Source organism: Saonia sp., assembly GCF_056326165.1.
On sequence record NZ_JBWFBN010000001.1, the window covers coordinates 519,043 to 576,713 of the forward strand.

Annotated in this window: 41 protein-coding genes and 1 tRNA gene (2 of these 42 only partly in view); 17 read left to right on the forward strand and 25 right to left on the reverse strand. The window is 35.8% G+C overall.

Annotated features, from left to right (window positions below; translation table 11 throughout):
* The 3 genes in view from AC000W_RS02335 to AC000W_RS02345 are tightly spaced (at most 7 nt apart) and all read right to left on the reverse strand, a layout consistent with a single transcriptional unit that may run on beyond the window.
* Positions 1–105 carry the 5' portion of a D-TA family PLP-dependent enzyme gene (locus AC000W_RS02335; protein ID WP_474745685.1) on the reverse strand. The gene continues 1,008 nt to the left of window position 1, outside the view, so the window shows 105 of its 1,113 coding nt (coding positions 1–105); its start codon is at positions 103–105; its stop codon lies beyond the left edge, outside the window.
* A gap of 7 nt (positions 106–112) precedes the next feature.
* Positions 113–577, reverse strand: coding sequence for a RidA family protein (locus tag AC000W_RS02340; RefSeq protein WP_474745687.1), 465 nt, complete (start codon positions 575–577; stop codon positions 113–115).
* A gap of 3 nt (positions 578–580) precedes the next feature.
* On the reverse strand, positions 581–1,897 hold the full coding sequence (locus tag AC000W_RS02345) for a gluconate:H+ symporter (protein WP_474745689.1): 1,317 nt from the start codon (positions 1,895–1,897) through the stop codon (positions 581–583).
* A 173-nt stretch (positions 1,898–2,070) separates the two neighbouring features.
* On the opposite strand from AC000W_RS02345, the gene AC000W_RS02350 reads away from it, so the two are divergent.
* A complete protein-coding gene (locus AC000W_RS02350; protein ID WP_474745691.1) occupies positions 2,071–2,793 on the forward strand; it encodes an energy transducer TonB in 723 nt (240 codons plus the stop codon).
* A gap of 99 nt (positions 2,794–2,892) precedes the next feature.
* Here AC000W_RS02350 and AC000W_RS02355 read toward each other — a convergent pair whose 3' ends face one another.
* Complete coding sequence (locus tag AC000W_RS02355; protein WP_474745693.1) at positions 2,893–3,792, reverse strand: metallophosphoesterase family protein; 900 nt, start codon at positions 3,790–3,792, stop codon at positions 2,893–2,895.
* A gap of 113 nt (positions 3,793–3,905) precedes the next feature.
* Between AC000W_RS02355 and AC000W_RS02360 the strand changes: the two genes are divergently transcribed.
* The gene (locus AC000W_RS02360) at positions 3,906–6,281 is read left to right on the forward strand and encodes a GAF domain-containing protein (RefSeq protein ID WP_474745695.1); all 2,376 of its coding nucleotides are present in this window, start codon (positions 3,906–3,908) and stop codon (positions 6,279–6,281) included.
* A gap of 9 nt (positions 6,282–6,290) precedes the next feature.
* Here AC000W_RS02360 and AC000W_RS02365 read toward each other — a convergent pair whose 3' ends face one another.
* Positions 6,291–7,487: a Pycsar system effector family protein gene (locus tag AC000W_RS02365; RefSeq protein ID WP_474745697.1), complete on the reverse strand. Its 1,197-nt coding sequence runs from the start codon at positions 7,485–7,487 to the stop codon at positions 6,291–6,293.
* Positions 7,488–7,526: 39 nt separating this feature from the next.
* Here AC000W_RS02365 and AC000W_RS02370 point away from each other — a divergent pair, with 39 nt between their 5' ends.
* Positions 7,527–11,249, forward strand: a complete 3,723-nt coding sequence (locus AC000W_RS02370; protein WP_474745699.1) for a metallophosphoesterase — start codon at positions 7,527–7,529, stop codon at positions 11,247–11,249.
* A 35-nt stretch (positions 11,250–11,284) separates the two neighbouring features.
* Here AC000W_RS02370 and AC000W_RS02375 read toward each other — a convergent pair whose 3' ends face one another.
* From AC000W_RS02375 to AC000W_RS02400, 6 genes are read right to left on the reverse strand one after another with little or no spacing between them, the layout of a single operon-like run.
* The gene (locus tag AC000W_RS02375; RefSeq protein WP_474745701.1) at positions 11,285–12,136 is read right to left on the reverse strand and encodes a hypothetical protein; all 852 of its coding nucleotides are present in this window, start codon (positions 12,134–12,136) and stop codon (positions 11,285–11,287) included.
* A gap of 1 nt (position 12,137) precedes the next feature.
* Positions 12,138–13,031, reverse strand: a complete 894-nt coding sequence (locus AC000W_RS02380; protein WP_474745703.1) for a GyrI-like domain-containing protein — start codon at positions 13,029–13,031, stop codon at positions 12,138–12,140.
* Positions 13,032–13,043: 12 nt separating this feature from the next.
* Positions 13,044–14,378, reverse strand: coding sequence for a vanadium-dependent haloperoxidase (locus AC000W_RS02385; protein ID WP_474745705.1), 1,335 nt, complete (start codon positions 14,376–14,378; stop codon positions 13,044–13,046).
* A 15-nt stretch (positions 14,379–14,393) separates the two neighbouring features.
* A complete protein-coding gene (locus AC000W_RS02390; RefSeq protein ID WP_474745707.1) occupies positions 14,394–17,639 on the reverse strand; it encodes a VCBS repeat-containing protein in 3,246 nt (1,081 codons plus the stop codon).
* Positions 17,632–20,991, reverse strand: a complete 3,360-nt coding sequence (locus AC000W_RS02395; protein ID WP_474745709.1) for a VCBS repeat-containing protein — start codon at positions 20,989–20,991, stop codon at positions 17,632–17,634. The genes AC000W_RS02390 and AC000W_RS02395 overlap by 8 nt, the downstream gene beginning before the upstream one ends.
* A 4-nt stretch (positions 20,992–20,995) precedes the next feature.
* Positions 20,996–24,328: a VCBS repeat-containing protein gene (locus AC000W_RS02400; protein WP_474745711.1), complete on the reverse strand. Its 3,333-nt coding sequence runs from the start codon at positions 24,326–24,328 to the stop codon at positions 20,996–20,998.
* Positions 24,329–24,517: 189 nt separating this feature from the next.
* On the opposite strand from AC000W_RS02400, the gene AC000W_RS02405 reads away from it, so the two are divergent.
* Entirely contained in the window at positions 24,518–26,170 is a 1,653-nt protein-coding gene (locus tag AC000W_RS02405) for a solute:sodium symporter family transporter (RefSeq protein WP_474745713.1), read from the forward strand.
* Between the two features lie 37 nt (positions 26,171–26,207).
* Here AC000W_RS02405 and AC000W_RS02410 read toward each other — a convergent pair whose 3' ends face one another.
* From AC000W_RS02410 to AC000W_RS02430, 5 genes are all read right to left on the reverse strand, one after another.
* Positions 26,208–27,563, reverse strand: a complete 1,356-nt coding sequence (locus AC000W_RS02410) for a Gfo/Idh/MocA family protein (protein WP_474745715.1) — start codon at positions 27,561–27,563, stop codon at positions 26,208–26,210.
* Between the two features lie 104 nt (positions 27,564–27,667).
* Complete coding sequence (locus tag AC000W_RS02415) at positions 27,668–28,537, reverse strand: sugar phosphate nucleotidyltransferase (RefSeq protein WP_474745717.1); 870 nt, start codon at positions 28,535–28,537, stop codon at positions 27,668–27,670.
* Between the two features lie 3 nt (positions 28,538–28,540).
* A complete protein-coding gene (locus AC000W_RS02420) occupies positions 28,541–29,635 on the reverse strand; it encodes a GHMP family kinase ATP-binding protein (protein ID WP_474745719.1) in 1,095 nt (364 codons plus the stop codon).
* Positions 29,636–29,695: 60 nt separating this feature from the next.
* On the reverse strand, positions 29,696–30,145 hold the full coding sequence (locus AC000W_RS02425) for a LexA family protein (protein ID WP_474745720.1): 450 nt from the start codon (positions 30,143–30,145) through the stop codon (positions 29,696–29,698).
* A complete protein-coding gene (locus tag AC000W_RS02430) occupies positions 30,142–31,398 on the reverse strand; it encodes a Y-family DNA polymerase (protein ID WP_474745722.1) in 1,257 nt (418 codons plus the stop codon). Before AC000W_RS02430 ends, AC000W_RS02425 begins: the two co-directional genes overlap by 4 nt.
* A gap of 87 nt (positions 31,399–31,485) precedes the next feature.
* On the opposite strand from AC000W_RS02430, the gene AC000W_RS02435 reads away from it, so the two are divergent.
* Positions 31,486–32,937, forward strand: a complete 1,452-nt coding sequence (locus tag AC000W_RS02435; protein ID WP_474745723.1) for an exonuclease domain-containing protein — start codon at positions 31,486–31,488, stop codon at positions 32,935–32,937.
* A 24-nt stretch (positions 32,938–32,961) separates the two neighbouring features.
* The gene (locus tag AC000W_RS02440) at positions 32,962–33,699 is read left to right on the forward strand and encodes a sulfite exporter TauE/SafE family protein (RefSeq protein WP_474745725.1); all 738 of its coding nucleotides are present in this window, start codon (positions 32,962–32,964) and stop codon (positions 33,697–33,699) included.
* An 85-nt stretch (positions 33,700–33,784) separates the two neighbouring features.
* Here AC000W_RS02440 and AC000W_RS02445 read toward each other — a convergent pair whose 3' ends face one another.
* The 4 genes from AC000W_RS02445 to AC000W_RS02460 form a co-directional block, all read right to left on the reverse strand.
* A complete protein-coding gene (locus AC000W_RS02445) occupies positions 33,785–34,186 on the reverse strand; it encodes an RDD family protein (RefSeq protein ID WP_474745726.1) in 402 nt (133 codons plus the stop codon).
* Between the two features lie 74 nt (positions 34,187–34,260).
* Positions 34,261–35,439 (reverse strand): acyl-CoA dehydrogenase family protein, encoded by a 1,179-nt coding sequence (locus AC000W_RS02450; protein ID WP_474745727.1) that lies wholly within the window; start codon positions 35,437–35,439, stop codon positions 34,261–34,263.
* A 69-nt stretch (positions 35,440–35,508) separates the two neighbouring features.
* Complete coding sequence (locus AC000W_RS02455) at positions 35,509–36,222, reverse strand: tRNA1(Val) (adenine(37)-N6)-methyltransferase (RefSeq protein WP_474745728.1); 714 nt, start codon at positions 36,220–36,222, stop codon at positions 35,509–35,511.
* A complete protein-coding gene (locus AC000W_RS02460; RefSeq protein WP_474745729.1) occupies positions 36,219–37,643 on the reverse strand; it encodes a sulfatase family protein in 1,425 nt (474 codons plus the stop codon). The genes AC000W_RS02455 and AC000W_RS02460 overlap by 4 nt, the downstream gene beginning before the upstream one ends.
* A gap of 176 nt (positions 37,644–37,819) precedes the next feature.
* Between AC000W_RS02460 and AC000W_RS02465 the strand changes: the two genes are divergently transcribed.
* Positions 37,820–40,588 (forward strand): DUF7133 domain-containing protein, encoded by a 2,769-nt coding sequence (locus AC000W_RS02465; RefSeq protein WP_474745731.1) that lies wholly within the window; start codon positions 37,820–37,822, stop codon positions 40,586–40,588.
* A gap of 63 nt (positions 40,589–40,651) precedes the next feature.
* Here the strand turns inward: AC000W_RS02465 and rimM are convergent, their stop codons facing one another.
* A complete protein-coding gene (gene rimM, locus AC000W_RS02470) occupies positions 40,652–41,179 on the reverse strand; it encodes a ribosome maturation factor RimM (RefSeq protein WP_474745733.1) in 528 nt (175 codons plus the stop codon).
* A gap of 11 nt (positions 41,180–41,190) precedes the next feature.
* Positions 41,191–41,844 (reverse strand): 30S ribosomal protein S16, encoded by a 654-nt coding sequence (locus AC000W_RS02475; RefSeq protein WP_474745734.1) that lies wholly within the window; start codon positions 41,842–41,844, stop codon positions 41,191–41,193.
* Between the two features lie 220 nt (positions 41,845–42,064).
* On the opposite strand from AC000W_RS02475, the gene dnaE reads away from it, so the two are divergent.
* The 8 genes from dnaE to madM all read left to right on the forward strand — a co-directional run bounded on the left by dnaE (position 42,065) and on the right by madM (position 51,907).
* A complete protein-coding gene (gene dnaE, locus AC000W_RS02480) occupies positions 42,065–46,450 on the forward strand; it encodes a DNA polymerase III subunit alpha (RefSeq protein ID WP_474745736.1) in 4,386 nt (1,461 codons plus the stop codon).
* 90 nt (positions 46,451–46,540) lie between these two features.
* Complete coding sequence (locus AC000W_RS02485; RefSeq protein ID WP_474745737.1) at positions 46,541–47,398, forward strand: hypothetical protein; 858 nt, start codon at positions 46,541–46,543, stop codon at positions 47,396–47,398.
* Between the two features lie 157 nt (positions 47,399–47,555).
* Complete coding sequence (trxA, locus tag AC000W_RS02490) at positions 47,556–47,873, forward strand: thioredoxin (RefSeq protein WP_474745738.1); 318 nt, start codon at positions 47,556–47,558, stop codon at positions 47,871–47,873.
* A 79-nt stretch (positions 47,874–47,952) separates the two neighbouring features.
* Positions 47,953–48,882, forward strand: a complete 930-nt coding sequence (locus AC000W_RS02495) for a DUF58 domain-containing protein (protein ID WP_474745740.1) — start codon at positions 47,953–47,955, stop codon at positions 48,880–48,882.
* A gap of 69 nt (positions 48,883–48,951) precedes the next feature.
* A tRNA-Asp gene (locus AC000W_RS02500) sits at positions 48,952–49,025 on the forward strand.
* Positions 49,026–49,295: 270 nt separating this feature from the next.
* Positions 49,296–50,774, forward strand: a complete 1,479-nt coding sequence (locus AC000W_RS02505; protein WP_474745741.1) for an acyl-CoA synthetase — start codon at positions 49,296–49,298, stop codon at positions 50,772–50,774.
* 7 nt (positions 50,775–50,781) lie between these two features.
* Positions 50,782–51,165 (forward strand): malonate transporter subunit MadL, encoded by a 384-nt coding sequence (gene madL / locus AC000W_RS02510; RefSeq protein WP_474745742.1) that lies wholly within the window; start codon positions 50,782–50,784, stop codon positions 51,163–51,165.
* Entirely contained in the window at positions 51,158–51,907 is a 750-nt protein-coding gene (madM, locus tag AC000W_RS02515) for a malonate transporter subunit MadM (RefSeq protein WP_474745744.1), read from the forward strand. Before madL ends, madM begins: the two co-directional genes overlap by 8 nt.
* A 10-nt stretch (positions 51,908–51,917) precedes the next feature.
* Here madM and AC000W_RS02520 read toward each other — a convergent pair whose 3' ends face one another.
* Positions 51,918–52,424: a hypothetical protein gene (locus AC000W_RS02520; protein ID WP_474745745.1), complete on the reverse strand. Its 507-nt coding sequence runs from the start codon at positions 52,422–52,424 to the stop codon at positions 51,918–51,920.
* 212 nt (positions 52,425–52,636) lie between these two features.
* On the opposite strand from AC000W_RS02520, the gene AC000W_RS02525 reads away from it, so the two are divergent.
* Together AC000W_RS02525 and AC000W_RS02530 are read left to right on the forward strand one after the other, a co-directional pair.
* Positions 52,637–54,289: a UxaA family hydrolase gene (locus tag AC000W_RS02525; protein ID WP_474745747.1), complete on the forward strand. Its 1,653-nt coding sequence runs from the start codon at positions 52,637–52,639 to the stop codon at positions 54,287–54,289.
* Positions 54,290–54,296: 7 nt separating this feature from the next.
* Complete coding sequence (locus tag AC000W_RS02530) at positions 54,297–55,748, forward strand: tagaturonate reductase (RefSeq protein WP_474745749.1); 1,452 nt, start codon at positions 54,297–54,299, stop codon at positions 55,746–55,748.
* 2 nt (positions 55,749–55,750) lie between these two features.
* Here the strand turns inward: AC000W_RS02530 and AC000W_RS02535 are convergent, their stop codons facing one another.
* Both AC000W_RS02535 and AC000W_RS02540 read right to left on the reverse strand, forming a co-directional pair.
* Complete coding sequence (locus AC000W_RS02535) at positions 55,751–57,148, reverse strand: Gfo/Idh/MocA family oxidoreductase (protein ID WP_474745750.1); 1,398 nt, start codon at positions 57,146–57,148, stop codon at positions 55,751–55,753.
* 68 nt (positions 57,149–57,216) lie between these two features.
* Positions 57,217–57,671 carry the end of a hypothetical protein gene (locus AC000W_RS02540; protein WP_474745751.1) on the reverse strand. It continues 1,666 nt past the right edge of the window, so the window shows 455 of its 2,121 coding nt (coding positions 1,667–2,121); the start codon falls outside the window, past its right edge; the stop codon is at positions 57,217–57,219.

Genomic DNA, 57,671 nt, shown 5'->3' on the forward strand with positions numbered 1-57,671 from the left:
AATCATTAATTGAATATTATGCTCAATCCTATCTGGATACACCATTAGTGAGGGGGAAATTACGTTTTCCGTATTGTTTAACTTATACCATTCTTTGTTTCCCATAATAATGCTAATGAAGCTGAAACTGAGCTTCTATTTCTACAGGGATACCGTCAGGAAGCATCATACCAACGGCACTTCTTACACCAACACCTAAGTCAGCCCCAAAAACATCGGCCATAAGCTCACTAAAACCATTTATGACCAAAGGATGCTTAATAAAATCTGGAGTACAATTGACCATTCCCAAAACTTTTACGACCCTTTTTATTTTATCTAAATCCCCAAAATGAGTTTGTATGGTAGATAACATGGTAAGTCCAACTTGTCTGGCAGCTAATTTTGCCTCCTCCATGGTTAGATTATCACCTGCTCTGCCCATCATTAAGGTGCCATCAGGCTTTATGGGACCTTGACCAGAGACATATAAGAAATTATCTACTACCAATATGGGTCTGTATAACCCAGCTGGCTTAGGTGCAGGAGGTAAAATTAATCCTAACTCTTTAACTCTTTCCGAAGGTAAACTGCTCATAAATTAAACAAATAAACTTAAAATTAATGTTCCTATTAACCCCACAACACCAACAGTTGTTTCCATGACTGTCCAAGTGGATAATGTTTCTTTTACTGATAGGTTAAAATATTCTTTAAATAGCCAAAAACCACTGTCGTTTACATGAGAAAGCATAAGACTACCGGACCCAATGGCCAAAACCATAAGTTCTGGACTAACTCCTGTTCCCGAGACCAATGGAAAAACAATCCCGGCAGCGGTAAGTCCAGCAACAGTGGCAGAACCTACGCACACTCTAATTACTGTGGCTATTAACCAAGCCAAAATTAAAGGAGAAATACTGGTGTCTTTTAGGGATTCAGCAATATAAGTACTTACGCCACTATCAATTAAAATTTGCTTTAATGCCCCAGAACCGGCAATAATTAAAAGAACCATTGTAATACCAGAAATAGAACTTGAAACTGAGCTCATGACTTCATCCATCTTTTTACCACGAGCGAGCCCTAATGTATAGATGGCTACCAAAACGGCAATCAACATGGCAATTACAGGATTCCCTATGAAAAGAATTATGTCTCTTCCGGGAAAATCTACAGGGAGAACAGCATCAAGAATGGTTGAGAGCCCAATTAGAATGATGGGCAATAATGCCGTAAATACGCTAACTCCCATACTGGGCATTTCTTCGTCTTTTAAAACAACAGGGTTGTAAAACTCTTTTAGTGGAGTAGCTTTTATTTTTTTGATTGTTCTAGCAAATAAGGGGCCTCCAAAAATAATGGCGGGTATGGCGACAATCATTCCATATAGCATTGTTTTACCAATATTGGCATCAAAAATTGTAGCGATTCCTGTAGGGGCAGGATGAGGTGGAAGAAATCCATGGGTTACAGATAAAGAAGCCAACATAGGTAACCCAACATATAACAACGGTAGTCCTGTTGCGGCGGCAACTGTGAAAATTAATGGGACCAAGATTACAAAGCCAACAGAATAAAACATGGGAATACCTACAATAAAACCTGCAATTACAACAGCCCATTGAATGTTCTTTTTCCCAAAGGATGAAACTAGTTTAGAGGTAATCCGTTGTGCTGCGCCGCTATCTGCAACCAGCTTGCCTAGCATGGCTCCAAATCCTAAAATAAGAACGAGCATTCCAAGAATATTTCCGATACCAACTTGAATGGACTGTACAACTTTGTCCAATCCTAGGCCTCCAGCAAGACCTACAAAAAGAGAAACAATGATAAAAGAAATGAATGCGTTCAGTTTGAATTTAGCAACTAGAAGGAATAAAATTAGAATTCCTACAACAACAATAAGTAATGGCATTGGATTGGTTTTAGTTAAAATTGATTAAAATCAACAATGTAAGAAAACCAACCAATGTGTGCAATAAAAATGCAATTCGAATAATCATAAAAACCTGACCAATATCATAAAATTCTTAACTAACAGAATGTAATTTTAAGGATATGAAAATTTAATTCCAAAATTATAAGATTATGGAAATCAAGAAAAATCCAAAAGCAGATTTAAATAATGATAGTGGCCTTTTTTTTGTAATTGGTCTAACAATTGTACTGTTTCTTGTATGGAGAGCATTGGAGATGAAAACATATGATAAGGAAGAAATATCTTTGGATGTTGTAGAAATGCTTGATGACATAAAAGAAGATGTGCCTATAACAGAAGCGATTAAAACACCCCCTCCACCACCCCCTCCATCTGCACCAGAAGTTATTGAAGTAGTGGAAAATGCCGCAGAGATTGAGGAAACTATAATATCTAGTACAGAGACCAGTCAAGATGCTATCATAGAGGAAGTGGTAGAAGTTGATGCTATTGAAGTGGAAGAGGAGGATGAGGAAATATCTGTTCCATTTGCGATTATTGAGGAGGCACCCATTTTCCCTGGATGTGAGGGATTAAATACCAATGCAGAAAAAAAAGCATGTTTTCAACAAAAAATACAAGAGCACATAAAAAAGAATTTCAAATATCCAGAAATTGCCATTGAAATGGGCACTCAGGGAAGGGTTTATGTGCAATTTACTATAAATAATAAAGGAAACATTACCAGAATTGTTCCAAGGGGTCCAGATAAACTTCTGGAGCAAGAAGCTGTGAGAATTGTGAGTGTTTTGCCAAAAATGATACCAGGTAGACAAAGGGGACAAGCAGTAAGCGTTCCTTACAGTATTCCAATAACGTTTAAAATGATGTAGTTAAATGTAGCTTTATATAGACAGACCTATATTAACATTTCTTAAAAACTGGTTGCCACGAAATAGAAAGACAAGCTGTTTTTAAGATGTAGATAATTGCTAAGATTTAAGCCTATAATCAATAAGCTTTTGCGGTCCTTCTAATAGAATTCGTACAATTTGTAAGGTGCCATCATCTTTGGTGGCAATTTGCCATTTTATAAGAGAAATTTGCCCATTTTCAATTTCAATACCGGTAATGCTTCTTGGGTGTACACAACTTCCATCATTAAAAAAAGGAATATCTCCTGGCTCCGGAAAACGTGGCCGATGGGTATGCCCAACTATGGTAATGAGCATTTTATTTCCTAGAATCCATTTTTTAATTCTTTTTTCAATTTTTATTAATTCTTTATAATTTTTGGCAGGACTTGTTGGGTCCGCTATGCCCCATACTTGGAGGGGTTTCCATAATACTCGAACCAAAAAACGCCCCCACCTCCAAAATTTATAATTCCACCAATCTGCTTGATGACCATGAGTTAAAAATACTTCTTGCCCACTATCTTTATGTTTTAGGACAAGGGCTTCATGATAAGTTATGCCCTCAAAAAGCTCTTCATCCCGTTCTTCTATCGGTTCAAAATAGCTGGAAAGATTTTTCTTTACATATTCTGGGTCTTTGTAGACCATATCATGATTTCCCCAAAGCATATGTAACCTATTGGACAAATGAAACTGTCGGAGTAATTTAAAAACATGTTTATGAGCCTCAAAAATGGATTCAAAATGAATATTTTCCCATAACTCGTCCCCGTCTCCTAATTCACAATATTGAAAACCTTGTTTATAATATTGATTTATGGCATGGAAATATATGTTTCTATTGTTGGCAAAATCATCGGCAAAACTATTGTCACCCCTATGACAATCGCTAAAAAGTATAAATTTAGAATCATTGTCAAAAGGGATAACCTTGGCATTTTTATAAGCTCTGGTTAATCTGGAATTGGATGACATGGTTTAATTTTCTATAAATATCATAAAAAGAGTGCAATACCCTAAAGTTTTCTTTAACAAAATTCTATACTTTCTTTTGTAATTTTATACCCACTTTGTGGACAAACTAAGACATGGTAAAACAAAAGCATAAAGATTTTCCATTAATACAATTGATAAGTTTCAACAAACTGTTGGAACAATATGATGCTATGGCCGCCGGTGAAGATAAATTGAAGGCCGAAAAAGCGCAGCGTATTATAGATGCACAAGCTCCTTATCCAGAATTAAGAGAAGGCTTTTCAGACTTATCTCTTCTTAAAAAATATAACGATGTTATTAACATTATCCTTCAGGATACATTTTCTGAAGTTTTGACTAATAACGAAATAAAAACAGCGTCATTACCTTTTGATGATGTTGTGTTTAATTCATCAAGGAGATTTCAGAAGATATTAGAGGATGCTGGTGGAGAAGGTTTTATATCTAAAATTAGAAATTATCCAGAGCACGATTTATATATAGCGGCATGTTCAATTATATTAAATATGTACTATGGATATCGTTTAGATTTTAGACGGCCTTTCTTTTACGATATACCAGACACACAAGGTGTAATGAGGCATTATCGTATTTTGTACAATGCGGATTTTGTTGAAATTTCCCCGACAGAGAATGCAAAGAAATTGACACAAGAAGACGTAGACGAATTACTGGATAATTTTGATAATCTAGAATTATGGAAAGAGAAAATACCACCAAACAGCTTTGTTTTTAAGGGATTTGTAATATCTAATATGTTTGATGTTACTGTAGAACACTCCATTTCAGAAATTAAATCGAGCTTAATTTCTTCTAATAAAAGAGGAAGCGATAATTTTATGGATAATCTGCAAGAAACCTTCCGGTCGTTTTTTAACCTCTCAGATTTACGTGCTGGTTTTGTTACTTATAACCCAAAGGAGAATCAATTTGAGCGTGTTTTAGGCAAAAAAATGGAGAGTTTTATTTTAAGGGACAAAGATATAGAGGTTTGTAATGAAGCATTGTGCCAAGGTTCTTATGAAAAGCTTTTAAAGCAGAATGAATATTTTTCCATATCTAACGTAGATAAGTACTATGACTTTTCTGGTGGGTGTGCACCCTATAAAGGGCTAAAAGAGCAAGGCATTAAAAGTGCAGTTTTTGCACCCATTGCACAGGATGGAAAATTATTGGGGGTATTGGAGTTGGTATCTACAACAGTCAATTCATTGAACAGTATCAATGCCAATAAATTGGTAGATATAATGCCCTATATTGTTTCTGCGGTATTACGTTCCAAAATAGAAGAAGAAAACTTAATTGATGCCATTATACAACATGAGTGCACATCTGTTCATTCATCGGTATATTGGAGGTTTGAAGAAGAGGCGAAAAGATTTATAAAGGAAGAAATAGAAGGGAATCAACCTTCTTTTAAAGAAATTGTTTTTAATGACGTACATCCGCTCTATGGCCAAATTGATATAAAGAATTCATCCAAAGCAAGGAATGAAGCAATTAAAACCGATTTGCTAATTCAGCTATCTGAAATAAACAATGTTCTGACAAAAGCATGGGAATTGGAAAAATTACCCATTTATGAAGAATTGATTTTTAGGGTGAACAATCATATTGATGATATTAAGGAAGTACTCTATACAAATAGTGAGCAAGCCATTTTTAATTTTGTAAAAGAGGAAGTAATACCTGTTTTTAAACATATTAAGAAAACCAATAATAAATTGGCTGAACAAATTGCCGTCTATGAAAGTGGAATAAATGAGAGTACAGGTTCTTATTACGACCATAGAAAGAATTATGATGAAAGCGTAATGATTATCAATAAGAAATTGGCTGCTTTAATTGATGCAAAACAAGAAGAATCACAGTTGATGTTTCCACATTATTTTGAGCGTTATAAAACAGATGGTGTAGAGCACAATATGTATATAGGTGATTCTATAGTAGATGGGAAACAGTTTGATTCTTTGTATTTAAATAATCTTAGGCTTTGGCAATTGCAGGTGATGTGCGAAATGGAGAACGCTCATTATAATTTAAAGCCAGAACTTTCAGTTCCTTTAGATGTAACATCATTGATTTTAGTTTATAATACCTCTTTGTCAATACGTTTTAGAATGGATGAAAAACGATTTGATGTGGACGGCACTTATAATGCTAGATATGAAATCATCAAAAAAAGAATAGACAAATCACTTATAAAAGGAACAAGGGAAAGACTTACCAAAACGGGTAAAATGGTTGTTGTGTATTCTCAAAAGAAAGATGAATTGGAGTATTTAAGATATATTAAGTTCCTTAGGTCTAAAGGTTATTTTGGAAAAAAAATAGAAATTGTAGAGCTAGAAGGCTTACAAGGAGTTTCTGGTTTAAAAGCAATTAGGGCAGAAATATTATACAAAAAAGGCAAAGAACAAGAAAAGACCTATACCTATGAAGACCTTATGGAAGAATTAAAGGCATAGATTCATCCTTTACAGTCCCATTCCTATTCTTTCTGGTCCAAAAAACTTAAATGCAATTCCAAAAGCTAGTACGGAAATCACCATTCCTATCATAAAAATAGTATAAGTCCATCGTAATATTTTATATTTTCTATTAAGGACCAATCCTAAAAAATACAAATCCTTGGTTAAGGAACTGTACATATACTCTTTGTCTTTGATTAATTCTTGTATGGCCCATTCATAATCTTTTAGCCCCATTTTATAGAAATTACCAAAAAAGAGAAGGTTCACTTTTTTATTTTTTACGTCCTCTTTTGTGAACTCACCACTAGTTACATTAGGCCTAGTTGCCAATACTGCCAATATCATGGAAACAACACTAAAAATGATAAAAATTACTGTTGGGTAAACAAGGTATTTGTTAGATGGATTATCCAATTTTGGAATAAGATTGGACAAAGCCAGTGAGATAATAATTGCATTTACCGATAGCAAAATATTAGCTTTGGTATCTGCTATATTACTTAAAGTTATATGGTTTTTTAGGGTAACCCTAAACAATGTCTGTATACCACGGTCGGGACTTTCATTCTTAAATTTTGCTTTTAAGGCTTCCTTCTTGGCAATTTTTCCTTCTTTTTTATCTTGTATCAATTTCTTTAGGTTTTTTTCTTTATAGAGCTGCCAGCTTTCTTTAGCATATGCTGTGTAATATTGGTGTTCTGTTTGGAACATTTTAATGTTCTCTTTAATCCAATCTGATTTGGAGTAATTTGCAATTTCTAAAAGGGACAGCTCTTCTCTTAACATTTCGGACGTTTCCAAATAACTTTTTTGCCCAAAATGGGAACAATCGGCATCTCTTATTATTTCCTCTTCAAGATTGACAGGAGTATGGCCTCTTTTTGTTGCCTTAATAAGAGCACATACTTTATCTGTACTTTTTTTATCATAACCGTTCTTCTCCAAGAACGCCCTAGTAATTATTGCACTACTATTTTCATGTTCATTGGAGCCTTTGGTATAACCAGTATCATGAAACCAAGCTGCTAATAAAAGGGCCTCACTATCTTGTGGAGTTAGATTATAAAAGTCTATTAATTCTTTAGTACTTTTAACCACCCGTTCCGTATGTCTTAAATTATGATAGAGGTATTTGGAATCTAAATGTTTGTCCAACAAATTGATCACATAATTTTTAGCTTTCTCTATTATTTCCGACATTAAACGTAGATTATGGTTCCCAAATTACAAAATTTTGGAATGAAGAACATTAATATGAAGAAGTATTACCTAGTCGTTGTAATAGCCTTGTTCCTTACATCTTGCGCTACATATAAATCCAAGTATAAGGATTTTGCAAAGAAGCAAGAGGCAGTAGTGAATAAGGAAGTTTCTCATACTTTTTATTTAATTGGTGATGCAGGAAAATCTCCAATGGGAGAAATGAATCCTGTTTTGAAATCTTTTCAGAAACAGCTTTTAAAAGCAAATAAGAATAGTACTGCTATTTTTCTTGGAGACAATATTTATCCAGCAGGGTTTCCTAGTGAAAAGAAATTTCCAGAAGAAAGTATAGCCGCTAAAAATAGTTTGGACGCACAATTAGAAGCTTTGAAAGGTTTTAAAGGAGCGCCACTTTTTGTTCCTGGCAATCATGATTGGTACAGTGAGGGCCTAAAAGGCTTAGAGCGCGAGCAAAAGTATATCCAGAAAAAGCTGAACAGCAAAAAAGTATTCTCACCTAGAGATGGATGCCCTATTGAGAAGATAGACATTAATGATGAGGTTGTTGTTCTCGCTATTGATACAGAATGGTATCTTACCAATTGGGACAAACACCCTACTATAAATGATGGTTGTGAAATAAAAGACCGTGAAAAGTTTTTTGAAGAATTAGAAGGTCTTATTAAGAAAAATGCAGATAAGACTACCATTATGGCCCTACATCACCCAATGTTTAGTTATGGTGAGCATGGAGGTCAATTTTCCATGAGGCAACAATTTTATCTCGGTAGCAGCAAGATACCCTTGCCTGTGCTAGGAACTTTGGGTAATTTTTTACGTAAAACGTCTGGTGCATCTATTGAAGACCTTACCAATAAAAAGTATAGAGAACTTAGAAAACGTTTGGTCACTTTGGCTCAATATTCGGAAAAAGTGATTTTTGTTTCAGGTCATGAGCATACATTGCAATATATAGTTGAAGATAATACACCACAGATTATTAGTGGTGCCGGTTCTAAAAATGGAGCAACAAGACTTCTAAATGGAAGTCAATTTTCAACAGGAAGTATGGGTTATGCTATTTTAGAAGTGTATACAGATGGTTCTTCCCAAGTTAAATTCTATGGAATAAAAGAGAAAGAAAATCAAGAACATTTGTTTTCCACAGAAGTATTACCGCCAAACAAATCAAAAGAATACGGTACCTATAAAACCGATTTTCCCAAAAGTGTTTCTTCATCAATTTATTCAGAGGACGAGGTAGATAAAAGTAAGTTTTTTAAATCGGTGTGGGGAGAGCGTTATCGTAAATATTATGCTACTAAAGTTAATGCTCCGACTGTTTCACTAGATACTTTGTATGGAGGTTTGGTTCCTGTTCGTAAGGGCGGAGGACATCAATCAAAATCTTTAAGGTTACAGGATAAGAATGGAAAACAATATGTAATGCGAGCATTGCGTAAAAGTGCGGAATTGTATTTGCAGGCCATGGCTTTTAAAGAAGAATATATTGTGGGAGATTTTGATGATACCAAGACTGAAAGCTTGTTGTTGGATTTCTATACAGGATCCCATCCTTATGCTCCATTTACTATTGGTCCTTTGTCTGATGCGGTTAATTTATACCACACCAATCCAGTTTTATATTATGTCCCCAAACAAAATGCTTTAGAAAATTTCAATAAGAATTTTGGAGATGAACTATACATGATAGAGGAACATGTCTCTGACGGACATAATGATTTGGAAAGTTTTGGCTTTCCCAAAGAAATTGAAAGCACGGACGATTTAATTAAAAAACTTAGAAAAGACGAAAAGTTTAAAGTTGATAAAAAAACCTATTTAAGAGCTCGTTTGTTTGATATGATGATTGGTGATTGGGATAGGCATACAGATCAATGGCGTTGGGCAAGATTTAAGAGCGATTCTGGAGATTTGGTTTATAAACCAATACCAAGGGATAGAGACCAGGCTTTTTCCATTATGGGTGATGGTTCTTTTATGGGTTTTGCAACAAGAGCAATTCCAGGACTACGATTAATGGAAGGTTTTACAGAAGAGATACGTAGTGTAAAAGGGTTTAATTCTTCTCCAAAAACCTTTGCTTTGGATTTGGCTTTGCTTCCAGAAACCGACATAAGTCAGTGGGAAGAACAAGTCACACATATTCAAAAGAATATTACACCAGAAGTAATTGATGCTGCTTTTGAAAAATTTCCAGAAGAAGTTAGGGATGAAACGGTTGCAAACATTAAAAAAGTTTTACTGGCAAGAAAGAATAATCTTTTGCATACAGCAAGAGAGTATTATAAGATTGTAAATAAGTACAGCATTGTTACAGGCACGGACAAGGATGATTATTTTGAAATTTCTTCCATGAAAAACGGGAAAAAGAAAGTCACCGTTTCTAGAATAAAAAATGGAAAGCAAGGGGATGTTATTTTTAGTAAAATATATGATGCCGAACACACAAAAGAAATTTGGGTGTATGGTTTGGATGATGATGATGTTTTTGATGTGACAAGTACCGACAACTCAATTAAATTGAGACTTGTTGGAGGTCAGAACAATGATGTATATAAAGTGATGGATGCCAAAGGGGTTCATATTTATGACTATAAATCCAAGAAGAACACTTTTGAAGAAGCCATAATGGCAAAAATTCATAAAACAGATGATTATGAGACCAATACGTATCAATTTGATAAAATAAAGAACAGTGCAAATCAATTTATACCAACAATTGGGGCCAATCCAGATGATGGGTTTAAAATTGGTCTTATAGACATTTACACACATAATGCCTTTAGGCAAAATCCTTTTACACAACAACATACCTTTAATGCATCTTATTATTTTGCTACTAATGGTTTTGATTTTGGATACAGAGGAGAATTTGCAAATATTTTGGAAAATTGGAACCTAGAAATGGCAGCTAAATTAACTAGCTCCAATTTTAGTGTAAACTTTTTTGGACTTGGGAATGAGACCGTAAATCTGGATGATGATTTGGGGATGGATTATAACAGGGTTAAAACGGAAATAAAGAAAATTGCACCTTCATTGGTTTGGAGAGGGGATTTAGGAACTAAATTTAGAATGGGAGTTTCTTTTGAAGATATAGAAGTTGAAGAAACCCAAGACAGATTTGTAAATACTTTTTATGTGGCCAATGGAGAAGAAAACAGAAAGCAGTTTTGGGGAGTACATGCGGAATACAATTATACAAACAAAGATAATGAAGCATTCCCGACACTTGGTATGGAAACCTCTTTGCATATAGGTTATAAATACAGTGCCAGTGGTACAGAACGTGGTTTTGGATATATAATTCCTAGCCTAGTTTTTGATTATAAATTAATTCCTAGCGGTAGATTGGTTTTGGCAACCAAGTTAAAGGGACATTTTAATATTGATAACGGGTTCGAGTTTTACCAAGGCGCAAGTATTGGGGGAGACAATGGATTAAGAGGGTTCAGGTTTCAACGGTATACAGGAAAAAAAGCCTATTATCAAAATACAGATATTAGATATAGTTTTAGTAAAAGAAGAACAGGGGTATTGCCAGTTTCCTTTGGGATGTATGGAGGTTATGATTATGGTAGAGTTTGGTTGTCATCAGAAGATTCGGATAAATGGCACACTTCTTATGGAGGAGGATTATTTTTAAACGCTTCAGGGTTATTAACAGCTAGAGTATCTTACTTTGATAGTTCAGATGGGCCTCGATTTTCTTTTGGGGTCGGTTTTGGGTTTTAAAAATTCCTTTTTGTTATTCCTGTGAAGACAGGAATTTATTTTAGGATATATGAATATAGATTTCTTCCTGTCGGGCCTTTTTTTTCATCAGAAAGCAGCAGCGTATTGTTGTCCTTAAAACAAACAGATTCTAATTGATTTGAGGTTTCTAAATCTATATGTTCAATTTTTCCTTTGGTAAAATCTGGAAACATGAAATTGGTAAAAAGCCATAGTTTTCCATAACTCAAAACAGCAATTTTTTCGCCGTTAGGAGAAATATCCGCTGAGGTAATTTGGCAACTTTTCCAGTCCAAGCATGGATTAAAGAAACTTATAAGCTCTGCTTTATAATCCCCAACAGAAGCTGGAATTTTGTATATCATTGCTTTTCCATCAAATGGCTTTGTTCTGTTTTTGGTAATAATAAAAAGAGAATCATTGTGATGAAAAAAAGCCTCTGTGTCATAATAGAGATTAGAATCTTTTGGAGGAAACTTCTTTTGTTCAGGATAGTAGAACGTAATTTTTTCTGCCTTTATTTTTTTACCCTTTTCGGTTTTTGGATTGGGTATTTTGTAGATGACTAAATCTTTTCTATCATTGTTATTGTTCCCAAAATCACCAATATAAATGTTTCCTTCTTTGTCTTTAGCTAAGTCTTCCCAATCATGGTTTTTGGCATTAGAGACTTTGAATTTTTTTTTGATTTTTCCTTTAAAATCAACTTCATATATTTCATCCAGATTTCCATTGTCCTCTATCAGCCATATATTTTCATTGCCATAGGAAACAATACCAGAATTCTCTTCTAATTTTTTTGGAAGATCTGTTATAAAAGTAAGCTGTCCGTAGTTTGCACAACTTACAAATAAAAGTAATAAGACGATTCCAAAATATTTTGCCATATCAATCCTTTAAGGGCATATAAATTTCTGCTTTCCAATTTAGTTCATTGCCACCAAAGTTAGGATTGTTGTAATAAATTTCAATAGGAAGAGCATCAATTTCTACATTATTTTTTTTAGCATAATCCAATAGAGCATACCAAGCTCTGTCAGAAGTAATATAGTTGCCATTATAAATAGCTTTCAACGCTTTTTTAGCATTCAATTGCTTGTATTTAATCTCTTCGTGAATAGGTAAACTATCTGGTTTTATAATGGGGAAACAAAAGTTGTATGATATACTATCAGTTTGCATGTTCCAGTCGGTTACTTCTAAAAAAGGCGTTCCATTGAGCTCTATATGATTTTCTGCCAAAACAGTGCTCAAAAATGGGTAGTTATGCATCATTCCACCTGCTTTTTCATATTGCGTTCCCTTTACTGAAATAAATGCACAATAGGTAGATTTAAATTCATCTTGCCCTACAATTGTCACTTTTATTTTGCTAAGATGCTCTTTTAACTTTTCATTAAAATCAACCACCGTTTTTTTGGTTCTCTTTTCAAAATCTGTATTTAAAAAAGGAATGGTAATTTTATTTTTAAAACTATGTTCAACATCGGTTATATATACTTTTACTTTAGAAAGAGAATCATTGATAGGTTCAATTTTCCAATCATAAATATTGGTAGAATCTCCAAATTTTAATTGTTGTTGTAATTGAGTTAAATTTTGTTGTTTAACAGGAGTAAGGGTGGTTAAAGTTCTATCCCATGTTTTTATAGATTGATTTATAGTTCCAGGAAAGGTTTTCGCTTTAAAAGTCACTAAATAGTCATAGGGTTTTACAAACAGATACCACACCAAGCCTATTAGGAGGCATGTTCCTATAATTAATGTAATTTTTTTTTTCATTTGATACTAATCCTATTTCTTTGTCATTTTAAGGTTATCCACTACAAATTTGCCCAAGTCCCTGCCTTGTTGCACACCTACTTCTACAGCTGCTCTATAATGAATGCCACCATACATTCTACTTATTGCCGCTTCATCTGCAGCCGTATTAAAGGATGTAAAATTTCTAATGGGCAATCCATAAGGGGTTTCGGTATCATCTTCAAATGCAAAATTATCTCCAAAAATGGATGTCAATGCCGTAGATGCTGCACCAGATACTACACTATGCCCACTAGTATATTCTGGGAAAGGAGGGGTTTGGAGTACGGGCTCCCAATTTTCGTCAATATATTGATTAATAAGTGTTTCTGGCCTAATGAGATTACTTCTATATTTTTCATCCCAACAGCTTATAAATGCGTCAGCAATGGCCATGGATGTTTTGGTATAGGCAAATACGGTTTTATCAAAATCTGAATTGGTTTTTCTAGAGGCAATTTTTGTAATACCAATCCAGTGTGCACCAGGAGTAATTTTTTTTGTGGCAAACATAAGATGCCCTCTGGTTACTGAAACATATGGATTACAATCCCAAAATTGAGCAATTGCAACTTCTTCAGACTCATCACCTTTTGCAGTAATCTCATTGCTAATATCATATACTTCTTTTAACTCCTTATAAAAAGTAGAATTTTCTTCCATAGAAAATGGAGGCGGTGGGGCAGGAATAAATTGGTTGGCTGAATCTATTACAAAAGGGCGGATTTTGTTCCAATGAGGTTCAATACCATCCATATATGCAGGGGGGGTTGGCTGCCATCTAGTGGGGTCATCTGTATCTACTGTAAATTTTGGCATGGTCCGGGTTTGCTTGTAATTATCCTTGTCCATCCATAAAGCAACATGCTCCGCCACTCTTAAACCATATTCTTTAGAGACACTAAACTCAGTTTCGTTTTTAGTTTGCCATACCTTATAGAGACTATCACGATGTACTTCAAACATTTCTTCAGAAAAGATGAGCCTTTGACTTAGATTCATGTGCGCAACTAGGGCTGCCAATCTATAATTAATTGGTTGTGATACATCAGGTTTTGGGATTGATGTTAAGTCTGTCACCTGTCCTTCCAGTGATGTGTATTCATCATTTTGTAATGCAATGATTTCATAGGCTGCAATATTGGGATATGCAAAAATTCTACTAGCTACAGGGGGAGAAAATATATCATGAATCATGATTTCAGTAACTTTGTCCACAGATGAATGATACTCATCAGGAGAAATAATTATGGGCTCTTCTTTTTTGGTATTACATGAAAACATGAATACTCCTATTAGTATTAGCAATTCAAATTTTAGCTTCATTTCCTTCAGTTTATTTTATTTCAATAATTTATATACTTGTGCCTTATCATTGTTGATGGTCACAAGGAGATAGTTAATATCATTAAGTGTTATAATATTTAAATGCCGTATAGATTTTTGGATTAAATCCAAACCAATTTGATTCCCCAAAACTATATTGTTTTCATCATAAATTAAAGCACCTGGGAAGGAATCAAATCTTCCATGAAATGGTTTTACTCCAAAATAATTTCCTGCGGCTAGAGCTTCTTTTTGCCCATCACCATTAAAATCATGAGTTACAAAAGACATAATGGGAGCAACCTGCATTTCCTCCTTAAAGGGAATAAATGTAAACTTGCCCTGTTCATTTTTTAAATACCCAGACTTTAATGTGAGCACTTTTCTTGTTCTTGAATCCCCTAAAGTTTTTTTATCTAAAATTTCATTAATGTCCCTGCCTGCAAAATCATTGTAGCTTGTGAATTTTTTGCGAAGGCTTACCATTTGCCCTCCCAGCCCTTCAAGACCCTCCAATGGATAATAATTTCCATTTTTTTCGATAATAGTAATGGTTTCTGTTTGTCCATTTTTATCAAAGTCACCAAAAAGTAATTTCATTGGTGATTTTTCTGAAGCTTTAAACTTGGAGTTGGTTCCCCAGTTTCCAAGTAGGTAGTCCGTATCGCCATCAGCATCAATATCAAACGGACAAATGCTTTGCCAAAGACCATTCAAATTTTCATCTGTTGGGTGCACTTCATTGAGCTCTCCATTGTTATTTTGATAGAATATGGGTGCCATCCATTCTCCAACAACAATTAAATCATTGGTGCCATCATTATTAAAATCATCCCAAATGGCATCTGTAACCATTCCAGAATTTTCTACAGAAGAATTTTCTACTACTGAAAAAGCTCCATTTTCGTTTTTAAGTAAGTAGGAAGTAGGGTTGGCGCCAAATTTTGTAGTTATTGCTTGGTTTCCAACAAATAAGTCTATATCTCCATCCTTATCAAAATCATTAGCTTTTACCACTGAGGCATTTTCAAAATAATCTGGCAAAGAATTCTGTTTAAAAACAGAATCATTTTGAACATAATAACTATCTAATAAAGGTTTCATTTTATTATAAAAATCAGCTCCTCCAGAACCAAGGAACACATCATTTTTACTATCCCCGTTAAAATCTGCAATGACCGCAGAAACATCCTCTTTAATGGAATCAATTCTTATTTCTGGAAAATCTTTTTCTACAAATGAAGAATCGGTTTGGATATATATTTTTGATGCAATGCGTTTAGAACCACCAAAGAAAATATCTTCTCTTCCATCACTATTTAAATCTCCGATAGCCAATGCTGGCCCCCTATCAGAAATTTGATAAGGAATTAATTTTTCTCTATTAAAATCAACATACTTATCTTCTACATGGGTAAAATCCAATCCTAGATTTCCATCCACTTTTTGAAACAAAGGCTTGGTCTTTTGTTTTAATGAATTGTAATCAAAAGGCTTTACGTTTTTTGGGGTAATGGTCAAAACCTGGTTAACAGCAACATCTTTTATTGTTTGATATGTTTTATTGGGCCATACAATTCTAAGGGAATCTACTTTCCCTATTTTTTCATATCCAAAATGGACAATAGGTTCTGACGAAGATTGAAATCCCCGTACAGTATACAGCTCTTTAAACTGTAATTTTCCTTGATGATAAGAATAGATTTTTGTGCCAATACCAAAATGATTTTTATCAGAATAATTGAATTTCAGCTTTAAATAGTTGGCATTATTATTTGTTTTGTTGATGTAAACTGTTGCAGGGCTATTAATGTTATTTGTTACTAAATCTAAATCCCCATCATTGTCCAAATCTGCCATGGCCGTAGCACCAGAAATTAATGTGTCATTTAAAATCCATTTGCTAGACACGTCTTCAAAGGATAGACTTTCATTTCCTTTAAAAACATAATTGCCCGTTGCTCCAGACGGCATCATCTCTAAAGCCTTTTGATCCACCAATTTAGTGTTGTTTATCTTATTTTTAATTTGGTCACTGGAAGTAAAGTTGATAAAATCCAAATTATTAGGTCGTTTTGGAATTCCATTGGAAACAAATATATCTTGCTCTCCATCTTGATTATAATCGGCAAAAAGTGCACTCCAACTCCAATCCGTTGCGGCGACACCACTCATTAAAGCGGTTTCCATATAGCCTCCGTTAGGCTGATTTACATAAAGCATATTCCTTGTAAATTGATAATGGTATCCGTAACGTTCTGTACGTAGTTTTTGCGTCTGAATATTATCATCTCCCTCAGAGGACTTTAACACTTTTTCATCTTCTGGAAGCATATCCAAAGAAATAATATCGGGTAAGCCATCGTGGTTGATATCTGCCACGTCATTACCCATTGAAAACCTAGAAGTGTGACCAAAATATTGTTTTAAACTTTCAGAAAAAGTTCCATTTCCATTGTTTAAATAATAATAATCGTCCTCATGAAAATCATTTCCCACATAAATATCTGGATACCCGTCTTGGTTAAAGTCTGAAATTGCTATACCTAGTCCATAGCCATTTATACCGCCATAAATACCAGCTTCTTCACTAACTTCTACAAATTTGTCACCATCATTTCTAAGAAGTTTATCACCTGTCTGAAAATTTCTTTTTAAACGTAAATCGGCACGTCCAAAAGATTCTTGAGTATGTACCGCATGGTTAAGAAGATAGATATCCATGTCGCCATCCAAATCATAATCTAAAAAGGCTGCATTGGAACTATAAGAATCAAAATCCAATCCATATTTGGCGGCACTTTCTGTAAATGTGGCATCGCCATTGTTTATATATAATTCATTGTAACCGTTAAACCCATTTATACCCACAACGGCACATACATAAATATCCAATAGCCCATCCCCATTTACATCTCCCATGACAGCACCGGTATTCCAAGTGCTATTTCCAGCAACACCAGCCTTTTCTGATATATCTTCAAATTGAAGATTTCCTTTGTTAATGTATAGCTTGTTCTTTACTTGATTTCCTGAAAAGAAAATATCTGGAAGTTGATCGTTATTAATATCACCAATGGCAACACCCCCACCGTTATAGAAATAGAGATAATCCAAAATGTTTAAATCATTTGTTTCTGTTAAAGTGTTTGTAAAAGAAATCCCTGTTTCTTCTGGAGTGGGGTTTTTGAACAAACCACCTTCTTTTTTACACCCAATAAGTAGCGTAAAAATTGATATATAAATAACAAGCTTATTCATTAAGTGCAAAAATCTTTGGTTCGTTATCATTGATGGCTGCTATTAAATATGCATTTCCATTTTTATCCTTAAATTGTTTTAGGTGCTTAATTTCCTCTCTTACAAAAAACCCACTGGTATTATAATCTTGCCACTCAAAACCCATTTTACCATCTCCTAACAATACACTTCCATAGTTGGCATCTAGTCTAGAATATTGTGGTTTAAATTCAAAATTATTTCCTGCCATTATGATGTCCAAATTTCCGTCATTATTAACATCTGTACAATTAATGCCACACACACAGGATAATTGGACTCTACTTGGAAGTTTTTTAATGGCGAATTTTCCACCCCCTTCATTTATGGCAATAACAGATTCTGATGTTCCTGCTTCTTTCATAATGGAATTATCAAAAATCTCTTTTGAAAAAAGTTCATCCACAGTTTTCTTTGCGTATTCTGAAGCTTTTAGGTTTTGTTTTTTAAGAGCTACCATTTGAGAGGTCAACTCTTTTTTCTGATGTATTGGGTAATCTTTTCCATCAAAATTTTGGGTCATAATCTGTTCTATGGTTCCATTATTGTCAAAATCGTTCACCCACATTTTCATGGGGTTTTCTGGAGTGGGTTTGTAATGAAGGTTGTTCCCCTGGTTGCCCAAAACGAGGTCATTATCCCCATCACCATCTAAATCGGCCGCCTCAACAACATTCCACCAGCCAGAAAGGCTGTCCAATGTTGATGATAGTTTGGCTAACCTTCTTCCTGAATTTCTATAAATGTTCGGCGTTCCCCATTCGGATACCGTAACCAAGTCCTTTTTGTTGTCGCCATCCATATCCTGCCATATGGCATTGGTGACCATGCCTGCATTTTTAAGGTCATAGGCCAAGCGTTCCGTGGCATCTATAAAAGTACCATCACCGTTATTTTCTAAAAATAAATGGTCAGGATTAACACCGTAAGTACCTACAACACTTCGTGAACCTATGAAAACATCTATATCACCATCATCGTCAAAGTCGTTTGGAGCAATTGTAGATATATTCTTAAAGGTGGATGGAAGACTTTCCTCTGATTTAGTAAATTTTCCATTTCCATTATTTAAATATAAGCGAGCTCTATATGTTGATTCATCCCCAACTTGGTTTCCCCCAGAACCTACCATTAAATCTTGGTCACCATCACCATCTACATCAAAAAATGCTGCGGCTGTGTCTTCATATGCTGCATCGGTTACAATAGCGCTATTTTTTATTATGGACAGTTTACCACCCCCAATATGAGAATAAACAATACCAGATTGGTTTTTTGCGCCACCAACAAAAACATCTTCATTACCATCGCCATTAACGTCGGCAATAGCAAGGGCAGGCCCTTCTTGTGATAGTTGTTTGTGAATAAGCCCCTCATAATCAAAATCATTGTAGTTATTTTCCTTATGGGCTATTAAACTTTTTAGCGGAAGCTCATTGAGCAAAGTTTTAATGGTTTCCTTTTTGGGGATATGATACTTTTCTATAGCCTCAGAATGTTGTAAAGTTAAAAACTGATTGGCATCCACATTTGTCAATTTTTGAGTTTGGTCATCTGGCCAAATGATTCTAATGGAATCAATCTTTTTTGTTTTTCCCAAACCGATGGTCATAACATAATCCATTGAAGATTGAAATCCTCGAGAAGGCATTAATTCCTGAAGAACTATGTTGTCCTCATAATACATTTTAATTGAGGCCCCAATAGCAAATTTGTTCTTTTGTGTACCTTCAAATTTTAATTTTATGTAATTGTTGTCAGTAAGTTTATCAGTGTTGTTTTGGTATATAAAGGATTCCATATTTACATTATTTACTACCAAATCCAAATCACCATCATTATCCAAATCCCCATAAGCGGCTCCGTTGGACAGACTTGGGATTCCCAACCCCCAATTATCACCTTCATTACTAAATGTTATATCTCCTTTGTTACGGTATGCATAGTTAGGTTGTGGTGCTACGGGCATTTTATTAATGATGGAATCTATGGATTCTTTCTTACCAGTTAATGCCATTTTTTGAATGATTTCATTGGCAAAGAAATCCACAAAATCTAAATCTGTTAAATCATGGTTTACACCGTTGGTTATGTAAATATCTCTAAGCCCATCATTGTCCATATCAAAAAGAAGACCTGCCCAACTCCAATCTGTTGCAGCAACACCGCTGTAATAGCCAATTTCTGAAAAGCTCCCGTTGCCATTGTTTAGTTGTAATGTATTCTGAATATACTGCTGAGAGAAATCCTTGCTCTGCTTTAATTTAAACACATTATACCCCTCAAATTCCATAACAGATTTTACACGCTGGTCTGGTTCGGGAAGCATATCTGTAATAAAAATATCTGCATTTCCATCGTTGTTAATATCAGAAATATCAACCCCCATTGCGGAAAGGCATAAATGGGAAGTCCAGTTTTTAATATCTTCCTTAAATGTCCCATCTTGGTTATTTATGTACAGGTAATCCCTTTCATAAAAATCATTGGACACATAAATGTCTGGGTAAAGATCCCCATTGATATCCGTTACCATAACACCAAGCCCAAAACCAATGAGACTTCCATAAATACCGGCATCTTCACTAACATCTACAAATTTACCATTGTCATTTCTCAAAAGCATATCACCTACGCCTTTAAAAATATCTGGCACACCTTCCCAATCTTGAGCTCGGACCTCTCTTTGCTCCGCATATCCCAAACTACTTACAGGAATGTTACTGTTGTTAAGTATATAGGCATCTAAATCCCCGTCTTTATCATAATCAAAGAAGGAGGCATGTGTAGAAAAACCAGTTTTTGCCAAATTAAATTCTTCGGCTTTTTCTGTAAAAGTTAAGTCTCCGTTATTAATGTATAGGTCATTGTCATGGTTGTTACCCTTCATGTTTCCTGCATTACTCACATAAATGTCTAGTAGACCATCTTGATTAATGTCCACCATCATTACACCTGTTGACCATGGTTTGTTCCCCTCAATACCTGCTGATTCAGAAATATCATCAAACTTAAAATCACCTTTATTTAGATATAGCTTATTGGGTTCCATATTACCAGTGAGGTAAATATCTGCCAACCCATCATTATTTATATCACCAATGGCAACACCGCCACCGTTGTAGAAATTACGGTATTTAAATATGTTGAAATTCTTTTGGTTCTCTACCTTATTCACAAAATCTATTCCTGTTTCTTCTGATGAAAGCAAGGAAAAAAGTGTTAGCGATTCAGTATGAGAAAGCTCTTTTTCCTTCTTCTCTGAATTACATGAAGTGAATAGAATACTTCCTGAAAGTAGGGCAAATAATATGTTGTTTAGTTTTAATTTCATAGTGTTATTCTTTGTTTTTAGCTAAAAAAACAGGGGTTCCATTGTTTATGGAAACTATATAATAGTCTTTGTCTTTTATTTTAATTTCCTTGATGTTTCTTGCTGGACCAGGAATGTCAAACGCTTGATTTTTTGCCCAATAAAACCCTTTTTTACTATCATTGAGCAAAATTAATCCATGAGATGCATCCATTCTTCCGAGTTGAGTATTTACTTCATAATTATTGCCCACAATCAAAACATCTAAATATCCATCAGTATTAAAATCGGATGTAATAATGTCTTGAATTGGGAATGACTGGGCGATAATTGATAGCTCTTTCTTTGTAAAATTACCTTCGCCATCATTTTCGAAGTAGCAACTTTTTAGCTCGTAGACATATTTTTTACGTGCAGAATTTAATTTCTCTTTTGTAAATAAATCCTCAATATCTGCCTTTGCGAAATCTGCATAGGAAAGAAATTCTTTATTCAAAAATGGCATTTGTTTTACCAATTCGTCTTTTGAAGCAAAAGATGTTTCCTTGTTTTTATAATAATAAGTTACCAAGGGATCTACAGTTCCATTATCATCAAAATCTTGATTATATAGAGTTATGGGTTGTTCCAATGATGCCGTTAGTTTGCTATTTGTCCCCCAATTCCCAACTAAAAGATCTTTGTCTCCATCACCATCAAAATCTTCACAAACTACTTTGTTCCACCAACCATGAGATTTTTCTAAGCCATTTTCTTTTTCTAATAAAAACTTGTTGTCGTTGTTGTGAAATATTGAAATGGGCATCCAATGACCAACGGCAACAATATCAGCTTTTCCATTCCCGTTGATGTCTGCAAAAATAAAGTCTTTAATATTTCCAATATTTTGAAAGACTGATGAAAGATGTTCCGTTACTTCTGTAAATACTCCATGACCATTATTTACAAATAAATATTGTGAGGGTGTTTTTCCAAATTGCTGCGGCACTTGGTCTGAAGAAATGGCCAAATCTATGTCTCCATCATTATCAAAATCTATGGCGTTTACTTTGGAAGCATTTATTTCCAAACCTTTGAATTGGGTTGAATCTTTTTCAAAGCTCCCATTGGTGTTTATGTACAATCTGGGTTGCAATTTTGGGGATGATTTAAATTCATTTCCACCACTTACAACAATAAGGTCCATATCATTATCACCATCAGCGTCAAAAAAAGTATGGGAAACATCCTCACTCATGGCATCAATTTCAAATAAATCTTGTTGTTGTTTTGTAAATGTTCCCAATGTATTTTGAACAAAAAGAGTAGAAGAATATTTTTTTGAACCACTAACTAGCAAATCGTCCAAACCATCATTATTAATATCCGCTATCGAAATATCTGGCCCTTCATTAGTGTTGGTGTAAGGAACTAAGGGGTCTCTGCTAAACTCAACGGACCTATATTCTTGATGCTTAATAGCTATTAAACTGTCTACGTTTGTTAGATAGGATATATTTAAAGAAGATTTCTTAGAATAGAAATTCCCAGAAGCATTTCTGGATTTTATCACCAATTTTTGATTGGGTTTTACATTGGTTAAGGTTTCATAGGTCCCACTAGGCCATACAATTTTTAAAGAGTCTATGATGGAATCTTTACCAACACCCAAATGCATTGTATTAGAAACTGATGATAAATACCCACGGGATACATAATTCTCTTGTACGATGGATTTTTTGCCAATATGAGCTATTACTTTGGCGCCAATACCAAAAGTATTTTTTTCACTTTCTTTAAATTCTAATTGTAAATAATGGTTGGTGTTATTTCTTTTAATTGTATTCTCCAGAATATAGGCTTCCTCATTTACATTGTTGACTACCAAATCTAAATCTCCGTCATTGTCTAAATCTGCATAGGCACTACCATTACTAAAAGAATTTTCTGTGGGAGACCAATCTTTGGTAGCATTTTTAAAAGTTAGGTCTCCATTGTTCTTAAAAAAATAATTAGGAATTTTCTTTTCCGGCATTTCAGAAATAAATTCCATTTCTTCATCTGTCATGCCCAAATCAATTCTTTTTTGGATATTATCATTGGCAATAAAATTGATGAAATCCATATCATTAGTTGCCCCTTTTATTCCATTAGATATAAAAACATCCTTGTTTCCATCATTGTCAAAATCGGCCAACAAAGCACTCCAAGACCATTCTGTCGCTGCAATACCGCTCAGATTTCCAATTTCACTAAAATTTGTATTTCCTAAATTAAGGTGCAATGTATTTTGCATATACTGAGGGGCATACCCATTCTTTAAATAGTTTTGATAAATTGGAAAAGCATACTCCAAACCAGAGGTTTTATAGGTTTCCAAATCTTCTGGAAGCATGTCCATGGAAACTATATCAGTTAGCCCATCATTGTTGATGTCAGCAATGTCATTGCCCATAGAATAATGAGAAGTGTGCCCTAGTTTTTTTTCATCAATAGATATAATTTCTTTAAACGTTCCATTTTGTTGATTGATGTAGAGGTAGTCATTTTCAAAGAAATCATTGCCTATATAAATATCTGGATAACCATCATTATTTACATCACTTATACCCAGTCCTAGCCCATATCCTATTTTTCCTTGAAATATTCCTGCTTGGGAGCTTATATCTACATATTTACCATCCACATTTTTGTACAACCTATCTCCAGATAGTGCATCTATTTCATTTCTTTGAGATCCTTTTCCATATGTTCTGTTAGGATGTATGGAGTGGTTCATAAGGTACATATCCAAATCTCCATCCAAATCATAATCAAAAAAGGAAGCCTGTGTTGAAAACCCAGAAAAGTCTAAACCATAATATTCTGCATGCTCTTTAAATACGGGAATACCATCTTTATTAATGCCTCTGTTTACATACAAAAGATTTCGCCCTTTGATATTTTTGTGGCTTCCAATCTTGCAGATATAAATATCCAATAGCCCATCATTGTTGATATCTGTATATGTTACTCCAGTAGTCCAATTATTGGAATTGTCAATATTTGCTATAGTGGTTACATCCTCAAATTTCAAATTCCCTTTATTTAAATACAGTTTATCTGCTCCTTGGTTAGATGTAAAATAAATGTCCACCAATCCATCATTGTTAAAATCGGCCGTGGCCACACCTGCGCCATTATAATAATATAAATAGGTAAGAATATTCAATTCAGGAGTATCCTTAAGCGTGTTTTTAAATGTGATTTTTGAGAAAGAAGAGGGTATTTTTTTGAAAAGCGTATTTCCCTTCTTTTCAGAGCAAGCATACAGAACAAAACACAGTACCAAAAACCCTAAAAACCTGTTCATAAACTTCTTAAAAATAGCGTGGGGCAAGATAAGTAAACTTTGATGAAGAGAATATTAATGAAAGATTAATAAGGATAATGAAGAATTAATAGAAGTCTACGAAAACGTTATTTGTTAACTATTAAAAGATTTTTTGTGGATTTATTAGTTTAACACCCCTATTATAAACAATAATCCAATATATTTAGAGACTTAAAATTAACCAAATAAACTAACATGTTAGGAATAGTATCTTTTTTAGGCTTCACCATATTGGTGGCGGTCATTGCCTATTTGGCAACAAGAAAAACTAATGAAAAAACATCTGACGGCTATTTTTTAGGAGGCAGAAGCCTTACTGCAGGAGTTATTGCAGGATCATTATTGTTGACCAACCTTTCTACGGAGCAAATAGTTGGGCTTAATGGTAGTGCTTATACAGATGGATTATCGGTAATGGCATGGGAAACCTTGGCAGCAATAACCATGGTAGTAACTGCCATCTTTTTATTGCCAAGATACCTTAAAGGCGGATTGACAACAGTGCCACAGTTTTTGGCAAAACGATTTGATGTTACTACAAAAACCATTACTTCAATATTATTTTTAACAGGATATGTGGTGGTGTTGCTTCCAGTCATCTTGTATTCTGGTTCTGTGGCAATTAGTGGGATGTTTAATGTACCAGAACTTTTAGGAGTTTCTGATAAAACAGCACTAATCGTATGTATATGGGGAATAGGAATTATTGGTTCTATTTATGCTGTTTTTGGAGGCCTAAAAGCCGTTGCGGTTTCAGATTCTATTAATGCCATAGGTTTACTAATTGGAGGAATATTAATTCCTATTTTTGGTTTAATGGCCATTGGGGACGGAAATATATTTACTGGTTTAGATACATTGATGACTACCCATCCAGAAAGATTTGACTCTACAGGGAATCATGGTCAAGAGGTGCCATTTTCCACCATTTTTACAGGAATGATGTTGGTACAGTTATTTTATTGGGGTACCAACCAACAAATTATACAAAGAGCTTTGGGTGCCAAGAACTTGGCAGAAGGGCAAAAAGGATTGCTATTGGCATCTTTTATAAAGATTTTAGGGCCGCTAATCTTAGTGTTGCCAGGAATGATTGCCTATCACTATTTTGATGGAGGTTTAGCCTCAAGTGATTTGGCCTATCCTGAACTGGTAAGGGAGGTATTGCCAAAACCGATGATTGGGTTTTTTGCTGCTGTACTTTTCGGGGCAATTCTTAGTTCATTTAATAGTGTATTGAATAGCTCTGTCACCTTGTTTGGTATTGATGTCTATAAGCAGCACATTAATAAAGACGCACCAGAGGTAACTGTAGTTAAATATGGAAAAATATTTGGAATTTGTTTGGCTTTGGCTGCTATGTTCATTGCACCTTTGATTGCCAACGCAGGTAGTTTATTTGATTACTTACAAGAAATTAATGGGATATACAGTATTCCAATCTTAACAATTATTGTAGTTGGGTATTTAACCAAAAGAGTACCCGCAATTGCAGCAAAAATTGGTATCATCTCTGGTTCCGTGCTATATATTATTAGCCAGTTTGGTTTGCAAAAACATTATGTGAACAAAGCTTTGGAAGCTGCAAAAGCTTCAGGGGTTACTGATTCAGCTGCGCTTAAATTAGTAGAAGCAGATGCATACCCACATTATTTGCACGTAATGGCTATTTTGTTTGCATTGAATATTGTTATTATGCTGATAATTGGAAAAATATGGCCAAGAAAAGAAGCCTTTGAGTTGGAGTACACTAAACAAGTTTCTATAGAACCTTATAAGTATGTTAAGCAGGTAGGAATAGCTGTTTGCGTTATAGTGATAGGAATTTATATCTACTTCGCTAAGTAAAAATTAAAAAGGGCTTTTTTCAAGAGCCCTTTTTAATTTAATAAGTATCTTTTATCCAATCATAAGGTTTTCTATTAATCCACATTCCTCTAGTAAAATCAGGGAAATCTTGTGGTTCTCCGTTATTTTCTATAGATACTTCTGATAAAGGCGTTATAGCACTCCATGCTGCGGCATCATAAGCATCCAGGGGTGGTGCAATATTTTGTTTCGCAGATTCTACAAAGGAATTAATTACAAAGAAGTCCATTCCACCATGCCCTGCGCCAGTAGCATATTCTCCATATTTTTGCCATAATGGATGGTCATATTTCTTTAGCCATTCATCTGCATTGTCCCAACGGTGGGGTTCTGATTCTCCTTCAACATAAATTCTGTTGCCATCCACTTCCCAAAGTCCGTTAGCACCTTGTACCCTAAAACCTAAAGAATACGGTCTTGGTAGATTTACATCGTGGGTAATAATAATAGTTTCTCCGTTAGTGGTTTCAACGGTGGTGGTGATAACATCCCCTTGTTTAAATTTTACTTTTGCGTTTGGGTGATTTACACCACCATTTTTAACAATATAATTATGCAAGCCAATACTTTTTGATGCTGTTGATGTTAGCGATGAAAACCTATTTCCCCTATTAATATCGCACATGGCGGCAATAGGCCCTACTCCGTGGGTGGGATATACATCGGCATTTCTTAGGACTGAATGTTGCGTACGCCATTTGGATTCTGATATTCCTTTTTCCCCAAACTCAACCCCTTTTCCATAAGGTGTTACCCCATCGTTTAATTTAACGCCTCTTAGATCATGCTGATATCCACATCTAAAATGTACCATTTCCCCAAATACATTTTGACGGACCATATTGAGAACCGCCATAACATCCCGCCTATAATTTACATTTTCCAAAATCATAAGATGAGAACCTGTGGCTTCATGAGTATTTACCAAATCCCAGCATTCTTCCATGGTGTTGGAGGCAGAAACTTCCACACCTGTGTATTTGCCAGCCTTCATGCTATCAACAGACATTCTTGTGTGCCACAACCAAGGGGTAGAAATTATAACGGCATCAACCTCTTTTAATTCCAACAAATCCAAATAGTGCATACTATGGTCACCAAAAATTGCTGGCTTAGGGTTTTTAGCTTCAGCACAATGCTTTAGAGCAATCTCAATTCTTCTTGGGTCAATATCGCAAATGGCAGTGATAAGCACATCATCTCTTTTTAAAAGATTGTTTAAGTGATTGGTGCCACGCAGACCCACTCCAATAAGCCCGATTTTTAATTTATCATCCAAATTTTGCCCATTGGATAGAATTAGATTGGGCATTATGGTCACTGCACTGGCAGCTACCGTTGTTTTTTTAATGAAGGTTCTACGAGATTCCATAAACAAAGGGTTTGGTTATAAATTTACTCGATAATCTAGATTTAACTTAGTTAGAAGCTAAAAAAATTTCTTATACATATCCCGTGGACTTATGCCAAGGTAGTTTACCAAACTAGTTTGGGATAGTTTTCCTTTAAATATTCCCGTACGTTTCCAATATCCTGTTTTGAGGTTAGGTCAATAACATGCTCCGCAATAGGTATCATTTTGGTAGATTGGGGATTATCACGAATCATATTTAACAGTGCTGTTGGCAATTCCTTTTCATTTCTTTCTGGATGCACAGGGCAATTTTTTAGGTATGGATAGAATAAGGGACCATCAAACTTAAAAATGTTCATACTTACACGTAGCTTCCCATGTTTATCTTGGTATTTGGGAACATCTTCTACAAGTGGTTTTTCAATAATATCCACCATATAATTGGTGTCATCAACCTTCATTAGGGCAAAACGGGCTATACGTTCCTCTGGATATTCTAATGTATCTCTATCATAACCTAAAAGAGCATTTAAACTTGAGGTATTTGCAAGCAAACTAAGAGCCTCTATAGAGTATAAATTGTCACTATTACAGACGGTAAAAGCTTCGGATTGTAATTCTGGAAATTGCTCCAATGTTTGAAAAACAGCATCAGCAGTACCAAATGGTTTTATCCGATTCTTTGGGATGTATTGTCTGGCAAAGGAAACGGATAGGCCATGAAACTCATTATTTTTGATTGCAGTACCATATACTTCTTGAAAATGTATGTCGGTCTCACCTATAATGATATAGATATTTCTGTAACCCGCTTTTTTGGCATTGTTTAATAAATAATGTAAAAAAGGTAAGCCTTCTTCTCCTACACCAATAAGGCCTTTACTTTTATTGTTAGCCTGTTCTATATCTTTTTGACTCAAATTAGAAGTATTTACTTCCTTTTTCATTCTAGAAGAAGCACCACCAGCCAATATTATTAAGTTGTTATGCATTCTTTATTTTTTAATCTGGACACCTTTTGACACTACAGTAGTATATGCGTTTACTGCCCCCGCATTTTTTAAGGCATTAATAATCTTTTCTTGATTTTTTAGCGCAAGTACCACTATGGAGCCACCACCACCAGAACCTACTATTTTTGCTCCCAATGCCCCTGCATTTAGTGCGGCATCAATCATATTATCAATTCTTGGGACTGTAATTTTTAATATGTCTTTTAATATGGTATGATGAGCATTCATAAGCTCACCAATGGCAGAATAATCCAATACATCTTTTTTGAGTTCCAATAATGCTTTTTGTGTAATCACATGATTGTGGACAGCTGCATAAAAATAAGGTAGTAATTCTTCTGAAAGATGTGGGGCATATTGGTCGTATTCATTTTCAGTGAGGGTTTCAATCTTAAAATCCGGGAACTTGCCTTTTAAAATGTCCAAAGCTTTTAGGGCAAGTTCTTTTTTGCTTCCTAAAAGCCCCAATGTGTCTTTTGGGATGCCCGATTCCCCAACAATAAGACCATCCAAAGTTTCCCCAATAGTCTCATAAGCAGATTTTTCACCTGTTTCCAAGAAGATGATATTTCCCAAGCCAATACTGTACTGATCCATTTTTCCACCTGGATTGCCACGTTCCTCTACTTCTGCCTCATAGGCTATTTTGGCTATCAATTCTTGGATAATGGGTTGGTTGAGCCCAAAAGTATGTGCCAAAAAATTCACCCATGCCACCATAAGGGCAGAGGAGCTGGAAAGTCCTGCGTTCATGGGTACGCTCCCTTTTACCTCTATATCATATCCAATAGTGGGATGACAATCATATTTTTTTAACCTTTTGATTGCAAGTGCTATAAAATCATTGTTGTTGGCATTGGAAAGCGTATCGTGGATATTGATTTCCCTTGTTTCGTTCAAATCCAAAAAATTGAACCGAAAGAAATCAGAATTGTTTTTAGTGGCAGAGATTGTAAGGTATTTGTCAATGGCACAGGCAATGACAGGGAGTCCCAAATAATCCTGATGGTCACCAAACAAGCAAACCCTGCCAGGCGCCTCCGAGATAATGTTATTTTTTACGGTAGTTTTTTCCAAGTGAAATTTTTAAAGCGAAAATATTACTTATTACTGGCTTATGAAATAGGAAAAACCTTATTATACGGCTTTAATCACGTAGGTGACAATGCCCCATATCATTAAGTTGTTTTCGGGGGTGACCTTTATGGATTGGTATTGTTTGTTTTCTGGCATAAGGTAAAGAGCATCTTTATCAATTTTTAGGCGTTTTACGGTAAATTCCCCATCAATAAAACAAACGGCTATCTTTCCTTGTTGGGGCTCCAAACTACGGTCTATGACTAATAAATCACCATCATCCAGGCCAGCATCTATCATGGATTTTCCACTAACGCGTGCATAGAAAGTGGCGTCTTTGTTTTTTACCAAAGTTTTATCCAAACTAATACGGGTTTCTTTAAAGTCATCGGCAGGAGAAGGAAATCCAGCAGAAATACCGCCTTGTATAAGTGGAATGTCCATTTCTTCATTCTTTTTTGAAGTAAAGAATTGTAACGAACCCGCACTCATGTTTTTTCTTGATATCATTTTACGGTAATAATTTCATTGATGTTGGTGGTGTATTTTGGGGAAAGATGTTCTTGACGCATTTTCCATGTACGTTTCAAATCTTGATTGGCAATTTTTAATTTAAAGGCATATTTAGTGTTCATTTTGTCCATTGCTTTCATCAAATTTTTGTGCTTTGGGTCTTCGCTCAAAAACAAATCCAACTGCCTGGCATCTGTTGGCACCAACCCACAGACCACAACGCCTGCCCTTTTATATTTTATTCCAGGTTTATATATGGATGCTACCGCATTTACCGCATGGTTGCTTATGGTTAGACTGGAATCCGTGGCATAGGGCAATGTAACACAAATACTGCCCTTATCCTGTGGTTCGTTCTTTTTGTGTCTATCGCTTTGCAAAAAAACATAGACCATATGGCAACTACTTTTTTGTGCCCGTAGTTTTTCGGCACAACTTGTGGCAAAGGTGGAAATGCGTTCTTTTATATTATCAATATCAGAAAAGGTATACTCAAAACTTCGGGTAGTGGCAATGGCTTTCTTGTCTTGGGAATCATCATCCAAATCCAAGGTAGGTTTGCCTTCCAAGTCCCTTTTTAAACGGAGCCCTGTAATGGCCATTTGTTTTTTTACCCAGTCATCGGGCAGTTGTGTAAAATCGTAAGCGGTTTTTACATTTTTGGATTGCAATCGGGCCAAATTTCCTCGTCCCACGCCCCATACGCTTTCAATTTTTGTCCATTTTAAGGCTTTAATGCGTTTTTCATCAGAATCTATCACATAAACGCCGCCGGTTCTATCCTTTAATTTCTTGGCAATCTTGTTGGCCACTTTGGACAATCCCTTTGTGGGCGCAATGCCAATGCTGATGGGGATTCCCGTACATTTTTCAACTTTATACTGTATTTTTTGCCCATAGGAATTAAAGTCGTAGTGGTCAAAGCCTTCAAGCTTTAAAAAGGCCTCATCAATACTATAAATTTCCATGCCTGGCGTAAAAGTGCCCAAAATATTCATGACCCGTGTACTCATATCCCCATACAAAGGGTAATTAGATGAAAATACATGGATGTTGTTCTTTTTGCAGAAGTCCTTGTACTTAAAAGCGGCAGATGCCATAGGTAGACCCAATGCTTTTGCTTCATTACTTCTAGAAATAAAACAGCCATCATTATTGGACAATATGGCAATAGGTTGATTGTTGAGCTGGGGCTGAAAAACCCGCTCACAGGAAGCATAAAAATTATTACAATCTACCAGTGCAAACATAGGATTAAAAGTAGTTAAAAAAGAAGGATAAGAAGAGAGTCATTTTATTAATTCTTATCTTCAAATTTCAAGAGAAGAAATAGAGCTTTGTACACCATTGTCGACATAGAAACCACTGGGAACGGATATACGGGAATGAAGATTACCGAAATCTCCATTTTTAAGCACGATGGTGAAAAGGTAGTTGATGAATTTACAAGCTTGGTAAACCCAGAATGCAATATTCCACCTTTTATCACAAATCTTACGGGAATTACCAATGCCATGGTAAGCCACGCACCTAAGTTTTATGAGATAGCCAAAAAAGTAGAAGAAATGACCCATGACACGATTTTTGTGGCACATTCTGTGAACTTTGATTACAATATTATTCAAAATGAGTTTAAGGAGCTGGGATTTGATTTTAAACGAAAAAAATTGTGTACGGTGCGTTTATCTCGGAAACTAGTTCCAGGATTAAAATCCTACAGTCTTGGGGTATTGTGCAAGTCCAGAGGCATAGAAATAGTGGGCAGGCACCGCGCCAGGGGAGATGCGGAAGCAACCGTTACCCTTTTTGAACAGTTACTGGGACTTGATGTTGACAACAAGGTGTTCCATGCTTTTTTAAATGGGCGTTCCAGACAGGCTACATTACCACCCATGTTGTCTTTGAAAGTGTTTGATGCTTTACCGGAGACCGAAGGGGTCTATTATTTTAAAAATCTAGAGAAAGACATAATTTATGTAGGCAAGGCCATTAATATAAAAAAGCGGGTATTGAGTCATTTTTATGATAAGGCTAAAAAGGAGGTGACCATGTGCATGGAAACAGCTGATGTTACCTATACCGAAACAGGGAATGAGCTTTTGGCGTTGCTCTTAGAATCTACCGAAATAAAAACCCTGTACCCCAAGTACAATAGAGCACAGCGTAGGTCTAGAGAAAGCTTGGCAATTTTTAGTTATATGGATGCATCTGGAATTCTGCATTTGGCTTATAATAAGATAAAAGCGGTGGCCAATCCAATTATGAAATTCTACAACGTAACGGAATGCCGTGTTTTTTTGGAAAAACTTTGCAAGGAGTTTGAACTCTGCCCAAAATATTGTCATTTACAGACCAATGTGAGCAGTTGTTTTCATTACCAAATAAAAGAATGCAAGGGCATTTGTAGGGGAGCGGAAGAAGTGGAACGGTACAATAAAAGGGTACAAAAAGCCATAAAATCTTTAAAGTTTAAGAAAGAAAGTTTTCTTATAAAGGAAAAAGGGCGCACAAAAAAAGAGATTGCCTTTGTATTGGTAGAAAATGGAATCTATAAAGGGTTTGGGTACTCTAAAAAACTAGCTATTGAAAAACACCCCAATCATTATATAACTGCCCTCCAAACACAAAAGGACAATAGAGATATACGTAGAATATTAAATTGGTATTTAAAGAATAATGAAGAGAATGTGGTTGCGATTACTAATGAAGCAACTGAAAGGACATTCAGCAATACTGAAATAGAAATAGGAAATAATAATTCTTTACAACTTGTAATGAAGCTAGAATAAAACCAGTATATAATATGATTTTCTATGGGAATAGACATTAAATATTTTTTTTTACTACTAGCATTATTGGCTGAGATTATAGGAACAATAGGAGGATTTGGATCTTCTGTTTTTTTTGTTCCTTTAGGAAATTTTTATTTTGATTTTCATACTGTACTGGGATTAACGGCAGTTTTTCATGTTTTTAGCAACATAAGTAAAATAGCTCTTTTTAAAAAAGGATTAAATAAAAAACTTCTTATAAACATAGGGGTTCCCTCTGTGTTATTTGTGATTATTGGAGGGTATTTATCTAAGATAATTGAGACTACATTATTGGAAATGATATTGGGTTTTTTTCTAATAACTTTAAGCCTTCTTTTTTTGATAAAAAAGGATTTGGTGATTAAAGCAAAAAGGAATGAGTCTATAGTTGGTGGAACCTTGTCTGGTTTTGTAGCAGGTTTATTGGGAACAGGAGGGGCTATTAGGGGCCTTACAATGTCGGCATTTAATCTTAATAAAAGTGTATTTATAGCCACCTCAGCAGCAATAGATTTTGCAGTTGATTTGTCAAGAACAGTAGTGTACTATCAAAATGGGTATATTCAAAAATCCATTCTATTATATATTCCATTTTTATTAATAATAGGTTTTTTGGGAACATACATTGGCAAGAGAATTCTAAATTATATTCCTCAAGAGAAGTTCAAAAAAATATCCCTAATTCTAATTTTAATCATAGGAATTATTACACTAGGAAATTATTTTTTTGGTATCTAATAAGTATTACTTAAAAGCTCCAAAGCCTGTAATATTAGCCCCCGTAATCAATAAATAAGCATCTATGGTTAAGGTATAAATTTAGCTATGATTTTTTATCTTCTATAACTATAGAACCTGCGGCAAAATCATGAATGGCTTTTCTTTGATCGTTCATGGTTACTGTTAGAAGTGATATCCACCCCAATAAGGCTTTTAATATAAAACGAACAATAGCAACCGGGAAAGAGATATTTTTTGTTGAATCGTTTTCTTTTTTTACTGAAATACCACTAAATGTATGCCCAATTGTCCCACCATATTTACTGGTAAATATTGGGTCGTACAAAATGGCAATTAGAATGAAAGCCAAAATCCGAATATATTGTGGAACTTCATTAAAGAAAGCGAATATTTCAGAAGTGGCGTACATAAAGGCAACTAGTATTATACTATCGATAACGGCTGCTTTGACTCTATCAGGAAGAATTGCATAATTTTTTTCCATAAATATGTTATTGTCAACAAAGTTTGTTGGATAAATTTAATGAATACAATTGATTATTATAATAAATACAAGTGCTACTTAAAAGCCGCAAACCCTGTAATATCAGCTCCAGTAATCAATAAATGAATGTCGTGGGTGCCTTCATAGGTGATAACGCTTTCCAAGTTCATCATATGACGCATAATGCTGTATTCCCCGGTAATGCCCATAGCGCCCAACACCTGTCTGGCCTCACGGGCAATTTTTAAGGCCATATCCACATTGTTGCGTTTTGCCATAGAGATATGGGCCGTAGTGGCCTTGCCTTCATTCTTTAACTGCCCCAGTCTATAAGTGAGCAACTGTGCTTTGGTGATTTCGGTGATCATTTCTGCCAGTTTCTTTTGCTGTAATTGGGTGGCGGCAATGGGCTTGCCAAACTGTATGCGTTCCTTGGCATAGCGCAAAGCGGTATCGTAACAATCCATGGCGGCACCAATAGCGCCCCATGCAATCCCAAAACGGGCGGAGTCCAAACAGCCCAAGGGTGCCCCCAGACCATCTTTGTTGGGCAAAAGGTTTTCTTTAGGCACTTTTACATTGTCAAAAATAAGCTCTCCTGTGGCAGATGCTCGTAAGGACCATTTGTTATGGGTCTCGGGCGTGGAAAAACCTTCCATGCCACGTTCTACAATTAGACCGTGGATTCTACCTGCTTCATTCTTTGCCCAAACAACTGCAATATCTGCAAAAGGAGAATTGGAAATCCAAAGCTTGGCACCATTTAAAAGATAGTGATCGCCCATATCCTTAAACTTGGTTTCCATGCCACTTGGGTTGGAGCCATGGTTGGGTTCCGTTAACCCAAAACAACCCATAAATTCACCCGAGGCCAATTTGGGCAGGTATTTTTTTCTTTGTTCCTCAGACCCGTATGCAAAAATAGGGTACATTACTAACGAAGATTGCACAGATGCCGTGGAGCGCACCCCGCTGTCACCACGTTCAATCTCTTGCATAATAAGCCCGTAACTTATATAGTCCAAACCGGCACCACCATATTCTTCTGGAATATAAGGGCCAAAAGCCCCAATTTCTGCCAGCCCTTTAATAATCTGCTTGGGAAATTCTGCCTTTTGAGCATACTCTTCAATAATTGGGGAGACGTCCCTTTTTACCCATTGGCGAGCGGCATCGCGCACCAATTTATGTTCATCAGAAAGTAAATCGTCTAAATGGTAGTAGTCGGGAGCTTCAAAAAGGTCTGGCTTCATATGTATTTTGAAATAGTTCTATTTTACCAAAGATAAATAAACAAAATATAACAATGCGCTCACTTAAAGTTACATTTTTAAATAAAAATCTTGAGTAAGAGTAATGTATTCAGGGGTGTAGTTATGGCGTTCTATCTCAATAATAAGTTCATTTATAAAAGGTTGTATAAGTTTAAAACTAAACTCTAGTAGGCTTCTCTTTGTTTCTGTTGCTGGAGAGCCTTTTACGCGGCATATTCGTTTTGGAAAAAGCCCAAATGTTGCTGCTAACTTAATAAAAGATTCTTCTTCTTTGTAAGGAATAATAGCTGCAAAAATGCCTTCTTTAGCGAGTAATTTGGAAACACTTTCCAATAATTCATCAAAGGGCAAAGATGAGGTTTGCCTTGCCATATCCCTTGAGTTGTTTCCACTGGACATTTCTTCTTTATAGAAGGGAGGATTGGAAACAATAAGATTGTATTTCTCTTCAATTTCATCCACAAACTCGTCTAGATCCGCATGGTAGCAAAAGAGCCTATCTGCCCAGGCGGATTCCTCAAAATTTTCCACACAATGTTCGTAAGCATCTGCATCAATTTCTATGGCCTCTATATTTTCTGCATGGCTCCTTTGGGCCAACATCAATGCAATGATTCCTGTCCCCGCACCAATATCCAAGATAGAATAGGGGTTGTGTTCCAAAGAAGCCCAAGCTCCCAGCAATACACCATCTGTACCTATTTTCATGGCACATTTATCTTGCTCAATAGTAAATTGTTTGAATTTGAAGGGTTTGCTCATTCTACTGTTCCTGCGGGCCTAGATTCGGAACCTTCTATATCCATTAATGAATCCCCTAGTCTGGCTCTCATTTCGTTTGCAAGTTCCTTGATTTTTTCCACGATTTCACGATTTTCACTGGCAATATTTTTGGTCTCACTTTCATCATTTTGCAAATCATACAGCTCTATTTCTTCTAAATTCACCATTTTGTAATTTCCCGGCAGTCCATCTTTTCCTGGTTCTTGACCTTCCATAGTTCTATACCTATGTGGAAAATACAACTTCCATTTCCCATAACGAACCCCAAAGAGTTCATTTACTCTGTAATAGAAAAAGTAAGCTTCCTGCGGGCCATTTTCTTCCTCTCCTGTTAGTACCTTCCATACGCTCTTTCCATCAATAGTTTTTGTAGGTAAGTCAGCATTAGTTATTTCAGCCAAGGTTGGCAAAATGTCAATTGCCATGATGGGTGTATCCAATGTTCTTCCTGCTTTTAGTTTTGTAGGATATTTTATAATAAAAGGCTCTCGTTGTCCACCTTCCCAGCCAGTTCCTTTTCCTTCCCTAAAAGGGAGTGCACTACCAGCGTGGTTACCATAGGATAACCATGGACCATTGTCCGATGTAAAAATAACGAGTGTGTTTTCTTCCAGTCCGTTCTTTTTTAGGGCATCTATAATTTGACCCACGGACCAATCGATTTCCATAATTACATCACCATACAATCCTCGTTCCGATTTTCCTTTGAATTTATCCGATACAAAAAGGGGAACATGCGGTTGCGGATGGGGCACGTACAAAAAGAATGGATTTTCCTTATTTCTATTGATAAAATCTACACTGCGCTCTGTAATTTGAGTAGTCAAATTGGACTGATCCGTAAGGGTGTCCAATACAGTTTCATTTTCATATAAAAGTAATGCCCCAAAATTGAAAATAGGACCCTGTTGTGGATGCAAGGGCCACATATCGTTGGAATAGGGAATGCCAAAATACTCATCGAACCCTTGATTATTGGGCATAAATTTTGGATGATCCCCAAGATGCCATTTTCCATGAATTGCTGTTTTATACCCTTTTGTTTTTAGCATCTCGGCTATGGTGGTTTCCGATAAATTGAGACCAACTTTAGCATTGGGCATAAGGGCATTATGGATTCCAATCCTATTGGGGTAGCAGCCCGTTAGGATACCTGCTCTGGACGCAGAACATACAGCTTGGGCAGAATAAAAACTTGTTAGTGTTACACCGTCCTTTGCCATTTGGTCCAAATGAGGTGTTTTAATGTTTGGGGAACCAAATACGCCTAAATCTTGATATCCTTGGTCATCCGTGAATATTAGTACAATATTGGGAGGTGTTATAGGTGTTTCTTTTTTTACTTCTTTACATGAAAAAAGGGCGACTGTAAAGCATAGAATTATGAAATGTTTATACATGGCTTTCTAATATGTAACCAGCTAATTAAAGCTGACAAAAGATACAGAAAAGAATTGATTGAACTCTCATGGCCATGATCAATTAGTTTAAGGTTCTGTTAAAAATTTGCTAATAGATATCAATAAATGTAATTTACTATGGTCTAAAATCTAGACATATTAAATATACCCACCAAATGACTAATAAAATTTCATTGACCAGTTTTTTTATAAAAAAACTTCGCCCTTTAATTTTCTTATTATTAATCACTTTAATTTCGAATTGTGCCCCAAAAGAAAAGGCGCCGCATCCTATAGAAAATGTAATTGCTTCTATGGATACAGTTAATCCGGTAATAGAATTGCCAGAAAATGCGGACCCGGAAAATAGGTATTGGAAAGGGATTGATTTAGAACCTAAAGACCCGGTACTTCCTTTATTTCCTGAAGAAGAACAAAAGCTTTTTATTTTGCCAGAAGGTTACGGAATTGAGCCTGTTATTTCTGAACCACAAATTGAGCAACCTGGAGCTATTTCTTTTGATGGAAACGGTAGAATGTATGTGTTAGAATTAAGAAGTTATATGCTTACTGCAGATTCTGATGATACGTTGGAGCCTATAAGTAGAATATCTCGTTGGGAAGACAAAGACAATGATGGGGTGTATGAAACAGGAACCACTTTTGTAGATAATTTAATCTTCCCTCGTTTTGTGCTGCCTTACGGAAAAGACTGTGTGTTAGCAATGGAATCCGATGCAGACGATGTATACAAATACACTGATACCGATGGAGATGGCAAAGCCGATAAAAAAGAGTTTTTCACCAATAAATATGGCCGTTCTGGGAATGTAGAACACCAACAATCTTTTATGTACTGGGGTATGGATAATTGGTTGTATAGTACCATGAATGCCTTTAGGGTAAAAGAAACACCAGACGGGGTAATACGAGAAAAAACTGGATTTAATAGAGCACAATGGGGTGTTACTCATGATGATGATGGAAAATTATGGTTCCAAGGAGGCTCTAGTGGCTTACCTTCCTATTTTCAGTTTCCAATAGTATATGGAACTTTTGATTATGAAGAGCAATTTGCCGAAGGTTTTGAAGTGCCTTGGGGAGCTCCTGTTAAGATTGAAGACATGCAAGGCGGTATGGCAGCAATTAGACGCCCAGACGGGAGTCTAAATAGAGTTACTGGTTCATCTGGTAATGATGTTTATAGAGGTGATAGATTACCAAAAGATATATATGGTCAATATTTTTATGGAGAACCTGTAGCACGGATAGTTAGGCAGATAAACCCTGTGGTTACAGAAGGTTTAACAACACTTCATAACGTGTACCAAGACCAAAAATCAGAATTTTTAAAATCAACCGATCCTTTGTTTAGACCAGTAGATATGGCAACTGCGCCAGACGGAAGCATGTATATTGTAGACATGTACCACGGTATTATACAAGAAGGGCAATGGGCACAAAAAGGGTCTTATTTAAGAGCTAAAATAGAGCAGTATCAATTAGATAAAGTGGTAGGATTAGGTCGTGTTTGGCGTATTACACATCAAGATAAAGGGCGTGATAAAACACAGCCTAGAATGTTTGAGGAAACTCCTGCAGAACTAGTAGAGCATTTAAATCATCCTAATGGCTGGTGGCGAGATAAGGCGCAGCAATTAATTGTAATGTCTAAAGATTTATCTGTAGTACCAAAGTTAGAAGCTTTAGTTAAAAACAGTAAAAACCCCTTAGAAAGAACACATGCGCTTTGGTCTTTGGAAGGATTGGGTGCTGTTAAGGCCGACTTAATAAAAAGCTTGTATACGGATGCCAATCCAAAAATTAGAATTCAAGCTTTAAGAGTAGGTGAATCTGTATACAAAAAAGGCAATAAAAGCTTAACGGATGATTATTACAAATTGTTTAATGATGAAAATATAGATGTAGTTATCCAGGCCATGATGTCTGCCAATTTGCTAAAAATGCCAGCGGTAGAAGAAAATATTAAAAGTACAATGGAAGCCAATAAGGCTGCAGGAGTACAGCTTGTGGGTGAAAAACTTATTGAGCCACCGGTAATTAATAACTTTTTTATAAATGCTGGGCCAGAAATTACGGATGCCGATAAGGAAGTGCTCGAAGAAGGCTCGGTTATATTTAATGAACTTTGTGTTACCTGTCATGGTAATAATGGTACAGGAATAACAGTTGGTGATGGACTTATGGCTCCACCATTGGCAGGTTCCTTACGTGTGCAATCGCACCCTGACTATACCATTAAAACAATATTGCGAGGTATGACAGGGCCTATGGATGGGAAAACCTATGCCGGTGGTATTATGGTTGGTAATCCCGAACAATCTGATGATTGGATAGCAGCTATTGCATCTTATATTAGAATAAATCTGACCAATGAAGCGCCAATGGTTACCGCTGGGGACGTGGCAAGAGTACGTGCAGCCACGGCTGAACAAACAACCCCTTATACCTATGATGCTTTAATGGCATCTGTACCTCAATTGTTAGAACCAACAAGCAATTGGAAAGTAACAGCGAGTCATAAAGCTCCAAACCGTATTGGCGGAAAAGCATCTGAGCGTAGCGCTTTTAACTTGGAGGGATGGACAACTGGGGAAAAGCAGAAAAGCGGTATGTATTTTCAAATTGAATTTCCAGAAGAGACTAAAGTAACAGAGTTGCATTTTATTTGCCCTAATGTATGGAGAGGAAGAAGATTACCACCATTGGATACCTTCCCCAGAAATTTTGAAGTTCAAGTGTCTCAAGATGGAACTTCTTGGAATACGGTATATGAAGGTCTTGGTGAAGAAATAGACATGAAACTTTCTTTTGAGCCTACATCGGGTAAATTTTTAAGAATAGTATTATCTAAAGACATAGAAAGTGAAGATGATATTCCATGGACTATGAGAGAAATGGAAATTTTTGGATTGGTAAAATAAGTTTTGTCTCCTCGAGCGGAGTCGAGAGGTTTTTGTTATCCCGGCAAAGGCTGGAATGACAATCTAATTTAAATACAAATCCACCAACCCTTCAGGGGTGGTCACAAAAACAGTTTTGTTTTTTCTGTCCACCTTGGTAATGATTTCATCATTGATAGGAATCAATAATTGTTTGTCATCTTTTTCAACTTCAAATAATGCTTGGGATGTGGTATCGTTTACACTTACAATACTGCCAATATTACCATGCGTACTATCTTCAAGTGCAAAACCAATGACCTCATGATAGTAAAATTTATTGCCTGTAAGTTTGGGAAGGAATTGCAAAGGTAAGTAAAGCTCAGCTTTTAAAATTCTGTCTGCATCCTCTTCCGTTTTTACTTCATCAAAGCGAATACGCAACAAACTGGACTTGTGAAGCACGCATTTTTCAATAAAAAATGGAACCAGATTGTTTCCTACTGAAACAAATACTGATTCCATATTTTCATATATCTCGGGCTCATCGGCATCTAATTTTACTAGTACCTCACCCTTAAAACTATATTTTGAAACGACTTTGCCTAGGTAGAAACAATCTTCCTTTTGCATCGTCTATAAAATTATTCTTCTTCTTTAGAAGGAGCGGCTTCTTCAGAAGCTGGTGCAGCTTCTTCAACTGCAGTTTCAACAGCTTCAGTAGCTTCTTCCACAACTGGGGCAACCTCTTCAACAGCAGCTTCAGCAGTTTCTACTACCTCCTCAGTAGCTGTCTCAACAGCTTCGGCAACTTCTTCAACTACTGCCTCGGCTTCTTCAGTTACTTCTTCTTCAGCAGTAACAGCCAAACGTTTTTCACTTACTTCTTTTTCAGCTTTAAGGGCTTTTGCTTTTGCATCAGCTTTTGCCTTATCTAAACCGTCTGTTTTAGCAGCAACAGATTTTGCTTTTTCTTCTAACCAAGCAGCAAATTTTTCTTCAACTTGCTCTTCGGTCAAAGCACCTTTTGCAAGACCACCCAATAGATGATGCTTTAAAAGTACTCCTTTGTAAGATAAGATTCTTTTGGCAGTATCAGATGGCTGTGCACCGTTCTGCAGCCATTTTACAGAACCATCTACATTTACGTCTATTGTTGCTGGATTAGTGTTTGGGTTATAAGTCCCCAATTTTTCCAAAAATTTACCGTCTCTTTTAGCGCGAGAATCCGCTGCTACGATCCAATAAAATGGTTTTCCTTTTTTACCGTGTCTTTGTAATCTAATTCTAACTGGCATATCATATTAATTTTGTTGGGTGCCCGACCCCTGTTATTAATTCTTTTTACTCCTTTTTAAGGGCTGCAAATATACAAGTTTTCTATAAATCCACAACATAATTTTATAAATATCAAAATATTAAATATAGCGTTGATAACTGCTTATAACTCATCTTTTCTATGAAGAATGATTTCAATAAATTTATACTCCTTTTTATGAATAGGAAACAACCCATTTTATGTACTTAATTTTTGATACGGAAACTACAGGTTTACCCAAACGTTGGGATGCTCCCATAACGGATACGAATAATTGGCCCCGTTGCATACAGATTGCTTGGCAGTTGCACGATGCCATGGGGAATTTGTTGGAGCATCAGGACTATTTGGTACAACCAGAGGGCTTTAATATTCCTTTTGATGCAGAAAAAATACATGGAATTTCTACAGAATTAGCCCAAGAACAAGGTGTTCCGCTAGTTGAAGTTTTAAAAAAATTTAATGATGCATTGTCCAAGACTAAGTTTGTTGTTGGGCAAAATGTGGGTTTTGACCTTAATATTATGGGGGCAGAATTCCATAGGTTGCAAGTGGAAAACCCTTTGCAGGAACTACCCGTTCTGGACACCTGTACGGAGCACACTGCCCAATTGTGCCAAATTCCTGGCGGGCGTGGAGGTAAGTTTAAGTTGCCTACATTAACAGAGTTGCATCAATTTTTATTCGGTGAACCTTTTGGTGAGGCACATAATGCAACTGCGGATGTAGAAGCTACAACGCGTTGTTTTTTAGAATTGGTTAGAAAACAACAATATACTATTGAGCAGTTAGATGTTCAACCCGATTATTTTCAAAATTTCTCTGAAGCCAACCCCCAAGAGATTCAGCTTATTGGTTTAAAACACATCAATCTAAAAAAAGCATCAAAGAAAATTGCTGATAATTTATGGGATAAGGATACGGCTCAAGTTTCTCAAGATGAGATAAAAGAGAATATAAAAACCTTAGCTGATGCTCAATTTGTGCATTTGCACAACCACTCTCAATTCTCTGTGTTGCAGTCAACATGTAGTGTAAAGGATCTGGTGCAAGTTGCGGCAAAAGAGAAAATGCCGGTGGTAGCATTAACGGACCACGCCAATATGATGGGTGCTTTTCATTTTGTTAAAGAAGTAAAAGCGCATAATGGACAGATAAAACAAAAAATTGCTGAAGCCCTTGAAAAGGGAGAAACCTGTGATGAACAGGAAATAAAGCCTATAATTGGGTGTGAATTCTTTGTATGCGACGACCATACCAATAAGAATGTAAAGGATTATGGGTATCAAATAGTAATGCTTGCCAAAAACAAGAACGGCTACCATAATCTGGCAAAAATGTCCTCCATTGCCTATACGGAAGGATTCTATTATGTGCCAAGAATAGACCGTAAAGTTATAGAGCAGTATAAAGAAGATATTATTGTCCTTACGGGAAACCTTTATGGAGAGGTCCCATCAAAAGTTCTCAATGTTGGTGAAAATCAAGCAGAAGAGGCCCTTTTGTGGTGGAAAGAACAGTTTGGAGATGATTTGTATATGGAAATTATGCGTCATGGTCAGGAAGAGGAAAATAGAGTAAATCAAGTTTTGATACAGTTTGCCAAAAAGCATGATGTAAAATTAGTTGCCACCAACAACACCTATTATTGTGCTAAGGAAGATGCCAATGCCCATGATATTTTATTATGTGTAAAGGATGGCGAAAAGCAAGCTACACCTATTGGTCGCGGTCGCGGTTATCGTTATGGAATGCCAAATCAAGAATACTATTTTAAGTCTTCCAATGAGATGAAAGAGCTTTTCCAAGATGTGCCAGACTCCATTTTAAACATACAGGAAGTAGTAGATAAAATTGAACCCTATGAATTGGCAAGGGATGTGCTGCTGCCCAAGTTTGATATTCCCGAGGAGTTTAAAATTGAAGAAGATATTATTGATGGAGGTAAGCGAGGAGAAAATGCCTATTTAAACCATATAACATATTTAGGGGCAAAAGAACGGTATAATGAAATTACCCCAGAAATTAAGGAGCGGATTGATTTTGAATTAAAGACCATAGAAAACTCTGGCTATCCAGGATACTTTTTAATTGTAGAGGATTTTATTCGCGAGGCAAGAAATATGGATGTGTCTGTAGGACCTGGAAGGGGTTCTGCTGCAGGCTCTGTAGTTGCTTATTGCTTAAAAATCACCAACATAGATCCGCTTAAATATGATTTACTTTTTGAGCGTTTTTTAAATCCGGACAGGGTTTCCATGCCAGATATTGATATAGATTTTGATGATGAAGGCAGGGGCAGGGTCATGGACTATGTAATTAATAAATATGGAGCCAACCAAGTGGCGCAGATTATTACTTATGGTACCATGGCGGCAAAATCTTCTATTAGAGATACGGCCAGAGTGTTAGATTTACCTTTGAATGATGCAGACAGAATAGCTAAATTGATTCCTACAATGTCCAAATTGGGAAAAATATTTGGGGTGCCAGATGCCGAGCTTAAAAAGAAATTTAGGTCAGAGGATTTAGAGAAAGTCAATCATTTATTAAATATTTCTGAAGGGGATGATTTGGAGGCCGAAACCGTTAATATGGCCCGTGTGTTGGAAGGTTCACTCCGCAACACTGGAATTCATGCTTGTGGGGTCATCATAACCCCTGATGATATTACCAATTTTGTACCTGTGGCTACAGCCAAGGATTCAGATTTATATGTGACCCAGTTTGACAATTCAGTTGTAGAAAGTGCGGGCCTCTTAAAAATGGATTTTCTTGGTCTTAAAACTTTGACACTTATCAAGGACACTGTTAAAATTGTGAAAGCTAAGCATGGAATAGACTTGGTTCCAGATGATTTTCCATTGGATGATGAAAAAACCTATGAACTTTTCCAAAAAGGAGATACAGTGGGGATATTTCAATATGAATCCGTGGGAATGCAAAAGCACATGAAGGATTTAAAGCCATCAGTGTTTGATGATCTTATTGCAATGAATGCTTTGTACCGTCCTGGTCCAATGGAATATATTCCTAGTTTTATTGCCCGTAAAAATGGCAGTGAGGAAATTACCTATGACCTTCCAGAAATGGAAGAATACCTAAAAGACACCTACGGTATTACTGTTTACCAAGAACAGGTGATGCTACTCTCCCAAAAATTAGCAGGTTTCTCTAAAGGTGATGCCGATGTTTTAAGAAAGGCGATGGGGAAGAAGATTTTTGCATTACTACAAAAACTAAAACCCCAATTTTTGGATGGTGGTGAAAAAAATGGGCACCCAAGGGATGTATTGGAAAAAATTTGGAAAGATTGGGAAGCCTTTGCATCCTATGCCTTTAACAAAAGCCACTCAACTTGCTATGCCTATATAGCATACCAAACAGCTTATTTAAAAGCACATTATCCAGCAGAGTACATGGCATCGGTATTGTCCAATAACATGAATGACATTAAACAGGTAACCTTTTTCATGGAGGAATGTAAGCGAATGGGCTTAGATGTTTTAGGACCTTGTGTAAACGAATCTTATTACAAATTTGCAGTAAATAAGAATAATGCGGTTCGTTTTGGTATGGGCGCTATAAAGGGTGTAGGTAAAAGTGCTGTTGAAACCATCGTTGAGAACAGAAAAGAAGACGGACCTTATAAGTCGGTTTTTGATTTGGCAAAAAGGGTGGATTTAAGGGCAGCCAACAAAAAAGCCTTTGAAAACTTGGCACTGGCCGGTGGTTTTGACTCTTTGGGGGATTCCCATAGGGCTCAATATCTCCATAATGATGGGGATGGAGTAATCTTTTTGGAAAAAATCATAAAGTCGGCTGCCAAATTTCAAGAAAACCAAAACTCATCGCAAATGGATATGTTTGGGGGAATAAGTGAAGCCCAAATACCAGAACCAGTGGTTCCGCCATGTGATGAATGGGGTACTATGGAGAAGTTAAGAAGGGAGAAAGAAGTAGTGGGGATTTATCTTTCTGGACACCCTTTGGACGATTTTAAAACTGAAATAAAGGCGTTTTGCAATGCCAATGTATCTTATTTCACCAGTCTGGAGGAGTATGTAAACAGGGAACTTGTTTTTGCTGGGGTGATAACAGATGTGCAACATCGCGTTTCCAAGAATGGAAAAGGATGGGCTTTGTTCACTTTGGAAGATTATACAGATTCTTTTGAGTTCAGAATTTTTGGAGAGGAATATTTAAAATTTCGTCATTTCTTAATGATCAATTCTTTTGCTTTTATAAAAGTTTTTGTGCGTGAAGGTTGGGTCAATAGGGAAACAGGGAAAAAGGGAGATCCGCGTTTACAGTACAATGATTTTAAGCAATTACAAGATGTAATGGATGCATATGCTAAAAAACTCACCATTAAATTGGATGTAGCTACTCTAAAAGAAGAAAATATTCATCAGCTTAAAAATACTTTAGTTTCTCATTCTGGAAGCCACTTATTAAATTTTGTGGTTTATGAGATGGAAGAAGAAATAAAAGTGAGTCTTTCTGCAAGAAAACAAAAAGTACATATTACAAGTGAACTATTGTCTGTTTTAGAGGAGAGCGATGTACATTATAAATTGAATTAATTTTCATTGAATTTTTAACATTTTTCAAAGTAGGGTTTATCCTTAGGTAATTGTTATAGATTAAAACAATTAATTTAAACCCAAACTTTTATGAAATCTTATAAATTTTTTACGTCTATTTTAGTAGTATTTGTTGTAATGTTCGCTTCATGTGAGAAAGAAAATGAAGTTGCAGAGACAACTGATTTAAGCATAACAGAATCTGTAGCCCTTGAAGCTTCCATAGAAGAAGTTGAAGATGTTATGGATCAATCCATTTTGTATTCGGGAGGATTTTTGGATTATACTTCCACTGTTGGTAAAGGTGACCCACATCATTTTGGGTTTTTCAATGATTGTGTAATAATTGAAATGGAAACTACCGATGTTTCCATGACAATTAATATCATTTTTGAAGAAGATTGTACAGATAGAAGAGGAAACGCAATATCTGGCGCCATTACTATTATAAAATCTATGAATGAAGCTAGTAGGGAACGTTCTATTACTTTTCAAAACTTCTCTGTTAATGGATATGTGGTAAATGGGTCAAGAACTTTTACATATACTCCAGAGAATGAGAATGGAAACCCTCAAATGTCCGGAATGGTTGATATTAGTATAGAAACCGAAGAAGGAATGGTTACCAAACAAGGGAATAGAACTGTTGAGGTAACAGCCGGTGCAGATACAGATACTTGGTCAGATAATGAATTGACCGTAACTGCTTCATTTGAGTTCACAAATGCTTCAGGAGCATCTTTTTCATTAGAAACAACAACTCCATTGGTAAAACCTGCTGAGTGTCATTATTTTGCCTCTGGTGTTAAAGAATATACCAATGCAGAGGGAACGGCAGTTTTGGATTATGGTGATGGTACTTGTGATAATGTTGCCACCTTGACTAAAATGGATGGAACAGTAGTAGAAATAGAGTTAAGAAAAGGTAGAAGACACCACAAGGGTTAATTCCAAGAAAGTATTATTTTATAAAAAAGGCTACCTTGTTGGGTAGCCTTTTCTTATATATAAAATCTTGATGATGCAATAGTTAAAACCAATAAACGTTAGGTAAGGAAAGAGCCAAATAATTGACTAAATTTGCGTAATACTTAAAATTAAAAACATGGCATTAGAAATAACAGATGCTACTTTTGACGAAGTAGTCTTAAAAAGTGATAAACCAGTAGTAGTAGATTTTTGGGCAGCTTGGTGTGGACCATGTAGAATGGTTGGACCAATTATTGATGAAGTAAGTACCGAATATGAAGGGAAAGCTGTAGTTGGTAAAGTAGATGTAGATGCCAATCAAGAATTTGCAGCAAAATATGGAGTAAGAAACATTCCTACCGTACTTGTATTTAAAGGAGGGGAAATTGTAAATAGACAAGTTGGTGTATCACCAAAGAAAGTGTATACAGATGCAATTGATGCAGTATTGTAAATAATAGAAATATACAGTTTAAGAAAGGGTTGGCATTTGCCAACCCTTTTTATTTTATCTTAGTTGAACAAACAGTAGAATGAACTTTCAATCAGAATTAAATAAAGGATCCTTATTCCAAAATCTGGAATTATTAGCTAAGCAGGTGGTTGAAGGCTTTATTAGTGGCATTCATAAGAGTCCTTTTCATGGATTTTCAGCAGAGTTTGCGGAACATAAAATTTATAACAGCGGAGAAAGCACCAAACATATAGATTGGAAACTTTTTGCAAAGACCGATAAATTGTATACCAAGCGCTATGAAGAAGAAACTAATCTTCGTTGCCACATGATTTTAGATAATTCGGCCTCTATGTACTATCCACAGGTTGAAAACTTAGAGATAGACAATTTAAATAAGATTGGTTTTGGAGTTTTGGCAATTGCTGCTCTTATGAACGTTCTTAAAAAACAGCGAGATGCTATTGGACTAAGTATTTTTTCTGATACCTATAATTTTTATTCATCAGAAAAAAACAGCGAGCGCCACCATCAAATGCTTTTGGCAAAATTGAGTGAGGTGAGTTTGGACACCAATCCTGCAAAGAAAACAGAGACTTATACCTATTTACATCAGATAGCTGAAAAAATCCATAGGCGTAGTCTTATTTTTCTGTTTACAGATATGTTCCAGACTGAGACAGATGATGAAAAATTGTTTGATGCACTTCGTCATTTAAAATATAACAAGCATGAGGTAGTATTATTTCATCTTCTAGATAAGGATAAAGAATTTTATTTTGATTTTGAAAATACGCCCAAGCGTTTTGTGGATGTGGAGACCGGTGACCACATAGATTTATATGCAGATACTGTTAAAGATTCCTATGAAGAAAGTGTAAAATCCTATTTTACTGAGCTTAAGTTAAAATGTGGACAGTACAAAATAAAATATGTGGATGTTGATATAAGCTCTAATTTTTCTAAGGTTTTGAATACCTATATGGTTGAAAGGCAAAATTTTCTTTAAAAAGAATTTTAAAAAATTTGTTTGTGCAATTAAATAAGCAATGTATATTTGCAACCGCTATTAAAGCACGGTCTGGTAGTTCAGTTGGTTAGAATACCTGCCTGTCACGCAGGGGGTCGCGGGTTCGAGTCCCGTCCAGACCGCAAAAAACCTTCAACATTTGTTGAAGGTTTTTTTGTTTCCCTTAACAAATTAGTTTGAAAGGTTTATTTTTAATTGACTATTGTATTATATGAGCCGAATAGAACTTCTAATCGGCTCACGAACCAAATGAGGTATGGGTTGAAATTTATTATTCTTTCAACATCCAATAAAGTTAAAAGCGCAGGCCATCTTTATTTAGAAAGCAACCTTAAAGTCTGCTAAGAATTTCAACTAATTTTACTTATCTTAAGCCAGCATAACTAACTATAATGATTACTTTAATTCAAAATGCCCAGAATAATAGTAAACATATCGCAATTAAAAGTGGAGGTGTTTCTTATACCTATCAACAACTTTTAGAAGCTTCTGAAAATGTTGCACTAACACTTTTAAATGGAAAGCAAGACCTTGGTGAAGCAAGAATTGCCTTTCTTGTACCTTCAGGGTTTGAGTATGTAGCTATACAATGGGGAATCTGGCGGGCTGGCGGAATAGTAGTCCCTCTTTGTACCAAGCATCCATTATCTTCAATAGAATATGTGATTGAGGATACCAATGCCTCTACAATTGTTTATTCCAAAGAATTTGAATTGCTTCTATCGCCATTAAAAATCTCGACAGAAATTATATTTCTTCAGTCTGAAAAATTCAGCCCGAAAAAAGGGACTTTGCCTAATGTTGACCCTAATCAGAGAGCAATGATTTTATATACCAGTGGAACAACTGGCAACCCTAAAGGTGTGGTCACCACGCATATGAATATTGAAGCTCAAATAACTTCCTTGGTAGGCTCTTGGGGATGGAGCCAAAAGGACCATATTTTAAATGTGCTACCCTTGCACCATGTTCATGGTATTGTCAATGTATTGAGTTGTGCCCTATGGTCTGGGGCTTGTTGTGAGTTTCTCAACAAGTTTAATGGCGATAAGGTTTTTGGTATTTTTAGTGAAGGAGACGTTAATGTTTTTATGGCCGTTCCTACAATATATTACAAGCTAATTGCTCACTATAATACTTTAAACAAAGAAAGACAAAAACAGATTTCAAAGGCCTTGCAAAAGTTTAGATTAATGGTTTCTGGATCGGCAGCACTTCCTATTTCTGTAATGAATAATTGGAAACAAATAAGCGGACATACTTTATTGGAACGTTATGGAATGACAGAAATGGGAATGGCCATAAGCAATCCATATGATGGGGAAAGAAGGCCAGGCCATATTGGACAGCCTCTGCCCCAAGTTCAAATTAGGTTGGCAGACGGGAACAATAATGAAATTAATGAAGGAGCTTCAGGTGAAATTCAGGTCAAGGGACCAAACGTATTTAAGGAATATTGGAAAAGACCCCAAGCCACAAAGGATACTTTTACCCCTGATGGATGGTTTAAAACAGGGGATATTGCAACATATAGTAATGGTAGTTATAGAATTCTTGGAAGAAATTCTGTTGATATTATCAAATCTGGGGGCTATAAAATTTCTGCATTGGAAATAGAAGAAGTTTTACGCTCACATTCTTTGGTAAAAGACTGTGGAGTAGTTGGCATCCCTAATGAGGAATGGGGTGAAATTATTGGAGCAAGTTTAATTCTTTCATCAGATGAACTTAACCTTGATGAGCTAAAGGATTGGCTCAAAGAAAAATTGCCTTCGTATAAATTACCTAAAACATATATTTTTCAAAAAAATCTACCTAGAAATGTAATGGGGAAAGTAACGAAGAATGAGCTAAAAAAAATGTTTTTATAAGAAGGTTATGAAAATATATGGGGTTGCTTTGTTGGCATTATGTTTTTTAGTTGGAAAATTCCTTGGAAATCTTGTTGGAAAAGTTGTAGGTGTTGATAGTGATGTTGGGGGTGTGGGATTTGCAATGATATTGCTCATTTTTTCAAATTCCTATATGAGGAAAAAGGGATGGATGAAAACTGAAACCACAGCAGGTATATTGTTTTGGAGTGCCATGTACATTCCGGTGATAGTTGCTATGGCAGCAACCTTAAATGTGAAAGCGGCCGTCTCAGGGGGGTTGATTGCCCTTGTGGCAGGAGTCATTGTCACCATTGGAGCTTTTTTTTTAGTGCCGCTAATTTCCAAGATTGGAAAAAAAGAGCTTCCAAAAAGCAAAGAGAATGATTGAAATTATAGACAAGGTCATAGCAAAGAACGGGCTAATATTTGCATTTTTATTTGTTGGGCTTATCATGTTGTTCTCGTTTTGGATATCAAAAATTTTAACCAACAATCGAATTCCAGGTGTGGCCATTGCTGTCATATTGGGTTTGTCACTTGCTTTTTTTGGAAATAAAAAAGGAATTTCGGACATTCCTTTATTTACAGGTATGGCATTATTGGGAGGCGCAATGCTAAGAGATTTTACCGTTGTTGCAACCGCTATGGGTGTGGACATAAATAAGATAAAGAGCGCAGGATTTGCCGGGGTAGTTTCGTTGTTTATGGGCGTCTTTTTTTCTTTTTTTCTTGGTGTTGTTATGGCATATTTTATGGGATATGAAAACCCTGAAGAACTTGCCACGATTGGGGCTGGTGCATGCACCTATATTGTTGGCCCCATTACAGGGTCCGCATTGGGAGTAAGTTCTGAGATTATTGCAATTAGTGTTGCTACGGGTATTGTAAAGACTATTGTCGCCACTATTTGCACTCCTTTGGTTGCCAAAACCATTGGGTTGAACAATCCACATTCTGCAGTAGTTTTTGGGGGATTGATAGGTACCACAAGTGGCGTAACGGCAGGATTGGCTGCCACAGATCCCAAACTTGTACCTTATGGAGCTTTTACGGCCACTTTTTATACAGGCTTAGGATGTCTTCTCTGCCCCTCAATATTTTATTTTATTGTAAAAGCAGTGTTTGTTTAGCTAGAGGTTTCTACCAATCGGATTTAAACGTATAGAGTATTCCAAGGGTTACAGTTGTCCAAGATTTGTTGTCTAATTTTATAGTAGTGTAAGATACATTTACCTCAGTTTTAGGACCCATTAAGTATCCTATAAGAGGTCTAAGATATAGTCCACCCTCATTGTCTTCATTTATGCCAAAAGCTTGGCCAGCCTCAACCCCCAAAGAGAAAGAGTTTGATGGCCATATTCTTATAGAACCAGCAACAGGAACAAATTGAACATTGGGCAAGTCTGTAAGTATCACATCAGAATGAAAGGTTTCTGCAAAACCATTAATAAACCCTGTCATAATACCAAGGTCTAAGAATTCTGCTGGTGTCCAAACATATCCAACATCTAGCCCAACAGATAGACTTACTTCATTATTAAAATCATTGAATGGCAATCCACCTTGAATTCCGAGTTTAAACCCTTCTTGGGCATGCAGCCCTATTCCTAAAAAAATTAAGAAGAATGTAAGACAAATGTTTTTCATTGATATTGATATTGGTTGGGTGCAAAACTAAAATCTTCTTTGGGGTAGCAACTATTTTTGTTGTAAAACCAATTAAAAAGGTGGTGCAGATGTAAATTCTAATCATTCTTATTATAAGGATAAGCTTTTCTGCATATGCTAAAGGCTTTTTTTGTGCATTCATTTATTGTAGATTTATATTTTGAGATTCTTTCATTTATAAACCAACCTTAATGTCAAAAACTTATTTGCAAATAGATCCTAAAGATAATGTTGCTGTTGCTTTGTTTGATATGGGCAAAGGCTCAAAAGCAATTGTGAACAATCAAGAAATTCTTTTAAAAGAAACCATTAAGGGAAAACACAAGTTTACATTAACCAATTTTGGTGTTGGAGATCAGATAATTATGTATGGTGTTTTAATAGGGCGGGCAATAGCTAATATTCCTAAAGGATATGCAATTACAACTAACAATGTAAAGCATGCAGCATCAGAATATCAAGAATCTTCAGAGAAATATTCATGGTCAAAACCAGATGTTTCAAAATTTGAGAATACTACATTTAAGGGGTATCACAGAGCTGATGGCAGTGTTGGCACTGCAAATTATTGGCTAGTAATTCCATTGGTTTTTTGTGAGAATAAGAATGTTGAAGTATTGGAAAAGATATTATCCGATGCTTTGGGGTACAATACTAACAAAGATTTTTCGGTAGATGTTTCAAGTTTAATAAATGGATATAAGGAAGGAGCTTCCTCCGAAGAATTATACAACACACCAATTGTTACAACAAAGGAAGAGGTAGAACAGAATAGAGTTTTCACTAATGTAGACGGGATTCAGTTTTTAACACACGATAGAGGTTGTGGTGAAACAAGACAAGATTCTGAAACCTTGTGTAATTTATTGGCAGGGTATATTACAAACCCCAATGTCGCGGGTGCTACTATCCTGAGTTTAGGCTGCCAAAATGCTCAAATTGAACTTTTAGAAAAGGCTATAAAAGCAAAAAATTCAAATTTCTCTAAACCTATTTACTATTTAGAACAGCAAAAACTTAAAACGGAGAAAAACCTAATTGAAGAGGCTGTTAAAAAAACATTTATTGGTTTAACTGAAGCAAACAAAATAGAGCGTAAACCAGCCCCTTTAAGTAAGTTGGTTTTGGGGTTAGAGTGTGGAGGTTCAGATGGTTTTTCAGGAATTTCTGCCAATCCATCCTTAGGCTATGCATCAGATTTATTAGTTGCGCTGGGAGGAACTGCTGTGCTTTCTGAGTTCCCTGAACTTAATGGTGTGGAGCAGGAATTAATCAATAGATGTACCACTAAAGAAGATGCAAAGAAGTTTGCACATATTATGAGGTCGTATTCCAATGCCGCTATTGCAGTAGGTTCTGGTTTTGAAAATAATCCATCACCTGGGAATATAAAAGACGGACTTATTACCGATGCCATGAAATCTGCAGGAGCGGCCAAAAAGGGGGGTACTTCACCAGTTGTCCAAGTATTGGATTATGCAGAAAAAATTACTAAACCTGGGCTGAATTTACTGTGTACACCTGGGAACGATGTGGAAAGTACTACAGGGCTGGCGGGTTCTGGTTGTAATATTATTGCCTTTACAACAGGATTGGGAACACCTACAGGAAATCCAATTGCGCCAGTAGTTAAAATAGCTACAAATACCACATTAAATAAGAAGATGAACGATATTATTGATATTAATGCGGGTACTGTAATTACTGGAGAAGATACCATTGCTTCTATGGGAATTAAAATGTTGGAGTATATTATAGATGTGGCAAGTGGAAATATTGTTGCAAAGGCTGTTGCAAATAGCCAGAAAGATTTTATTCCATGGAGACGAGGCGTTTCATTATAAGAGATTAATGCAAAAACTAAATAGAAGTTTACTAGAAAATAACTCGGAACCACCAATTAAGGTAATGCAATTTGGTGGCGGTAATTTTCTGAAGGCTTTTGTGGATTGGATGATACAGATTCTTAATGAAGAAGCAAATTTTAATGCAGGTGTCACAATCGTTAAGCCAACTGAAAGAGGAAATTATGAAGAATTTAGGGACCAAGAAGGTCTTTTTACTGTTGTTTTAGATGGGATTGTAAATGAAAAACTTGTTCAAAAAAAGAAACTGATAAGTTGTGTTCAGCAGATTATAAATCCATATTTGGAATGGGAAGTATATATGAGTTTGGCAGAAAATGAAACTATTCGCTTTATAGTTTCCAATACAACAGAAGCCGGAATAGTATTTAATAAAAATGATAAAAAAGATGATGTTCCACCTAAAGAATTCCCGGCAAAATTAACACTATGGCTACATCATCGGTTTCAGTATTTTAATGGGGACGCAACAAAAGGATGTATTTTTTTACCCTGTGAACTTATTGAAAACAATGGATCTGTTTTGCTGAAAACTATTTTACAATACGCGGATTTATGGAATCTTGAAAAGGGATTTAAAGATTGGATTCAATTATATAATTATTTCTGTAATACGCTGGTAGATAGAATTGTATCTGGATATCCAAAGGATAGAGCTAGTAAAATCCAAGAAGAATTAGGGTATAAAGATGATTTATTGGTAGCTGGAGAGTATTACCACAGTTGGATTATTGAAGCGCCAAAAGAAATACAAAAAGAACTTCCGTTTTACCAAACAGACTTAAGCGTTCAATTTGTTGAGGACTTAAAACCTTACCGAGAAATGAAGGTAAAAATTCTTAATGGAGCTCATACAGCTATGGTTCCTGTGGGGTATTTAACTGGGTTGAATTTGGTAAGTGATGTTATGGAAAACAAGGCATTGTGTTTCTATATAGAAGCTTTGCTACTTAATGAAGTTTGCACAACATTGGCTTTTTCGGATAAAGTGAAAAAAGTATTTGTTTTAGATGTTCTTAATCGATTTAGAAATAAAACAATTAAGCATCAGCTACTTAGTATTTCTTTGAATAGCACTTCCAAGTTTGTAACTAGATTACTACCAACATTAAAAGAATATATAGTCATAGAACATAATTTGCCTAAAAGAATTGTGTTTGCATTATCAGCTTTAATTTGCTTTTACAAAGGAGTGTATCAAAAGAAAGAAATATCCGTAAAAGACATACCTGAGGTTGTTACCTTCTTTTCAATGACTTGGGGAAAGTATGATTCAAAGGAATTTACCTTGATTGAAATGATTACCTCGATATTATCCAATGAAAAAATATGGCAAGAAAACCTGAATGAAATTCCAGGATTATCAAATACAGTAGCTAACTATACTCAGAGCATCATGGACAACGGTATTACCAAAACACTAGAAGTAATCCATTAGAACTAGATAATTCTTTTTTCCATAGGTTCTAAATCGGTCAATTCACCAATTTTTATCGGATTTCCAGATTCAATACTTTTTCTAGCGGCAATGCCAATTAAAATGGACATAGCACCGTCTCTACTTCCTGCAGCTCTGTCGTAAGGGTCTTTTGTGTCAGCAGTTTTAAAAATTTTATCCTGTAAACGACCATCTCCACCACCATGACCGCTTTTTTCTGTGGGAACATTGACAACGTCAAAATCTTTCCAAAGTTTATGAACTATAATAGGCTCGTTTTTAACATCGTCCATAGCAGATTGCTCCATTTCTTTGGCGTGCATTTCTGCCTGGTTTACAGTTATGTTTTCATGATAGGGAATGTCTAACCAGGCTTCAATCCTTCCTTTAGTACCATTAAAGGCAACCTTCCAACCTTCATATGGAGAATAGGTGGTAAGCGAGTAATTTAAGGTGACGTTGTTGGTGTACCTTACTTGGGCCGACATTTTATCATAAATATCAATCTCATTCCTAAACAAGCAATTGTCTCTAATATATCCATCATGCTTCTCATGGGCTACATATAAATCCATTAAGTGTTTATCCTTGGTAATGTCCATATGAAAATCGCATTTGGTTTTATGCTCACAACTTCTGCAATTGCTACCTCTAAAAGGACCGTTAGAACCATAATGTTCTAAATCACCATAAGCAAAAACCTCATTGGGGTCAGAGTCTATCCACCAATTAAGTAAATCAAAGTGATGTGTGGATTTGTGTACCCATAATGAACCTCCTTCATCTTTTTGTCCGTGCCATCTTCTAAAATAGGAAGCACCGTGATAGGTGTTTAAATACCAATGAAAATCTACTGAAGTTAGTTTTCCTATGGCATTATTAGCAAGTAGTTCTTTTATTTTAGTACTATAAGGGCTCCAGCGATAATTAAAACCAACAATTAAATTTTTGCCAGATTTTCTTTCTGCATCTAAAATAGCCTGACACTTTTCTTCATCAATGGTAAGTGGTTTTTCTGTAAGAACATCACACCCTTTTTCCAATCCTTTTATAATAAATTGATGATGCGTGGAATCCTTAGTGGTCACAATAAGTAAATCTGGATTTGTCTTGGCCAACATTTCATCAAAATCTATAAAGGTGGGGCAATCTGCACCTATATATTCTTTTCCAAACTCCAGTCTTCCCGGGTTAATATCACTTAAACCAACAAACTCAAGAATATCTGAATACTCTTGTACAAGTCTTCTCCCCCAAAAGCTTATACCCCGTATTCCTGTGCCAACAAGCACAACGCGAAGTTTTTTTGAAGTATCAAAATTAAATGATGAAATAGGAAATGCCGTATTGGCGGCAAGCATGCTCAATGATGTAACAAAATTCCTTCTTGAAATGGTCATAGGTTGATTTTTATTTTGCTCGATTAATTTACGCAATAAATTGATTGTGTAGAAATTAAGGGCGTGTTTTAATGTAATTTGCTAATCCCCTCAATTTTGACTTTCCAATTTTCTGGGAATGAGGAAATATTTTCTTTTGTTTCATAAGTGCCTACAGCCATTATAGCCAAGGCGGTTAAAAAACCACCATTTCCTGGCAAATACAATCGCAACGTTTTATTTTGATAGTTGTGTCCGTTCTTTAAATAAGTATTTGTGGAAATTGGCATAAGCAAAGTGTTTACTGCTTTTTCTGGAAACCCTAATCTAGTTGCGGTCATAGAGGTCATTGGAAAATCCCATCCCCAAGTTTCGTCCCATTTCCAATCTAAAAGTATTTTTTCAAAGGTATTTTTCATGACTTCTTTATTTAGGTCATTTGTAGCTGGTAGCATTCCATAGGTAGCCAAGACACTGGGATGGTCTGTCATAAATTTTGATTCTGTATAAGAATCTGGTGTGCTTTCTGTAGCAAGATATAAAC

What these genes read in the sequence shown, in the direction of transcription:
- madM (WP_474745744.1), top strand. Translation starts at nt 51,158, where the DNA reads ATGATTGAAATTATAGACAAGGTCATAGCAAAGAACGGGCTAATATTT.
- AC000W_RS02350 (WP_474745691.1), top strand. Translation starts at nt 2,071, where the DNA reads ATGGAAATCAAGAAAAATCCAAAAGCAGATTTAAATAATGATAGTGGC.
- AC000W_RS02495 (WP_474745740.1), top strand. Translation starts at nt 47,953, where the DNA reads ATGAACTTTCAATCAGAATTAAATAAAGGATCCTTATTCCAAAATCTG.
- AC000W_RS02360 (WP_474745695.1), top strand. Translation starts at nt 3,906, where the DNA reads ATGGTAAAACAAAAGCATAAAGATTTTCCATTAATACAATTGATAAGT.
- AC000W_RS02385 (WP_474745705.1), bottom strand. Translation starts at nt 14,378, where the DNA reads ATGAAGCTAAAATTTGAATTGCTAATACTAATAGGAGTATTCATGTTT.
- AC000W_RS02375 (WP_474745701.1), bottom strand. Translation starts at nt 12,136, where the DNA reads ATGGCAAAATATTTTGGAATCGTCTTATTACTTTTATTTGTAAGTTGT.
- trxA (WP_474745738.1), top strand. Translation starts at nt 47,556, where the DNA reads ATGGCATTAGAAATAACAGATGCTACTTTTGACGAAGTAGTCTTAAAA.
- AC000W_RS02370 (WP_474745699.1), top strand. Translation starts at nt 7,527, where the DNA reads ATGAAGAACATTAATATGAAGAAGTATTACCTAGTCGTTGTAATAGCC.
- AC000W_RS02345 (WP_474745689.1), bottom strand. Translation starts at nt 1,897, where the DNA reads ATGCCATTACTTATTGTTGTTGTAGGAATTCTAATTTTATTCCTTCTA.
- AC000W_RS02485 (WP_474745737.1), top strand. Translation starts at nt 46,541, where the DNA reads ATGAAATCTTATAAATTTTTTACGTCTATTTTAGTAGTATTTGTTGTA.
- AC000W_RS02455 (WP_474745728.1), bottom strand. Translation starts at nt 36,222, where the DNA reads ATGAGCAAACCCTTCAAATTCAAACAATTTACTATTGAGCAAGATAAA.
- AC000W_RS02460 (WP_474745729.1), bottom strand. Translation starts at nt 37,643, where the DNA reads ATGTATAAACATTTCATAATTCTATGCTTTACAGTCGCCCTTTTTTCA.
- rimM (WP_474745733.1), bottom strand. Translation starts at nt 41,179, where the DNA reads ATGCAAAAGGAAGATTGTTTCTACCTAGGCAAAGTCGTTTCAAAATAT.
- AC000W_RS02505 (WP_474745741.1), top strand. Translation starts at nt 49,296, where the DNA reads ATGATTACTTTAATTCAAAATGCCCAGAATAATAGTAAACATATCGCA.
- AC000W_RS02465 (WP_474745731.1), top strand. Translation starts at nt 37,820, where the DNA reads ATGACTAATAAAATTTCATTGACCAGTTTTTTTATAAAAAAACTTCGC.
- AC000W_RS02520 (WP_474745745.1), bottom strand. Translation starts at nt 52,424, where the DNA reads ATGAAAAACATTTGTCTTACATTCTTCTTAATTTTTTTAGGAATAGGG.
- AC000W_RS02425 (WP_474745720.1), bottom strand. Translation starts at nt 30,145, where the DNA reads ATGATATCAAGAAAAAACATGAGTGCGGGTTCGTTACAATTCTTTACT.
- AC000W_RS02340 (WP_474745687.1), bottom strand. Translation starts at nt 577, where the DNA reads ATGAGCAGTTTACCTTCGGAAAGAGTTAAAGAGTTAGGATTAATTTTA.
- AC000W_RS02430 (WP_474745722.1), bottom strand. Translation starts at nt 31,398, where the DNA reads ATGTTTGCACTGGTAGATTGTAATAATTTTTATGCTTCCTGTGAGCGG.
- AC000W_RS02410 (WP_474745715.1), bottom strand. Translation starts at nt 27,563, where the DNA reads ATGGAATCTCGTAGAACCTTCATTAAAAAAACAACGGTAGCTGCCAGT.
- AC000W_RS02450 (WP_474745727.1), bottom strand. Translation starts at nt 35,439, where the DNA reads ATGAAGCCAGACCTTTTTGAAGCTCCCGACTACTACCATTTAGACGAT.
- AC000W_RS02445 (WP_474745726.1), bottom strand. Translation starts at nt 34,186, where the DNA reads ATGGAAAAAAATTATGCAATTCTTCCTGATAGAGTCAAAGCAGCCGTT.
- AC000W_RS02405 (WP_474745713.1), top strand. Translation starts at nt 24,518, where the DNA reads ATGTTAGGAATAGTATCTTTTTTAGGCTTCACCATATTGGTGGCGGTC.
- madL (WP_474745742.1), top strand. Translation starts at nt 50,782, where the DNA reads ATGAAAATATATGGGGTTGCTTTGTTGGCATTATGTTTTTTAGTTGGA.
- AC000W_RS02390 (WP_474745707.1), bottom strand. Translation starts at nt 17,639, where the DNA reads ATGAATAAGCTTGTTATTTATATATCAATTTTTACGCTACTTATTGGG.
- AC000W_RS02415 (WP_474745717.1), bottom strand. Translation starts at nt 28,537, where the DNA reads ATGCATAACAACTTAATAATATTGGCTGGTGGTGCTTCTTCTAGAATG.
- AC000W_RS02525 (WP_474745747.1), top strand. Translation starts at nt 52,637, where the DNA reads ATGTCAAAAACTTATTTGCAAATAGATCCTAAAGATAATGTTGCTGTT.
- dnaE (WP_474745736.1), top strand. Translation starts at nt 42,065, where the DNA reads ATGTACTTAATTTTTGATACGGAAACTACAGGTTTACCCAAACGTTGG.
- AC000W_RS02395 (WP_474745709.1), bottom strand. Translation starts at nt 20,991, where the DNA reads ATGAAATTAAAACTAAACAACATATTATTTGCCCTACTTTCAGGAAGT.
- AC000W_RS02355 (WP_474745693.1), bottom strand. Translation starts at nt 3,792, where the DNA reads ATGTCATCCAATTCCAGATTAACCAGAGCTTATAAAAATGCCAAGGTT.
- AC000W_RS02475 (WP_474745734.1), bottom strand. Translation starts at nt 41,844, where the DNA reads ATGCCAGTTAGAATTAGATTACAAAGACACGGTAAAAAAGGAAAACCA.
- AC000W_RS02380 (WP_474745703.1), bottom strand. Translation starts at nt 13,031, where the DNA reads ATGAAAAAAAAAATTACATTAATTATAGGAACATGCCTCCTAATAGGC.
- AC000W_RS02365 (WP_474745697.1), bottom strand. Translation starts at nt 7,487, where the DNA reads ATGTCGGAAATAATAGAGAAAGCTAAAAATTATGTGATCAATTTGTTG.
- AC000W_RS02530 (WP_474745749.1), top strand. Translation starts at nt 54,297, where the DNA reads ATGCAAAAACTAAATAGAAGTTTACTAGAAAATAACTCGGAACCACCA.
- AC000W_RS02440 (WP_474745725.1), top strand. Translation starts at nt 32,962, where the DNA reads ATGGGAATAGACATTAAATATTTTTTTTTACTACTAGCATTATTGGCT.
- AC000W_RS02535 (WP_474745750.1), bottom strand. Translation starts at nt 57,148, where the DNA reads ATGACCATTTCAAGAAGGAATTTTGTTACATCATTGAGCATGCTTGCC.